At 73.2% G+C, this 54,857-nt stretch carries 55 protein-coding genes (2 of these 55 running past the window's edge); 31 read left to right on the top strand and 24 right to left on the bottom strand.

All coding sequences use genetic code 11. The features are described from left to right. Positions 1-968 carry the 3' portion of a PucR family transcriptional regulator gene (locus ACFWFZ_RS12450; RefSeq protein WP_387120601.1) on the top strand. Its footprint begins 319 nt before the window's first position, so 968 of the gene's 1,287 nt are visible here — the last part of the coding sequence; the start codon falls outside the window, past its left edge; the stop codon is at positions 966-968. 820 nt (positions 969-1,788) lie between these two features. Here ACFWFZ_RS12450 and ACFWFZ_RS12445 read toward each other — a convergent pair. The 5 genes from ACFWFZ_RS12445 to ACFWFZ_RS12425 form a co-directional block, all read right to left on the bottom strand. Beyond that, positions 1,789-3,171 (bottom strand): DUF1996 domain-containing protein, encoded by a 1,383-nt coding sequence (locus ACFWFZ_RS12445; RefSeq protein WP_387120598.1) that lies wholly within the window; start codon positions 3,169-3,171, stop codon positions 1,789-1,791. Positions 3,172-3,180: 9 nt separating this feature from the next. Next, positions 3,181-3,822, bottom strand: a complete 642-nt coding sequence (locus ACFWFZ_RS12440; protein WP_387120596.1) for a DUF4142 domain-containing protein — start codon at positions 3,820-3,822, stop codon at positions 3,181-3,183. Positions 3,823-3,952: 130 nt separating this feature from the next. Then, positions 3,953-4,360, bottom strand: a complete 408-nt coding sequence (locus tag ACFWFZ_RS12435) for a hypothetical protein (protein ID WP_387120681.1) — start codon at positions 4,358-4,360, stop codon at positions 3,953-3,955. A 279-nt stretch (positions 4,361-4,639) separates the two neighbouring features. Then, on the bottom strand, positions 4,640-5,335 hold the full coding sequence (locus ACFWFZ_RS12430; RefSeq protein WP_387120593.1) for a sigma-70 family RNA polymerase sigma factor: 696 nt from the start codon (positions 5,333-5,335) through the stop codon (positions 4,640-4,642). Between the two features lie 230 nt (positions 5,336-5,565). Continuing rightward, entirely contained in the window at positions 5,566-6,243 is a 678-nt protein-coding gene (locus ACFWFZ_RS12425; RefSeq protein ID WP_387120590.1) for a hypothetical protein, read from the bottom strand. 207 nt (positions 6,244-6,450) lie between these two features. Here ACFWFZ_RS12425 and ACFWFZ_RS12420 point away from each other — a divergent pair, with 207 nt between their 5' ends. After that, on the top strand, positions 6,451-7,662 hold the full coding sequence (locus ACFWFZ_RS12420) for an MFS transporter (RefSeq protein WP_387120587.1): 1,212 nt from the start codon (positions 6,451-6,453) through the stop codon (positions 7,660-7,662). Beyond that, a complete protein-coding gene (locus ACFWFZ_RS12415; protein WP_387120584.1) occupies positions 7,659-8,759 on the top strand; it encodes a sugar ABC transporter permease in 1,101 nt (366 codons plus the stop codon). The genes ACFWFZ_RS12420 and ACFWFZ_RS12415 overlap by 4 nt, the downstream gene beginning before the upstream one ends. A gap of 226 nt (positions 8,760-8,985) precedes the next feature. Here ACFWFZ_RS12415 and ACFWFZ_RS12410 read toward each other — a convergent pair whose 3' ends face one another. Continuing rightward, complete coding sequence (locus ACFWFZ_RS12410; protein WP_387120581.1) at positions 8,986-10,485, bottom strand: DUF4246 domain-containing protein; 1,500 nt, start codon at positions 10,483-10,485, stop codon at positions 8,986-8,988. A gap of 54 nt (positions 10,486-10,539) precedes the next feature. Further along, positions 10,540-11,769 carry an acyl-CoA dehydrogenase family protein gene (locus ACFWFZ_RS12405; RefSeq protein WP_387120578.1) on the bottom strand — a complete coding sequence of 410 codons (1,230 nt, stop codon included), beginning with the start codon at positions 11,767-11,769 and terminating at the stop codon, positions 10,540-10,542. Positions 11,770-11,970: 201 nt separating this feature from the next. Here ACFWFZ_RS12405 and ACFWFZ_RS12400 point away from each other — a divergent pair, with 201 nt between their 5' ends. Together ACFWFZ_RS12400 and ACFWFZ_RS12395 are read left to right on the top strand one after the other, a co-directional pair. Continuing rightward, entirely contained in the window at positions 11,971-13,815 is a 1,845-nt protein-coding gene (locus ACFWFZ_RS12400; protein ID WP_387120575.1) for a CoA transferase, read from the top strand. Then, complete coding sequence (locus tag ACFWFZ_RS12395) at positions 13,812-15,470, top strand: class I adenylate-forming enzyme family protein (protein ID WP_387120572.1); 1,659 nt, start codon at positions 13,812-13,814, stop codon at positions 15,468-15,470. The genes ACFWFZ_RS12400 and ACFWFZ_RS12395 overlap by 4 nt, the downstream gene beginning before the upstream one ends. Positions 15,471-15,809: 339 nt before the next feature. Here the strand turns inward: ACFWFZ_RS12395 and ACFWFZ_RS12390 are convergent, their stop codons facing one another. From ACFWFZ_RS12390 to ACFWFZ_RS12380, 3 genes are read right to left on the bottom strand one after another with little or no spacing between them, the layout of a single operon-like run. After that, on the bottom strand, positions 15,810-16,616 hold the full coding sequence (locus tag ACFWFZ_RS12390) for an ABC transporter substrate-binding protein (RefSeq protein WP_387120569.1): 807 nt from the start codon (positions 16,614-16,616) through the stop codon (positions 15,810-15,812). Continuing rightward, the gene (locus ACFWFZ_RS12385) at positions 16,574-17,443 is read right to left on the bottom strand and encodes a metal ABC transporter permease (protein ID WP_387120566.1); all 870 of its coding nucleotides are present in this window, start codon (positions 17,441-17,443) and stop codon (positions 16,574-16,576) included. Before ACFWFZ_RS12385 ends, ACFWFZ_RS12390 begins: the two co-directional genes overlap by 43 nt. Beyond that, entirely contained in the window at positions 17,440-18,075 is a 636-nt protein-coding gene (locus tag ACFWFZ_RS12380) for an ATP-binding cassette domain-containing protein (RefSeq protein WP_387120562.1), read from the bottom strand. The genes ACFWFZ_RS12385 and ACFWFZ_RS12380 overlap by 4 nt, the downstream gene beginning before the upstream one ends. Before the next feature lie 241 nt (positions 18,076-18,316). Between ACFWFZ_RS12380 and ACFWFZ_RS12375 the strand changes: the two genes are divergently transcribed. After that, the gene (locus tag ACFWFZ_RS12375) at positions 18,317-19,765 is read left to right on the top strand and encodes a tyrosinase family protein (RefSeq protein WP_387120560.1); all 1,449 of its coding nucleotides are present in this window, start codon (positions 18,317-18,319) and stop codon (positions 19,763-19,765) included. Continuing rightward, complete coding sequence (locus ACFWFZ_RS12370) at positions 19,765-20,589, top strand: DUF2182 domain-containing protein (protein ID WP_387120557.1); 825 nt, start codon at positions 19,765-19,767, stop codon at positions 20,587-20,589. The genes ACFWFZ_RS12375 and ACFWFZ_RS12370 overlap by 1 nt, the downstream gene beginning before the upstream one ends. Positions 20,590-20,595: 6 nt before the next feature. On the opposite strand, the gene ACFWFZ_RS12365 is transcribed toward ACFWFZ_RS12370, so the two are convergent. Together ACFWFZ_RS12365 and ACFWFZ_RS12360 are read right to left on the bottom strand one after the other, a co-directional pair. Beyond that, positions 20,596-21,012, bottom strand: a complete 417-nt coding sequence (locus tag ACFWFZ_RS12365; RefSeq protein ID WP_387120554.1) for a VOC family protein — start codon at positions 21,010-21,012, stop codon at positions 20,596-20,598. A 250-nt stretch (positions 21,013-21,262) separates the two neighbouring features. After that, a complete protein-coding gene (locus ACFWFZ_RS12360) occupies positions 21,263-21,919 on the bottom strand; it encodes a DUF2278 family protein (RefSeq protein ID WP_387120551.1) in 657 nt (218 codons plus the stop codon). Positions 21,920-22,324: 405 nt separating this feature from the next. Between ACFWFZ_RS12360 and ACFWFZ_RS12355 the strand changes: the two genes are divergently transcribed. After that, positions 22,325-22,777 (top strand): iron chaperone, encoded by a 453-nt coding sequence (locus ACFWFZ_RS12355; protein ID WP_387120548.1) that lies wholly within the window; start codon positions 22,325-22,327, stop codon positions 22,775-22,777. A gap of 154 nt (positions 22,778-22,931) precedes the next feature. Here ACFWFZ_RS12355 and ACFWFZ_RS12350 read toward each other — a convergent pair whose 3' ends face one another. Next, positions 22,932-23,390, bottom strand: coding sequence for a GNAT family N-acetyltransferase (locus tag ACFWFZ_RS12350; RefSeq protein WP_387120545.1), 459 nt, complete (start codon positions 23,388-23,390; stop codon positions 22,932-22,934). A gap of 129 nt (positions 23,391-23,519) precedes the next feature. Continuing rightward, a complete protein-coding gene (locus ACFWFZ_RS12345) occupies positions 23,520-23,936 on the bottom strand; it encodes a VOC family protein (protein WP_387120542.1) in 417 nt (138 codons plus the stop codon). Positions 23,937-24,127: 191 nt separating this feature from the next. Here ACFWFZ_RS12345 and ACFWFZ_RS12340 point away from each other — a divergent pair, with 191 nt between their 5' ends. The 3 genes from ACFWFZ_RS12340 (at position 24,128) to ACFWFZ_RS12330 (ending at position 25,974) form a co-directional block, all read left to right on the top strand. Continuing rightward, entirely contained in the window at positions 24,128-24,787 is a 660-nt protein-coding gene (locus ACFWFZ_RS12340) for a DUF4232 domain-containing protein (protein WP_387120539.1), read from the top strand. Between the two features lie 111 nt (positions 24,788-24,898). Then, positions 24,899-25,174 (top strand): isoamylase early set domain-containing protein, encoded by a 276-nt coding sequence (locus ACFWFZ_RS12335; RefSeq protein WP_387120536.1) that lies wholly within the window; start codon positions 24,899-24,901, stop codon positions 25,172-25,174. Between the two features lie 203 nt (positions 25,175-25,377). Beyond that, entirely contained in the window at positions 25,378-25,974 is a 597-nt protein-coding gene (locus ACFWFZ_RS12330; RefSeq protein ID WP_387120533.1) for a DUF5133 domain-containing protein, read from the top strand. Here the strand turns inward: ACFWFZ_RS12330 and ACFWFZ_RS12325 are convergent. Continuing rightward, the gene (locus ACFWFZ_RS12325) at positions 25,932-26,927 is read right to left on the bottom strand and encodes a nucleoside hydrolase (RefSeq protein WP_387120678.1); all 996 of its coding nucleotides are present in this window, start codon (positions 26,925-26,927) and stop codon (positions 25,932-25,934) included. The genes ACFWFZ_RS12330 and ACFWFZ_RS12325 overlap by 43 nt on opposite strands. 235 nt (positions 26,928-27,162) lie before the next feature. Between ACFWFZ_RS12325 and ACFWFZ_RS12320 the strand changes: the two genes are divergently transcribed. The 3 genes from ACFWFZ_RS12320 (at position 27,163) to ACFWFZ_RS12310 (ending at position 29,926) form a co-directional block, all read left to right on the top strand. Next, the gene (locus ACFWFZ_RS12320) at positions 27,163-27,942 is read left to right on the top strand and encodes a VOC family protein (RefSeq protein WP_387120530.1); all 780 of its coding nucleotides are present in this window, start codon (positions 27,163-27,165) and stop codon (positions 27,940-27,942) included. A gap of 149 nt (positions 27,943-28,091) precedes the next feature. Continuing rightward, on the top strand, positions 28,092-29,114 hold the full coding sequence (locus ACFWFZ_RS12315; protein ID WP_387120675.1) for an ATP-binding cassette domain-containing protein: 1,023 nt from the start codon (positions 28,092-28,094) through the stop codon (positions 29,112-29,114). Further along, on the top strand, positions 29,111-29,926 hold the full coding sequence (locus tag ACFWFZ_RS12310) for an ABC transporter permease (RefSeq protein ID WP_387120527.1): 816 nt from the start codon (positions 29,111-29,113) through the stop codon (positions 29,924-29,926). The genes ACFWFZ_RS12315 and ACFWFZ_RS12310 overlap by 4 nt, the downstream gene beginning before the upstream one ends. 93 nt (positions 29,927-30,019) lie before the next feature. On the opposite strand, the gene ACFWFZ_RS12305 is transcribed toward ACFWFZ_RS12310, so the two are convergent. The 5 genes from ACFWFZ_RS12305 to ACFWFZ_RS12285 form a co-directional block, all read right to left on the bottom strand. Continuing rightward, a complete protein-coding gene (locus ACFWFZ_RS12305; protein ID WP_387120524.1) occupies positions 30,020-30,769 on the bottom strand; it encodes a hypothetical protein in 750 nt (249 codons plus the stop codon). A 161-nt stretch (positions 30,770-30,930) separates the two neighbouring features. Continuing rightward, entirely contained in the window at positions 30,931-31,893 is a 963-nt protein-coding gene (locus ACFWFZ_RS12300) for a Gfo/Idh/MocA family protein (RefSeq protein ID WP_387120522.1), read from the bottom strand. A gap of 47 nt (positions 31,894-31,940) precedes the next feature. Next, positions 31,941-33,050: a DegT/DnrJ/EryC1/StrS family aminotransferase gene (locus ACFWFZ_RS12295; RefSeq protein ID WP_387120519.1), complete on the bottom strand. Its 1,110-nt coding sequence runs from the start codon at positions 33,048-33,050 to the stop codon at positions 31,941-31,943. Between the two features lie 47 nt (positions 33,051-33,097). Further along, entirely contained in the window at positions 33,098-33,808 is a 711-nt protein-coding gene (locus tag ACFWFZ_RS12290) for a class I SAM-dependent methyltransferase (RefSeq protein WP_387120516.1), read from the bottom strand. A gap of 49 nt (positions 33,809-33,857) precedes the next feature. Continuing rightward, positions 33,858-34,637: a cyclase family protein gene (locus ACFWFZ_RS12285; protein ID WP_387120513.1), complete on the bottom strand. Its 780-nt coding sequence runs from the start codon at positions 34,635-34,637 to the stop codon at positions 33,858-33,860. A 189-nt stretch (positions 34,638-34,826) separates the two neighbouring features. On the opposite strand from ACFWFZ_RS12285, the gene ACFWFZ_RS12280 reads away from it, so the two are divergent. The 3 genes from ACFWFZ_RS12280 to ACFWFZ_RS12270 all read left to right on the top strand — a co-directional run bounded on the left by ACFWFZ_RS12280 (position 34,827) and on the right by ACFWFZ_RS12270 (position 36,588). Further along, positions 34,827-35,264: a nuclear transport factor 2 family protein gene (locus ACFWFZ_RS12280; protein ID WP_387120672.1), complete on the top strand. Its 438-nt coding sequence runs from the start codon at positions 34,827-34,829 to the stop codon at positions 35,262-35,264. A gap of 58 nt (positions 35,265-35,322) precedes the next feature. After that, the gene (locus tag ACFWFZ_RS12275) at positions 35,323-36,261 is read left to right on the top strand and encodes an NAD-dependent epimerase/dehydratase family protein (RefSeq protein WP_387120510.1); all 939 of its coding nucleotides are present in this window, start codon (positions 35,323-35,325) and stop codon (positions 36,259-36,261) included. 69 nt (positions 36,262-36,330) lie between these two features. Next, positions 36,331-36,588: a phosphopantetheine-binding protein gene (locus ACFWFZ_RS12270; protein WP_387120507.1), complete on the top strand. Its 258-nt coding sequence runs from the start codon at positions 36,331-36,333 to the stop codon at positions 36,586-36,588. Positions 36,589-36,611: 23 nt separating this feature from the next. Here the strand turns inward: ACFWFZ_RS12270 and ACFWFZ_RS12265 are convergent, their stop codons facing one another. Next, positions 36,612-37,331: a class I SAM-dependent DNA methyltransferase gene (locus ACFWFZ_RS12265; RefSeq protein ID WP_387120504.1), complete on the bottom strand. Its 720-nt coding sequence runs from the start codon at positions 37,329-37,331 to the stop codon at positions 36,612-36,614. Between the two features lie 243 nt (positions 37,332-37,574). Here ACFWFZ_RS12265 and ACFWFZ_RS12260 point away from each other — a divergent pair, with 243 nt between their 5' ends. From ACFWFZ_RS12260 to ACFWFZ_RS12245, 4 genes are all read left to right on the top strand, one after another. Then, positions 37,575-38,777 carry an aromatic ring-hydroxylating dioxygenase subunit alpha gene (locus tag ACFWFZ_RS12260; RefSeq protein ID WP_387120501.1) on the top strand — a complete coding sequence of 401 codons (1,203 nt, stop codon included), beginning with the start codon at positions 37,575-37,577 and terminating at the stop codon, positions 38,775-38,777. Between the two features lie 91 nt (positions 38,778-38,868). Then, complete coding sequence (locus tag ACFWFZ_RS12255; protein WP_387120498.1) at positions 38,869-40,086, top strand: methyltransferase domain-containing protein; 1,218 nt, start codon at positions 38,869-38,871, stop codon at positions 40,084-40,086. 50 nt (positions 40,087-40,136) lie between these two features. Further along, entirely contained in the window at positions 40,137-41,501 is a 1,365-nt protein-coding gene (locus ACFWFZ_RS12250) for an activator-dependent family glycosyltransferase (RefSeq protein ID WP_387120495.1), read from the top strand. Next, positions 41,498-43,120 (top strand): FAD-binding oxidoreductase, encoded by a 1,623-nt coding sequence (locus ACFWFZ_RS12245; protein WP_387120492.1) that lies wholly within the window; start codon positions 41,498-41,500, stop codon positions 43,118-43,120. The genes ACFWFZ_RS12250 and ACFWFZ_RS12245 overlap by 4 nt, the downstream gene beginning before the upstream one ends. Positions 43,121-43,159: 39 nt before the next feature. Here the strand turns inward: ACFWFZ_RS12245 and ACFWFZ_RS12240 are convergent, their stop codons facing one another. Next, on the bottom strand, positions 43,160-44,278 hold the full coding sequence (locus ACFWFZ_RS12240) for a nucleotide disphospho-sugar-binding domain-containing protein (RefSeq protein WP_387120489.1): 1,119 nt from the start codon (positions 44,276-44,278) through the stop codon (positions 43,160-43,162). A 184-nt stretch (positions 44,279-44,462) separates the two neighbouring features. On the opposite strand from ACFWFZ_RS12240, the gene ACFWFZ_RS12235 reads away from it, so the two are divergent. The 4 genes from ACFWFZ_RS12235 (at position 44,463) to ACFWFZ_RS12220 (ending at position 48,466) form a co-directional block, all read left to right on the top strand. Beyond that, positions 44,463-45,242 (top strand): NAD-dependent epimerase/dehydratase family protein, encoded by a 780-nt coding sequence (locus ACFWFZ_RS12235; RefSeq protein WP_387120486.1) that lies wholly within the window; start codon positions 44,463-44,465, stop codon positions 45,240-45,242. After that, a complete protein-coding gene (locus tag ACFWFZ_RS12230) occupies positions 45,239-46,444 on the top strand; it encodes an acyl-CoA dehydrogenase family protein (RefSeq protein ID WP_387120482.1) in 1,206 nt (401 codons plus the stop codon). Before ACFWFZ_RS12235 ends, ACFWFZ_RS12230 begins: the two co-directional genes overlap by 4 nt. Further along, positions 46,441-47,502: a methyltransferase gene (locus ACFWFZ_RS12225; RefSeq protein WP_387120479.1), complete on the top strand. Its 1,062-nt coding sequence runs from the start codon at positions 46,441-46,443 to the stop codon at positions 47,500-47,502. The genes ACFWFZ_RS12230 and ACFWFZ_RS12225 overlap by 4 nt, the downstream gene beginning before the upstream one ends. A 70-nt stretch (positions 47,503-47,572) precedes the next feature. After that, positions 47,573-48,466, top strand: a complete 894-nt coding sequence (locus tag ACFWFZ_RS12220) for an alpha/beta fold hydrolase (RefSeq protein ID WP_387120476.1) — start codon at positions 47,573-47,575, stop codon at positions 48,464-48,466. A 53-nt stretch (positions 48,467-48,519) separates the two neighbouring features. On the opposite strand, the gene ACFWFZ_RS12215 is transcribed toward ACFWFZ_RS12220, so the two are convergent. Both ACFWFZ_RS12215 and ACFWFZ_RS12210 read right to left on the bottom strand, forming a co-directional pair. After that, entirely contained in the window at positions 48,520-49,140 is a 621-nt protein-coding gene (locus ACFWFZ_RS12215; RefSeq protein WP_387120472.1) for a DsbA family protein, read from the bottom strand. A 41-nt stretch (positions 49,141-49,181) separates the two neighbouring features. After that, positions 49,182-49,616 (bottom strand): SnoaL/DnrD family polyketide biosynthesis methyl ester cyclase, encoded by a 435-nt coding sequence (locus tag ACFWFZ_RS12210; protein WP_387120469.1) that lies wholly within the window; start codon positions 49,614-49,616, stop codon positions 49,182-49,184. 249 nt (positions 49,617-49,865) lie between these two features. Between ACFWFZ_RS12210 and ACFWFZ_RS12205 the strand changes: the two genes are divergently transcribed. The 6 genes in view from ACFWFZ_RS12205 to ACFWFZ_RS12180 are tightly spaced (at most 31 nt apart) and all read left to right on the top strand, a layout consistent with a single transcriptional unit that may run on beyond the window. After that, positions 49,866-50,216 (top strand): antibiotic biosynthesis monooxygenase family protein, encoded by a 351-nt coding sequence (locus tag ACFWFZ_RS12205; protein WP_387120465.1) that lies wholly within the window; start codon positions 49,866-49,868, stop codon positions 50,214-50,216. Beyond that, positions 50,216-51,496: a beta-ketoacyl-[acyl-carrier-protein] synthase family protein gene (locus ACFWFZ_RS12200; RefSeq protein ID WP_387120462.1), complete on the top strand. Its 1,281-nt coding sequence runs from the start codon at positions 50,216-50,218 to the stop codon at positions 51,494-51,496. Before ACFWFZ_RS12205 ends, ACFWFZ_RS12200 begins: the two co-directional genes overlap by 1 nt. After that, positions 51,493-52,713: a ketosynthase chain-length factor gene (locus tag ACFWFZ_RS12195; RefSeq protein ID WP_387120459.1), complete on the top strand. Its 1,221-nt coding sequence runs from the start codon at positions 51,493-51,495 to the stop codon at positions 52,711-52,713. Before ACFWFZ_RS12200 ends, ACFWFZ_RS12195 begins: the two co-directional genes overlap by 4 nt. 14 nt (positions 52,714-52,727) lie before the next feature. Next, positions 52,728-53,513, top strand: a complete 786-nt coding sequence (locus ACFWFZ_RS12190; protein ID WP_387120456.1) for an SDR family NAD(P)-dependent oxidoreductase — start codon at positions 52,728-52,730, stop codon at positions 53,511-53,513. Positions 53,514-53,544: 31 nt separating this feature from the next. Continuing rightward, a complete protein-coding gene (locus tag ACFWFZ_RS12185; protein ID WP_387120453.1) occupies positions 53,545-54,498 on the top strand; it encodes an aromatase/cyclase in 954 nt (317 codons plus the stop codon). Further along, positions 54,498-54,857, top strand: partial view of an activator-dependent family glycosyltransferase gene (locus ACFWFZ_RS12180; RefSeq protein ID WP_387120449.1) — the 5' portion only. 975 nt of this gene lie beyond the right edge of the window; the window shows 360 of its 1,335 coding nt (coding positions 1-360); the start codon lies at positions 54,498-54,500; its stop codon lies beyond the right edge, outside the window. The genes ACFWFZ_RS12185 and ACFWFZ_RS12180 overlap by 1 nt, the downstream gene beginning before the upstream one ends.

The following is a 54,857-nucleotide window of genomic DNA, read 5'->3' as shown; positions in this document are numbered from 1 at the left end:
GCAGCAGGGAGGCGGCGTATGAGTACGAGATAACGCATGAGGGCCGGCGGGACGACATCCGTGAGGAGGTCCGCCCCGGGGCCCGCGACGGTGTCCGCGAGACGGCCCAGGAGCGCCTTCGTGTGAACAACCGTGAAGGAACGGAGGAGGCCGTTGAAGGCAACAGGCCGGGCGAAGGGGCCCGCCAGGAGCTGTTCAGGACCCTCACCGACGACCGTGTCGCGTCCGACAGCTCCCTCACCGAGCTCGCCGAGGCGGCCGGATGGCCCCTCCCGCTGGCCGTACGGGCCATTGTGCCGGCCACGCCCGGCGAGGCGCAGCAGCTCGCGGGCGTCATGGACGACGCCCTCGTGGGGATGTTCGCGGGCCGGCCGTGCCTGCTCGTCCCTAGCCCTGACCCGGAGGTGCGCGTACCACTGGAGCACCTTCTGCGCGGCCGGTTCGCGGCCGTGGGCCACGCCGTCCCGCTCCGGGACACGGCCTCGTCCCTGCGCTGGGCCCTGCGTCTGGCGGCGCTGACGCCCAGTCGTCCGGGCCTGGAGGCCAGGCCCGTCTTCGTCGACGACCACCTCTCCACCCTGCTCCTGCTGCAGGACGAACCCCTCGCCCACGCTCTCGCCGCCCGCTGGCTGCGGCCCCTTGCGGACCTGACCCCGCGCCAGAGCGAGCGGCTGGAGGTGACCCTGCTGGCCTGGCTCGAAGGCGGCGGGGCCCCCGAGGCCGCCAAGGCGCTCAGTGTGCACCCGCAGACCGTGCGGTACCGCATGCGCCAGCTGGAGAAGCTCTTCGGAACCGGCCTGCGTGATCCGCGGACCCGGTTCGAGCTGGAGATGGCCCTTCGCAGCCGCCGCCTGATGGCGCAGGTGCGGCGCCAGCACTCACGCGTGACCCGCAGGACGGCGCGCGTGATCCAGGCGGACTTCACCCCGCTCGTCGTCGGCCGCATGGCCCGCGTCAACGGCCTCTGACACACGAAAGCGCCCGGCCCGGCCCCGTGACGACGGGGCCGGGCCGGGCGCATTCGTGCGCCCGTGCGCACCGCACACCCCACCGAGCACGGCCCGCTGTCCGTCGCCGACCAGGTGCAGGCCGGGCGGGCGGGCCGGGGCCGGCCGGGCGTACGTGCCCCCGGTCCCGCCCTCCGTAACGGGGCCGTGGGCCGTGAACACAAAGGACACTTCATGCAGCTGAGGAGTCAAGGTGTCCGGCAGGGACACCGGTCTGAAGGCGTCAGACCATTCGTGATCACAGGGATGTGCCGGGCGTGAAGGCATAGGTCCGAAGCGGATCCAGGTGCAGCTCGTGCGGGCCCACGCAGTCCGCGGCAAGAGTGGCCACGCCCGCCCCGCACCTGCACGTCATGTTGGGGCCGCCGGTACCGAGCGGTCCGCAGCAACCGCGGTGCACACCCAAAGAGCCGGCCGGCTGCAGGCTCGGCGCGTCCTCCGGGTGCACGACCGCGGAGTTTCGGGGGCCCGGCCGACACCATGCCGGTCATGCCGGGCGGCATGAGAAGAGCCCGGCTGCCGAGTGCGGGCACCGCCCTGGGTGCCCGGGGCCACGAAGGGCGCGCCCCAGGGTTCGGGATCGATGGCGTAGCTGCCTCGCGGGACGGGCGAAGACGCGAGCCGTGTCCTGCCGTGCCGGTCCCTGTCACGCACGGAGACGAAAAGGAGGTGTTGGTCCGAAGCAGGCTTCGGACCAACACCTATCCCGGGGCGGGCGCGGGGTGAGGAAGGGGGGAGCACCGGCCCCGGGAGCAGAGGGGACAGATCCCCGCCGCGGGCGTCAGCGGCAGCGGCGCCCGTCGTTGATGCAGCTGACGGCCTTGTTCATCAGGCCGTCCGACATCACGTTGATGAAGTCGCCGTGGTCGGTCACGGGCTTGTGGAGCTGCTCGGGGAAGCTGTCCACGGCGATGCGGGCGCCCGGCGCCACCCCGTAGACGATGCGCTGCACCAGCTGCGGAATGGCGGTGAAGCCGTTCTTGCAGCGGCCGTTGCGGTCGGGGAAGGCCACGTGGGTGCGGTGGTTGGCGCTGTCGGCGTTACGCCCGTCCCAGCAGCTCTGGAAGGTGAAGGTGCGCACCACGTCACTGCCCTTGGGGCAGATCGGGTACTTGTCCTTCAGCTGGCGGTTCTCGAAGCCGGTGCAGCTCCAGGAGGCGTTGGCGTTGGCGTTGCCGTTGGAGAAGGCCTTGGCGTCGCCCGTGATGATGCGCATGAAGCGGGGCATGGCCGTGACCTTGCCGACGGGGCTTCCCTTGAATTCGATCGTCACCTGCTTGGGCTTCAGGATCGTGCCGACGTTGCCGTCCTGGCCGCCGCCGGGCGCCTTCGCGTCCCGCTCGGCCTTGCCGTCGCGCAGTCGCAGCACGGGCCAGTAGTAGCTGGACTGGTCGCCGTTGTTGCACGTCGTGCCTGCCCTGGCGAGGCTGTCGTTGGTGGAGAAGGCGTCGGTGGACACGTTGCCCACGTAGTCGTGCATGTGGTGCGCACCGTTGGAGACGCCGGGTGCGACGATGACGTTGTCGGGGTTGAAGTGGCCGTTGTCGTTGCGGCCGCACTGGACGCTGAAGGAGCCGTTCGAGGCGCCGCCCTGGGCCCTGGGCTTGTTGACGTTCGGGCGGACCTTGGTGATGTTCACGAAGTCGCTCTTCGCCGGGCCGCTCTTGCTGCCGGCCGCGGCGGACTTGGCGTCGGCCCCGGCCTTCACCGCTGCCGCGCCGGCTCCGCCGTCCTCCTCGGCGGGGGCCTTCTTCATCTCACAAGAGCTCAACTGGGCTATTTCCGCAGGCGGTTGGGCCACCCGGCCGATCGCGTCCTGTACGCCCTTGATGGTCTTGTCCCGCTGACCCTTGAGGTCTCCTAGGAGGGCGTCGCCCTGTGCTTCGCCGGCGGCGAGCCGCCGGTAGGCTTCCGCCACCTGGTCGTCCAGCTTCGCCAGGTTCGCGTCGACCTCGGCCTTGGCCTGTTCGGGTACGGAGGTGAGCTTGTCCCCGACGTCCGGACAGTCGATGGTGGTCATCAACTGTGCCTTGCGGTTGTCGTCCTGGCCCGCGGACGCGTTGCCGGCGACGACGGCGACGCCGCCGCCGCCCAGCACGAGCGCGGAGACCACTCCCACGAGCTTGGTCGTCAACCGGGGGCGCTTGTGGCCCTTTTGCCTCATGCGATCACTTCACTTCGTCGGTGGGACATTGTCGGAGAGCCCGTCGAAGTCGACCAGCCCGGTGTCCTCTAGGACCGTGATGTGGTCCAGCACCGTGGCGTTGGCGGACGTGGCGAGGGCTCGCACCATGGAGTTGCGGGTCTGTGCCCGGATCCCGGCCAGCAGGCTGAAGACCTTTCCGTGCGCTCGGCGCAACAGCTGGGTGAACACCCGTTCGTACTCTTCACCCTTGGCGCGGTCCATCTGGGCCAGCCAGTCCTGCTGCTGAGCGGTGGGCTGGTTGGGCAGGTCGATGCCGAGGGCCTGGCCGACCTGGATGGACTGCCGGTCCAGTTCGGCGTGGCCGTCGACGAGGTGCTCCCCGGCCGTGCGGATCGCGGGGCGTTTCCCGCGTTGCTGGGCCTGCCGCCCGGCGGGCCCCTCCCACAGCCCGGCGAGGCGGACCTTGCGGACGAAGTCGCGGTCCGCAGCCGTCAGCGGCCCGTATGCCGTGCTCACCGTGCCGAGGCCGTCGTCGTCGCCGGCCGCCGGGGCGGTGGTAGCGGCTGTGGCCCGGCTGCCGAACTTGTCCACGGGGACCAGTAGGGCGATGAGGGTGAGCGCGAGCGCAGTGATGACGACACCGCTCGCGATCGAGTACCGGGTGGCCATCGACCAGCCTCGGCCGTTTCTCCGCCGCGATGACAGCAATGTGCCTCCTTGCTCCGTGGGGCCGGGAAGGTGGCGGGGCAGGGAGGTTCCGCAAGCGTCGTGCGGTGCAACACCCGCATTCCCGGGGGTGTCACGGGACGGTAGTGCCCGGCGTGACGCCCTTGCCGGAGGACATCACCATCGGACAAACACTCTGGCGCTTTCCCGAAAGGCTGATATCTTCACGCGCTAGCGCCGCGCCAGGCGACGTTTGCCCGTCAGGAGCGGCGTCCGGTGCGTGCTCTCGGCGTGCCGGCCGAAATCGCTCGTACGGGACGTACGTGGCTTTCGGCCGGTGCGGCGAGAGTGCGTGACGGCGCGTCGTGCGGAGCTTGTCGGCCGACGGGTCCGGGAGCGGTGCTCCGTAGCGGGCGGCGATGGCTGCCGCCCGCGCGTGCAGGGAGTCGCGCAGCCACCGCGGGGCCGGGACCTCCGCGTCCGGGGCGAGCTGCCACAGAGCCCATTCGGCGTGCCTGCGGTCCTGAAATGCGACCTCCAGCCGCAGTCGGCCTTCCGCGTCGGCGTCCGCGTCCCCCTCCGCGTCGGCCGCTTCGGTGAGGACGGCCCACGCGCTGCCCGCCCCGTTCCTCCCGCTGCGCCGCGTCCACCCCTACCAGTACGGCGACTCGGCCGGCACCGGCCCGGCGTCCCGGCCCTGGCCACGCCGGACATGCTGTTCGAGGTCGAAGCCGTCGCCGCCCGGCCCTGACCCCCCGGAATCCCGAGGCCGGAGCATCCCGGGCCCGGACGGGCCGGGCCCGGGATGCTCCGGCCTCGGTCAGGCGGACGAAGTCGCGAGCACCGCCTCACGCGCTCCCCGCGGGGCCCGCTCGGGCTGCCCGGCCGGGGCCTGCGGCTGCGGCGCGGCCGAGTGGGTGTCCGTCAGGAGGGCGACGAGGGAGGTACGGGCCCGGGCCACACGGGAGCGGACCGTGCCGATCGGGCACCCGACGGCCTCGGCCGCCTCCGCGTAGGGCAGACCCAGCAACTGCGTGAGGACGAAGGCCTCCCGGCGTTCGGACGGGATCGCGGCCAGCAGCTCCGCCAGCGCGATGCCGTCCTCAAAGCCCGGTACGCCGTACGGCTGGGCCTGCTCGGCGGCCGTCTGCCAGTCGCAGCGGTCCGACAGCCGCGGCCGGGCGGCTGCGTGGCGGAGGCTGTCCACGACGGTCCGCCGGGCTATGGACAGCAGCCAGGTACGCGCGGAGGAACGGCCCTCGAACCGGTGGAGGCCGGCCAGCGCCCGCAGGAACACGTCCTGGGTGAGGTCGTCGGCCGCCTGGGTGTCGGCGCTCAGGTAGGCGACATAGCGCCAGACGTCGCGGTGGAGGGCGCGCACGAAGCGGTCGGTCTTCGCGCGGTCCCCGTCGCGGGCGGCGAGCGCCAGCCGGGTCACCGCCGCGTCGGAGGCCTCCGTGTGCCGGGCGGGACGCTCGCCGGCGGTACAGGACTGGGTGGTCAGGGCAGGAGTCATCGCCAAAGGTCCTTGTGTGCAAGGGGGAGTCCGGCTCCGCGCGGACGGCGGGGCCGGTGAGGGGCACGGCCTGCCCGGGGGCACGGCCGAGGGCCCGAGGCGCGGCCTCCACGTTTCACATGCGGGTGACGAGGTGCACGAGGTGCACGAGGTGCACGCGGTGCAGCAGTGGCATGCGAGGCGTGCGCGAGAGCAGTCGCGAACGTGGATGCGGCTCGGGTGACCAGCTGTCAGAGGACAGCGGTCGCCGTCGGCGGACCCCTTGAGGTGATGGCATGGACGAGGAACAGCCGGCGCGGTGCGCGAGGCCCGCGCCGCCGGCGCACCCGCAGGCGCGGCCGGTGCGCGACGGCGGCCGGACGCAGCAGCAGGCACAGCGGGACCCACAGCCGCGCGGCCACGGCACGCAGCACGCGGAAGAGGGCGCGCTCGCCGTGAGCGAGCCACAGCCCGCACAGCACGGCGGCCAGCAGGTGCACGATCAGCATCCCGGCCGGTGACATGAACGCCGGCGGCAGGACCGCGGATCCGTGACCGCCATCCGTCATGTGCATGGCCGTCGGGGCGGACGCGGCATCCGCCGCCCCGTGCACGGCGTGGTGCGCGTGCACGGCCGCCTCCGCGGCCGCGGACTCCGGCGCGGGCCCCGCCAGGGACTGGGCCAGGGAGAAAGCCGAGTGGAGCACGGCCTGTACGGCGACGGCGGCTCCCGTGACGCAGAGGATCCCGCGCTCACGGCCGGCGAGGGACCAGGCCGTCGCCGCGGCCGCGCCGAACCCGAGCGGCAGCGCCCACCAGGGCACCGCGGTGCCCGACATGAGCATGTGCCCGGTCGCCGCGAGCAGCACGCAGAGGGCTGCGAACATCACAGCCCTCAGGGCGCGTAAACAGCGGACGACCGGCTCCATGGCGGGGCTCATCCTCGCACCGGCCTCCCGAGCCGCACACCGGGGTACGCACTTCCGGACAAGTTTCCGCGGACCGGCCATGCCACAGCCGGACCGCCTGCCTCGTGTGGTGCAGGGCACAGCGGAACGCGGGAACCGCCCCGTCGCTCCACCCGACTGACTACCCGTTCGATCGAGGAGTTCAACGTCACCGGAAGGGGAGACTTCGTGGCGTCGGAGGGTACGGCGACGGCATCACCGAGGGAGGAGGACGGCGAGGCGGGCGGACGGCTGACGGCGCTCCTCACCTGCGCCATGGCGTTCTCGATGCTGCAACTGTTCCTGCTCGGAGCGCTCGGCCCGCGTCTCGTGGACGAACTGGGCATATCGGCGGCCCTGTTGGGACTGACCACCACGATCGGCTTCGGAACGGCCGCCGCCCTGTCCCCGGCGGGCGGCCGGATCGTGGACCGGATCGGCCCCCGGCGCTCCCTCGTCGCACTGCTGCTGCTCTCCGCGGCCGCGCTCGCCCTGATCGGCGCAGCCCCCGGCGCCGGCCTGCTGCTCGGCGCCGTCGCACTGGGCGGTGTACCGCAGGCGCTCGCCAACCCGGCCACCAACAAGGCCGTTCTACGCTCCGTCCCGCCCGCCCGGCGGGGCGCCGTCACCGGCCTGAAGCAGTCCGGCGTGCAGCTGGGCGCCTTCGTGGCCGGAGCGCCGCTGGCCGTGCTCGCCGGCGGGATCGGCTGGCGGGGCGCGGTGTGGACGGGCGCGGCAGCCGCCCTGCTCACCGGGCTGTGGGCGCTGCGGGTCCTGCCTCCGGACACCCCGCCGCCGCCCGTCGGCCCCCGTACCGAACTGGTCCCGCGCGGCATGGTGGCCTGGCTGGCCGCCTTCTCCCTGTTCCTCGGCGCGGGCATCGCCTCCGTGAACACCTACCTCGCCCTCTTCGGCGCGCAGCGCCTGGGCATGGGGCCGACGACCGCGGGCGCCCTGGTCGCCGTACTGGGAGTGGCCGGGATCGTCGGCCGGGTCGGCTGGTCCAAGGCCGCCCGCCCCGGACGCGCCGAATGGCTCCCGGGCGGGCTCGCGCTCGGCGCGCTGGGCGCCGCCGCCCTGCTGGGAGCCGCCCTGCTCCTGAGCCCGCTGGTGTGGGTCGGCGCGGTGGCCGTCGGCGTGTTCGCCGTCTCCGGCAACGCCGTCTCGATGGTGCTGGTCCTCCAGCGGGCCGCCCCCGGCCGGGCCGGACAGGACTCCGCGCTGGTCGCGGCCGGGTTCTTCGCCGGATTCGCCCTGGGCCCGCCGCTGTTCGGGCTGCTCGCCCAGAGCGGGCGGTACGGACCGGGCTGGCTCCTGGTGGCGGCGGAGTTCGCGGTCGCCGCAGCCGTCGCGTTCCTGTGGGCGCTGCGGGACCGGGCGCGCCGCGGGGCCACGGCGTGAGCGCGGAGACCGCCCGGGCCTTGGCGGCGGTCATGGAGCGGGTCGCGGTGACCGCGGCGGAGGTGGGCCGCCGCTTCCCGCTGTACGCCGACCCGGCCGACGGGCGGTGGACCACGACCGGCCGCGGTTCCTGGACCGGAGGCTTCTGGGTCGGGCTGCTCTGGCTGCGGGCGCGGTACACCGGTGCCGAGTCCGACACGCGGGCCGCCGCGGCGTGCACGGCCCGGCTCGCACCGTGGGCGGGAGCCGACACCGCCACCCGCGGCCTCATCTTCTGGTACGGGACGGCAGCGTCCGACGGCGACGCCGAAGCCGCCGCGCTCCGCGCCCGCGCTGCCCGGGCCTGCCTTGCGGCCTGCGACCAGGAGCTCGGGATCCTGCCGTGGGGCGACGCCCTGGGCGGACCGCGCCTGCTCGCCCGCGTGGACGCCGTACCCGGCACGGTGCCGCTCCTCGCGGGCGCCGGACCGGGCGGGGCGGATGCGGCGGCCGGGCACCTCCACCGGCACCTGGACCTCTGCCTCGGCCGGCCCGGGGGCGCGGACGACGGCGGATCCGCGTGGTTCCGGCCCGCCCTGCGCTTCGAGACGGCCATCGCCCGGTGGCGGCCGTGCGACGACCCGCCGCCGGGCTGGAGCCGGGGACGCGCCTGGCTGCTCCTGGCGGTCGCCGACGCCCTGCTGCGTCCGGCCGTCGCCGCGGGCGACCCCGCACGGCTCACCGAGGCGGCCGCCCTGCTGCTCACCCGCGGCGGAGTGCTGACCGGCCGGATGGTCCCGCCGGCCGACACCGCCCTCCCGTACGGCCCCCGCGACACCTCGGCCGCCGCGATCACAGCGGTCGCCCTGCTGAAACTGGCCCGGATTCCCGGCCCCAGCGCGCAGCGGTACGCGCTGCGGGGCGCGGAGATCCTCGACCACCTCATCCGGTCCCACCTCACCGGCGAGGGCGGCGGCCGCCCGGCCGGGATGCTGCTGGACGGCTGCTACGACGCGGCCGCACGGTCGGCGGTCCGCCACGAACTCGTCTGGGGCGACTTCTTCCTGGCCCTCGGCCTGGCCGCCCTCCACGGAGTCGTGGACATCACTCTTGTCTAGGGTCTGTATCGAGTTGCCCCGCGGCGTCGCGACGCCCGGCACGCACCCTCGGCGCACGAGCCGAATGCCCTAGTAGCTCCGCTACGAGGACATTCGTCCCGCACGCCGAGGGCACGCACCGAACGCCGCTCCTTGCTCCACGGGGCAACTCGATACAGACCCTAGTGCCGTGACCGCCCAGGCCGGCAAACCCCTCCGGCCGCAGCACTTGGCGGTGTCCTGGCCCTCAGTGCTCGCAGAGGGAGAACTCCCTCTCGTAGAGCTGCTCGTTGTGCTCGTCGACGAAGAACTTGCGTTCCTGCATGAGCTGTTCGCGGTACGCCCGGGCCTGCTCCAGTGTCATGGTCGAGGTCTCGGACCAGGGCTGCTGTGGCGGCACATCGGACGTCGAGACGATCCTCTGCGACGGGTCGACCAGGAAGAACGCCAGGATCTTGCGGTGTCCCGGGCGAGTGGGATCCGTGAGGCGGAACGAGTCGACGCGGTGTTGCAGGATGTTCGGGAAGGCCAGGCAGCGGCCCGCCGGGGTGGCGGTCGATCCCAGCATCTGGTTCAGCGCGTCCTCGTCCTCCAGGCCGTAGACCTCTCGCAGGCCGCTGTCGTCGTTCTGTTCGTAGTTCGGGTCGTCGAGCGCCGCCCGGAAGCCGAGCCGGCTCTCGGTGATGTTCTCGCTGTCCCAGTAGTAGAGGGCGGTGGAGACGATCCGCTCGTTCATCATCCCCTCCACGTGCCAGGAACCGCCGGCGTACTCGGGCTTGTCCGGGGTGAGGTGGATGGTGGCGAGCTTGACGATGACCTGGAGGCCTCGCCCGCGCAGACCGACCCGGGCGGATTCCCCGGGCAGTTCGGGCGGGGTGAAGACCGGGGCGTCCGGGACGACCGGCCGGCGGTTCTCCCACCACTCCTCATGGGCCTCTTCCCACGCACTGCGGGCTTCCTTGTACGCCGCGTCGTCACTGTAGGAGGACCTGTGCGGGTACTCCGGCTCCGAGTCGTACCACCCGTAGGGATCGGCCTCGATCCGCAGCGGCCGGGGATGGCGCAGATCCGTGAGCACGTTCTCCAGCAGCGGGAGCATACGCGCGAACACGTCGGGGAGGACCGACAGGAGTGCGGCGTGGGTCTCGGGGTGGACGTTGTTGACGTACGAACGGAAGGCCACGTCGCCGTCGTCACTGACGTCGACGTCCGTGGGCAGCCACTGGAATCTCTCCGAGAACTCGTACTTCGACCAGCGGTCCGTCGGGTTCCGCCAAGCTTCCTCGGGAGCCCCGCTGACCTCCCTCACCAGGCAGAACAGCGAAGGATGAACCAGGTCCAGCACCTGGCCGTCCGAGCCGGGATGCCAGTCCTTCTCCTCCTCCGGGACGTCCTCCAGCACCCGGACCGCCTCGCGCAGCCGGGACATGAGCGTGTCGTCGACCAGCGTGTCCGACTGCCACACCCCGTCGACGGCGGACACCTCGACGCCGGTCCGCGCGTCCCGCAGCGCGGCGTAGTACCGGAGTTCGTCCAGCACGTAGCCGACCTGCGCCTCGGTGAGGCCCTGGGCGACCGCCTCCCGCGTCCACCGGGCGGTGACGGCGGCGTCGTCCATCTTGTCGAACCACCGCGGCTTCGCCCGAATCAGCGCGCTGCACTGCATCATCTGGAGTTCCCGCAGTGTTCGGGGTGTCGCGAACGGTATGGAACGTGAAGCGTTGAAGGGCAGCGGGAAGGCAGACATGCCGGTCAATTCTCTCGGTCCTCCGAGTCGGTGTGCGGTGGCCGGAAGGATACTTCAGCGCACTGACACCGCCGCCCGAGCGGCCGTCTGCACGCTGCGGCCGTAGCCCCGCAGGACGCGGCGTGCCACCGAGGTGATGTGGAGTTCGTCCGGGCCGTCGAGGATGCGGGCCGCGCGCCCGGTGCGGAACAGGCCCGGCAGCGGGGTGTCCGGGCCGAGGCCGGCGGCGCCGTGGACCTGGATCGCGGAGTCCGCGACCTGCTGGAGCATGCGCGCGGCGGCGACCTTGGCCAGCCCCACCTCCGTACGCGCGTCCTGGCCGCCGGCGATGAGCGCTACCGCCTCCCGGACGAGGGGACGCGTGGTACGCAGGGCCAGCAGGGCGTCGAAGACGTGGGCCTGCACCAGCTGCTGGTCGGCGAGCGGCCCGCGCGACCCGCCGTGCGTCGCCGCCCGCTCGCACATCAGGTCGAAGGCCCGCTGCGCCTGGCCGAGCCAGCGCAGGCAGCGCAGCGTACGGCCGAGCTGGAGCCGCTCACCGGCGATGGCCAGGGCCTCGCCAGGCTCGCCGAGGAGGTGGCCGGCGGGCACCTGCACCCCGTCGAGGGCGATCTCGTACTGTCCCGCCGCTCCCAGCACCGGGAGTTCGCGCACCACGCGGAAGCCGGCCGAGCCGGTGGGTACGAGCAGCAGGGACAGCCCCTCGCGGTCCCCGTCCGCGCCGGAGGTGCGGGCCATGACGGTCACCAGGTCGGCGCCCGCCGCCCCCGAGGTGAACCACTTGCGGCCGGTGACCCGCCAGCCGCCGTCCGGGAGCCGCTCGGCGCGGGTGGCGGTCCGGAAGGGGTCGGTGCCGGGCACCCCCGGCTCGGTCATCGCGTAGCAGGTGCGGATCTCGCCGGCGACCAGCCGCTTCAGGTGCGCCTCGCGGACGCCGGGCCGACCGTACCGGGCCAGCATCCGCACATCCAGCAGCGGGGCGGATCCCAGCGCGGCAGGACCGTGGTCACTGGCCCCCTCGGCCTCGGCCAGCTCGGCGTACGCGGCCAAGGACAGCCCGCCACCGCCCAGTTCGGCGGGGAGCGGCAGGGCCCAGAGCCCCTCGGCCCGGGCCTCGGCGCGCAGCACGGCCAGCGCCTCGGCGGCCGCCGGCCCGCCTCCGTCCAGCACGGCCTCCCGGGGGAAGACCCGGCCGCGGACGAACCGGGCGACCCGTTCCCCGGGCGCGACCGCCTCCGGCTCATGTCGTGCGGCTCCGCCACCGTCCGTACGGGGAACCTCCACTGTTCGCCTCCTCTTTCCCGGGAACTTCCCGGACGCGTGCGATCCGCCGGACGTTTCGCCAGCCCCCGCGAACTCGCGGGAACTCGCACGAAGGGCCGACCGACTGTCTGTTCGTGGAACTGGTCGGGTGCGCAGGCTCCCGGGTTCCCGAATCCCGCAAGACCCGGGCTGCGGCCACCGCCGCGCCAGGAGAGGAGAGGCATGGCGTCACCGGCAACCACGCAGACGGTCCGGCCGCTCGACACACTGCGCTTCGACACCTCGGGCCCGCCGCAGATCACCAACGTCGTCACCGACCACCTGCGGCTGCTCGGCGCGCGGACGGACCGTCCGGTTCACGTGGACGCGCCCGCCGTCGGCACCACGCTCTGCGGCGGCGGCTTCGCACCGGCGCACGCGGCCGCCACCTGGGCGGATCCCGCGACCGGGCTCACCGACGAGGCCACGGTGCAGGCCGCCACCGGCATCATGGCCGTGCACGGGCGACGCGAGGGCATCCCGCGCGGACTGGCCGTCGACTACGCCGCCACGGCCACCGCCGTCCTCGCGGTCCAGGGACTGCTCGCGAACCTGGTGGGCCAGGCCCGAGGCGCGGCACCCGCCCAGGTCACCACCAGCGCGGACCGGGCCGGGCTGCTCGCCGTGTCCCAGTACCTCGCGGCCGCCGGCGCCGACGAGGGCGAAGCCGCCGAAATCGCTCCCGGCGGACCGCCGTTCACCACCGCCGACGGGATCGTCTTCGAACTGGAGACGCTCGACCCGGGAGCCTGGGCCGCCTTCTGGAAGGCGCTGGAGGCACCCGCGGACGCCCTCCGCACCGGCTGGCGCCCCTTCCAGTTCCGCTACGCCACCGCCTGCGCCCCCCTGCCGGCAGCCCTCCAGACCACGGCCCGGTCCCACGGCTGGGACCGGATCCGCCGGGCCGCGGCCGCCTCCGGTGCCGAAGTGTGCGCGCTGCGCTCCCTCATGGACCGGGCCGCGGAGCACGACGGCGCCGCCCCGTGGTCCCTCACGCCGTCGACCGCCGGAGCCACTTGGGCCGCCGGAGCCGCCGGAGCCGGGGGCGTCCGGGCCGCAGGCGCCGTCGGCGGGCTGGCACCGCTGTCGGCCGGACCCCGCCGGGAGTCCGCCGGACCCCTGGCCGGGCTGACCGTGCTGGAGGCCGGCCGCCGTATCCAGGCGCCGCTCGCCGCGCACCTGCTCGGGCTGCTCGGCGCCGACGTGATCCGCATCGAACCGCCGGGCGGCGACCCGCTGCGCGGCATGCCCCCCGCCTGCTCCGGGATCTCCGCCCGCTGGCTCGCCCTCAACCGCGGCAAGCGGGCCGTCGAGATCGACATCAAGGCGGAGGCGGACCGGGGGCGGCTGCGGGACATGGCCGCGGACGCCGACGTCTTCCTCCACAACTGGGCGCCGGGCAAGGCCGCCGCCCTCGGCCTCGACGCCGACGACCTCGCCAGGGTCAACCCCGCACTCGTCCACGCGTACACCAGCGGCTGGGCCGGCCGGCTCGACGACGCCCCGATGGGCACGGACTTCATGGTCCAGGCCCGTACGGGGGTCGGCGAGGCCGCCCGCCCCGACGGCGAGGCCCCCGCGCCCTCGCTGATGACCCTGCTCGACGTCCTGGGCGGAATGCTGGGAGCCGAGGCCGTCCTCGCCGGGCTGCTCCTGCGTGAACGCACGGGCTGCGGCGTACGGGTCGACTCCTCCCTGCTCGGCGCGGCCGACACGCTGACCGGCCCCGCCCTGCGCCGGGCGGCCCGCGGGCAGAACCCCCGGCGGCCCGCCGGCTTCCGGTACCCGCTGGCCACGGCCGACGGCTGGATCGCACCCGCCGACGCCGACGCCCGCGCCGCGGCCGGCCACGACCTGCGCGGCCTGCCCACGGCCGAGGCCTTGTCCCGGCTGCGCGAGCACGGCCTGACCGCGACCGCCGTCACCACCGAACTGTCCGACCTGCACCACGACCCGCGATGCGCCGGCTCGATCAGCCGCGACGCGCACGGCGCCCCCGCAGTCCCCGACCCCTGGAGCTTCGTATGACCGCCGACAGGCTCGTACTGCGCGACCTGCTGCCCGCCGAACTCCGCCGCGCCTGGGTGGTCGACGGCACCTGCCCCGACCTCGACCTCTACAGCCTCTTCCGCGCACGGCAGATCGCCGACCTGCACCGCACCGCCGTCGTCGACGCCAAGGGCGAGCTCTGCTACACCGCACTCGACCGCAAGGTCCGCTGTCTGGCCACGGGCCTGCGGGACCTCGGGATCGGCCCGGGCGACGTGGTCGGCGTACAACTGCCCGACGGTCGGAACGCCGTCATGGCCGACCTGGCGCTGGCCGCCCTCGGAGCGGTGGCGCTGCCGTTCCCCGTGGGCCGCGGCGTGCTGGAGGCCGAGTACCTGCTGCGCCGCGCCGAGGCGGTCGCCGTCATAGCAGCGGCCGAGCACCGGGCGTTCCGGCACGCGGCCGATCTGCGCGCACTCGCCGGGGCGCTCCCGCACCTGCGGCACGTCATCGCCGCGGGGCGGCCGGGCACCCTCCCTGAGGGAACGATTCCGCTGACGGAGCTGCTGCGCAGCGACCCCGGCGGCTTCGCCCCCGCCCGTCCGGACCCCGACAGCGCCGCCCGCATCCTCGTCTCGTCAGGCTCCGAGGCGGAGCCCAAGATGATCGCCTACTCGCACAACGCGCTGGCCGGCGGCCGCGGAAACTTCCTGGCCTCCCTCATCCCCGACGGCACCCCGCCGCGCTGTCTCTTCCTCGTCCCGCTGGCCTCCGCCTTCGGCTCCAACGGCACCGCGGTCACCCTGGCCCGGCACGGCGGCACCCTGGTGCTGCTCGACCACTTCACCGCGGACGCCGCGCTGGCCGCGGTGCGCGAACACCGGCCGACGCACGTCCTCGGCGTGCCCACGATGGTCCGCATGATGCTCGAACGCCTCGACAGAACGGGCGGGGAGCTGCCGTCGCCCACCGCGCTGGTCCTCGGCGGCGCGCCGCTCGACGAGACCACGGCGGCCGCCGCCGCGCAGGCATTCGGCTGCCCCGTCGTCAACCTCTACGGCTCCGCCGACGGCGTCAACTGCCATACGGGACTGGGCAGTACGGTGCCGCCCACCGACGAATCCGGCGTCGTCGCAGGCCACCCCGACCCCCGGGTCGCCGAGATCCGCATCGCCGACCCCGACACCCACGAGCCGCTTCCCGACGGCGCCCTCGGCGAGATCGTCTCGCGCGGCCCGATGACCCCGCTGTGCTACGTCGGCGCGCCCGAGCTGGACGCGCGCTACCGCACCCCCGACGGCTGGGTCCGCACCGGCGACCTCGGCTACCTCGACGCCGAGAGCGTCCTGCACGTCGTCGGCCGCCTCAAGGACATCGTCATCCGCGGCGGAGCCAACATCAGCCCCGCCGAGGTGGAACGCGAACTCACCGCACACCCCCAGGTCCGGGACGTGGCCTGCGTCGGCGTCCCGGACCCGCTGATGGGGGAGCGGCTCGCGGCCTGCGTCGTGGCCCGCGGGGCCCACGCCCCCACCCTCGCGTCCCTCCGCGAACACCTCGCAGGGCGCGGCCTGGAGCGGCGCAAGCACCCCGAACGGCTCCTCGTCGTCCCCGAACTCCCTCTGACCGCGGCCGGCAAACCCGACCGAGCGGCCCTGCGCCGGCGCCTGACCGAGAGCAGCGCCCTCGTCTAGGTCTCGCCTGGCCCGTGTCGCCCGGCACCGCACCTCGCCGCGTTGTCGGAGCACCCGAGTACGCCCCGTACACGGGCGCCCCTCCGCCGTGCGAGGCACGGCACCGGACGACACGGGCCGTACCGGCGCCACCCGCGGCAGCAGGACCGCTACGACCACCCGCTGTGCGAGCAGGCGTTCCTCGACGAACTCGGCGTGCACGGGCACCGCTTCGAGCACCGTGTCGGCGGGTAGCCGTGGCCGCGGACGTGGTCGAGCACCAGGCGGCCGCCGGACCGGAGGGGGCTGCCTGCGGACGTCCCGCCCCGCCCGCCCCGCCCGCTCCGTCCCGGCCCGGGGTCAGGAGGAGCCCATGGCCTTCTTCAGCTCCGCCGCGGCGTTGCGGTAGACCGGCAGCAGATCGAGGTCGTCCCCCGGGTAGTTGACGATCCTCACCTGCTTGGCGCCGGAGTCCGGCAGCACCGCGCCGGTCGACATGTGCGCGTTGTCCAGCACCAGCGACGGCTTCTTCGCGGCGAGTTCGGCGAGCTGCGCCGGGGTCACGGCCTCCGGCCCGTACGTGCCCACCGTGGTCGCGCCCGCGAGCTTCGCCGACCACGCGGTGAAGACCTGGGTCACCACGGACGGGCTGCGGCCGCCGGGCCAGCCGGCCTGGAGCTCCTTGTTCAGCTTCGCGTACTCGGCGTCGAAGCCGGTCTTCCACTGCGCGGCGTCGTCCGCCGTGCCGAACAGCCCCGCCAGCCGGCCGACTTCGGCGGACACCTTGTCGGGATCGTTGTCGAGCTCCACCTCGACGAGCTTCGCCTCGGACCCCGCCGCCTCCTTGATCTTCGCGGCGTACGGCTCGAACGGCGCGTACAGCACGAAGTCGGCCTTGGACACGGCGGCGAGGTCCGAGGGCTTGGGGTCGTAGTCGGGAGCGTGGTGGACGGACTGCGGCACGATGACCTTGATGTCCTGCGCGCCCGCCGCCTTCGCGAGGGCGCCCTCCCAGGTGGTCGTGACGACCACGGACGGCTTGCCGGTGCGCGGCAGCTCCGGTTTCCCGCCGGACGCGGACGAGGCGTCGTTCCCGCAGCCGGCGGTCAGGAAGAGGGCCGCGCTCAGTGTGAGGACGGCAGGGATACGGACGCGGGTGCGCGCCATGAGCTGATTCTCCGTTCGGGTATGGAATGCACCGCGAGGACCAGCGCCCCCGCGGTCAGGACGAGGACCGGGCCGGGCGGCCAGTCCAGCCACAGGGCCAGCAGGAACCCCGTCAGGTTCACCGCGACGCCGATGCCGACCGCCCACAGGGTGATCGACGCCAGCGAGCTGCCCAGGCGGCGCGCGGCGAGTGCGGGCAGCAGCGTCAGCGCGTCGACGAGCAGCGCCCCGGTGAGTTTGATCGCCCCTGCGACCGCGACGGCCACCAGGACCAGGAGCGCGGCCGTCAGCGCCCGCACCGGGACGCCGGAGCACTGGGCGAGCTCGCGGTCGTACAGCAGCAGGCCGATCTCGCGCCGCCGCCACCAGAACAGGCCGGGCACGGCGACGGCGAGGACGCCGAGGACCACGAGGTCGGGGGTGCCGACGGACAGGATCGACCCCCACAGCAGGGCGAAGGCGCCGGAGGCGTTGACCCCCGACACGGCCAGCAGCAGCAGCGCCGCCGCGATGGCCAGGCTCATCAACAGCCCCATCGCCCCCGAGAGGCCGTCCGGGGTGCGGGCGAGCGGGGCCACGCCCGCGCCGGCCAGCGCGCAGGCCACGAGCGCGCACAGCATGGGATCGAGCCCGGTGAGCAGGCCCACGGCGATGCCCAGCAGGGCCACGTGCATCATCGCGAACCGGACCGGCATGATGTCGAGCCCGACGATGACGACGCCGACGACCGGCAGTCCGACGGCGGCCAGCAGCAGTGCCGCTCCCGCCCGTTGAACGGGCAGCAGCTGCAGGAGTTCACCGAGGTCGGCGGTGGCCAGGACGGTCACCGGACCTCCCGCAGCCGGCCCGCGGCCATCTCCAGTACGCGGTCGCAGCGATCCGCCAGGGCCCGGTCGTGCGTCACCACGATCAGCGTCACCGGCAGTGCGGTGAGCACGTCCGCGGCCTCCGCCTGCCCGTCGAAGTCGAGGGCGGCCGTCGGCTCGTCCGCCAGGAGCAGCTCGGCGCCCGCCGCCACGCACCCGATCGCCCGGGCCAGGTACATGCGCTGCAGCTGGCCGCCGGAGAGGGTGTGCAGGGGCCTCCCGGTGAGCGCGCCCACCCCGAGCCGGTCCGCGGCCTCGGCCGCTTCCGCCGGGGCGTTGCTGCCGGCCAGGAGTTCGGTGCCGAGCAGAGGGAAGCGTCCGGCGGCCGGCTTCTGCGGGATCCAGGCACAGGCCCGGCGCCGCCACGCCCACTCGGCGGGGGAGCGGCCCTCCCGGCCGCCGACCAGGATCGAGCCCGCCATCTGGCGGTGCAGGCCGAGGACGGCGCGCAGGAGGGTCGATTTGCCCGAGCCGTTGGTTCCGGTCAGCGCCACGCGCTCACCGGCGGCGATCTCCAGGTCCACGTCGGCGACGGCCTCCACCCGGCCGTGCCGGCAGACGACCCCCCGCATGCGCACGTCCAACCCGCCCATCACACGCCCCTCGACCGTCTTCGACTGCGCGGGACGGCGGAGCTCCGCCTCCCACGTGCCAGTAGTCGGACGCGGGGCGTCCGGGGTTCCCGCCGGCCCAGAACCGCTTGCGCCGGGCGGCGGGAGGCAGGCCCTTTCGGGCCTGCCTCCCGCGTGCCGGTTCGATCACGACATGCCCTTTCGGTAGGTTTCCCCAGGGTTTCTTGAGTTTCCTCCCGGTTTCTGGCGGAAGGTGGACGCGATGGGCAGCCCTCAGCAGGCGGCGCACGTACGCAGGAACGTGTGGACCCTGCCGGCCGACGACCTGACCCTCGCCCACTACGCGGCGGCCGTCGCCGAGATGAAGACACGGGACCCCGACGACCCCACCGGCTGGACCTACCAGGCGGCCGTCCACGGGACGAACACGACGCCTGCCAGGCCCCTGTGGAACGGCTGCCGGCACGGCTCGTGGTACTTCCTCGCCTGGCACCGCATGTACCTCTGGTACTTCGAGCGGATCGTCCGCGCCACGGTCGTGCGACGGGGCGGCCCCGCCGACTGGGCGCTGCCGTTCTGGGACTACGACGCCGACCGGGAGCAGGCCCGCATCCCCCCGGCCTTCCGCGACGGGGAGGGCGGCGCCAACCCGCTGTTCGCCGAGCGGGCGAACGGGATCAACCAGGGCGAGCCCCTGCCTTTCGAGATCACCTCTCCGGCCTACGCGATGGGGCGCACGCAGTTCGTCGGCGAAGCCGAGTTCGGCGGGGGCATCACGCCGAACGGCAGCAGCTTCTGGAACCGCAAGGGCGCCCTTGAGGACACCCCGCACAACGCCGTGCACAGCCACATCGGCCGCTGGATGGGCAGGACCGGCACGGCCGCGCTGGATCCCGTCTTCTGGCTCCACCACGCCAACATCGACCGCCTCTGGTTCCTCTGGTCCAGCCGCGCGGGGCACAGCGACCCGGACGATCCGCGCTGGATCACCCAGGAGTACAAGTTCTTCGACGCGGACGGCAGCCAGCAGAGCCTGGCGGCCTCCGACGTCCTCGACATCGCCGGCCGGCTGGGCTACACGTACGAGCAGCCTGTGCCGATCTCCCCTCCGGTCCCGCTGCCGCCGTCCGTGACGAGCTTCCCCGTGCCCGAGATGCCGAGCGGTCCCAGCGCCTCGGGGCCGACCCCGCCCAAGCGGCGCGAGATGGCCGGCTCGTCGGAGCAGCCCCTTCTGCTCGTCGGCCGCGCCGCCAGCATCGCCGTACCGATCGACCGGCGGACCACCGCACCGCTCGGCGCGGCACTCGGCGTGGCCGCCCCCGGCAACGACCGACGCGTGTACCTCAACGTCGAGGACATCGAGGGCGACACCAACCCCGACAAGGTCTACGGCATCTACGTCAACCTGCCGGAAGGCGCCTCCCGCGAACAGGCGGAGGGCCACCGCGTCGGCAACCTGTCGTTCTTCGGCATCGAGCGCGCCCAGGACCCCCGGGGCGACGAGCACCCCCACGGCCTGCGGGTGAGCGTCGAGATCACCCCGCTCGTGCGCAGGCTCCAGGCGGACGACGCCTGGGACGAAGCCCGCTTGCAGGTGACGTTCCGTCCGCTCGGTCCGCGGGCCGCGGCGGCGGACGCGGAGGGGGCGCAGGACGAGGAGGGCGAGGACCCGCCGGTGGAGATCGGGCGCGTCAGCCTCAGCTACACCTGATGGCGCCGCTGGGTGCGGCGCGGGCGCGGCCCCCGCGGACGGCGCCCGCACCGCGCCGGCCGCGCCCGCGCCTCTGCCTGCTCTTCGAACTGGCGGCCGTCGCCGCCTGGATCGCCGTGATCGCGCTGACCGTGACGGCGGCGGTCCACGGTGGCCGTCCGGCGGCTCCCGCCTCGGTGGGCGAGGCGCCGCACCACCACGTGACCCCCTCGCATGCGGCCCATGCGGCCCATGCCGTGCCCGGCCCGGGAGCCTTCGGGGGCCTCGCCATGTGGGCGCTGATGTGCGTCGCGATGATGCTGCCCGCAGCGCTCCCGGCGCTGGCCCACGTGGGTGAGAACAGCCTGCGGCGGCGCCGGCAGCGCGCGATGGCCGGCTTCGCCGCCGTCTACCTGGCGGTGTGGACCGGCTACGGCGCGCTGCTCCTCGCGCTCGCCCCGCTGTGGTCGCGGCTGCCCGGCGACGCCCCCCTGGCCGGCGCGCTCGCCCTCGCGTCCGGCTGGCAGCTGACGGCCCGCAAGCGGCGCGCCCTGCGCGACTGCCACCGTTCCTCCCCGCTGCCGCTCAGCGGCCTGCGCGCCCTGGCGGGCACCGGCCGCTTCGGGCTGCGCCACGGCGGCGCCTGTCTGCGGTCGTGCTGGGCCCTGATGCTGGTGATGGCCGTGGCCGGCGGGGGTCCGGGCATGCTCGGCTGGATGGCGGCACTCACCGGGATCGTCGTCGCGGAGCGGTTCGCCCGTACCCCGACGCGCGCCGCGGACCTCGCCGCCGCGGCCCTCGCGGCAGCCGCCCTGGCGGTCGTCCTCACTCCGGCTCTGGCTTGAGGGGCCTCAGGCGGGCAGGTCCTGGAGGTTCAGCTGCCAGGACACGCCGAAGCGGTCGTTCACCCAGCCGAACCGGGCGCTGAAGCCGTACGAGCCCACGGGCATCAGCTCCTGGCCCCGGTCGGCGAGGGCCGCGTAGAGCCCGTCGAGCTCGGCCGCGGACCCGCACTCCACGAAGAGCGAGACCGCCGGGGTGAAGCCGAACCCGTGCTTGACGTAACTGTCGATGCACATGAACTGCTGTCCGGCGAGCGAGAACGTCGCGCGCAGCACCGTGCCCTCCTCGCCTGGGCCCTCGGCGCCGTAGCGGGTGATGTCGATGACCTCGGAGCCGTCGAACAGGGAGGTGTAGAAGGCCATCGCCTCCTCCGCCCTGCCCTCGAACATCAGGAACGTGGTGATCTTCTGGGGTGCCGAGGCCATCGAGCCTGTCCTCCGGGTGACGGGGCGGGTACGGGTTGCGAAGGCGGCTACTGCCGTGACCGCAAAGGTGCACCGGGCCACGGCACTAGGGTCTGTATCGAGTTGCCCCGCGGCGTCGCGACGCCCGGCACGTGCCCTCGGCGCACGAGCCACATGCCCTAGTAGCTCCGCTACGAGGACATTCGTCCCGCACGCCGAGGGCACGCACCGAACGCCGCTCCTTGCTCCACGGGGCAACTCGATACAGACCCTAGAGCGGGTGTCCGCCGGCGTCCGTGTGGTCCCTCTGGGTGGAGAACTTGTTCAGGAACACGTCGTACCGGCCGTCGGGGCGGCGGGTGAGGGTCGCCCCGTCCTGCCAGACGCCGTTCTCGGCCCACCACTGGCTGCCGTACGGGTCGCCCTGGTTCTGGTGGATGTTGTGCACGCCCAGGCCGGTGTCGAAGGGCTCCCCGAAGACCAGCACCGGACGGCCGACGACGAGCATCGGCTCGAAGGCGAGCGCGGCGTCGAGATTGCTCCCCGAGGTCCAGGGCCGGGAGGTCTTCACCAGCCGGTCGAGCAACTCCCGCACCCGGTCGGGCAGCCACGGGGGCCAGGCCCGGCGGCGCCGCAGCGCCGGATGCCGGATGTAGTCGAGAGCGCCGGACTCGGCGGTACGGGCCAGTTCGTGGTAGCCGGGCGCGAGTGCGGCCACGGGGCCGAGGGCCGAGGCGTCCACTGTGAACACCTTCCACTGCACCCCGGTCGCCGAGTCGTGACTGTCCACGTCGACGGCGCACTTGTGGCGTCCGTCCGGCGCGTCGACCCGGAGATTGACGTGGAACCACGCCCCCTCCATGTCGGGGGTGTCCCGGAAGTGCTGGTGCAGGGTCCCGGAGAGGACTCCGTAGTGCGCGAAGGGCATGGTCCCCAGTCAAGCACCGGCCGGCACGACGGGCGCAGCGACGCGCGACGCGGCAGGTGCCGGTCAGGAGGGTGGTCGTGGTCGGCGGACGAGAGGGGCCCGGAGCCGGGCCGCGCCGGCCCGCCCGGTCGATCACGCGCGGTCGGGAACAACTCCGTCCGCAACCAGCTCACCGGCACGGTCGTCGACGCCGGCGCGCCGAACCACACGTGGGTGACCGAAGTGGCCGCCCAGGGACCGGTCGCGACCGTCGCGCCCCCGGACAGGTGCCCGTGAACCCGCCCCTCCGGCACGTCCTCGGGGCTGCGGTCCTCGGCGGGATGGTGGCCCGGACCGATGTCGGTGCGCCGCGATAAGGTCCCCTCACGTCCCGCACATGCGAGGTCCTCACGGGGGAGATCGGTGATGAGCAGCACGGAAAGCACCAAGCACGAAGGATTCACGGCCGAGGAGCGGGCCGCGATGAAGGACCACGCCCAGGAGCTGAAGACGGCGGCGCGGCGCAGCTCGCGCGCGGACAAGGCGGCGGCGGCCGAGCAGGACGTGCTCGCGAAGATCGCCGAGATGCAGGACTCCGACCGCATCATGGCCGAGCGCGTCCACGCCGTCATCACGGCCTGCGCCCCGTCGCTCGCGCCGAAGCTCTGGTACGGGATGCCGTCCTATGCCCTGGACGGAAAGGTCGTGGTCTTCTTCCAGAGCGCGGAGAAGTTCAAGGCCCGTTACGCGACCCTCGGGTTCAGCGACCTGGCGAAGCTGGACGAGGACACGATGTGGGCGGCCGGCTTCGCCCTGACCGAGGTGACGCCCGAGGTGGAGGAGCGGATCGCCGCCCTCGTGAAGCGGGCGGTGGGCTGAGCCGGGGCCGCGGAGACCGGCCCGGCCCGCCGTCGTGACGACGGCGGGCCGGGAACCGGGCCTGACCGGCCACGCTGATCCCCGGCGCAACGTTCACAGCAGATACCCGGGTTCGCCGGACCGTTTCCGCCCACCCACCGCCCGGCCGGGCCGGTCAGGGGCGGGGCGCGGGCATGTCGTAGGTGACCCACATGGTGCGCGTGGCCACCTGGTCGTACTTGGCCCGCGCCCGGTGGTTGTCGTCCGCGGTGATCCAGCGGACCACGCTCCAGCCCCGCTTGGCCGCGAGGTCGCGCAGCGCGCCGAGCAGCAGGTCGGCGGCGCCCGAGCCGCGGTGTTCCGGGGCCACGAACAGGTCGTCGAGGAAGCAGCCGACCGTCGCGGAGAGGGGCCGGGCGAAGGGGCGGTAGTGGGCCAGGCCGAGGAGCCGGCCCGCGGTGTCCTCGGCCACCAGGGCGCTGACCTCGTGGGCCGGGTCGGTCACCCACGACCACACCGTGGCGGCCCCCTCCTCGGTCTGCTCCACCTCGTAGAAGTCGGCGTAGCCGCGGTACAGGGCGCGCCACTGCGCGAAGTCCCCCGGCTGTACGGCGCGCACGGTGATGTCGGGCATGGGGCTGGACTCCTGTGGTCGACGGGTGCGGAGAATCGATCATGCTGGAGTCCGGCCGGGGAGGCAGCTGCCGCGGTGTCGAAACGGAGCCGGCCGCATCGCCACCGTGGACGATGGCGCGGCGGCCGGTCAGCCCTCGGGCGTACTGATGTTGACGAGCCAGGTGATGCCGAAGCGGTCCGTGCACATGCCGAAGACGTCGCCCCACATCTGCTTCTCCAGGGGCACCGAGACCGTGCCGCCGCCGGAGAGCCGGTCCCAGTAGCCGCGCAGCTCGGCGGCGTCCTCCCCGCTGACGCTCACCGAGATGTTGTCGCCGGGGTTGTGCTGCGTCCCCGGGGGGTTGTCGGCGCCCATGAGCGTGAAGCCGCCGGCGGTCTCCAGCATGCCGTGCATGATCCTGCCGGCGGCGTCGCCGGCGTCCGCGCCGCCGAAGTCGCCGTACGTGTTCAGCGACAGCGTGCCGCCGAAGACCTCCTTGTAGAACTCCATGGCCTGCCGGGCGTCGCCGTCGAAGCTGATGTACGGGTTGAGTCGCGAGGGCATGGCATGGTCCCTTCGTGGTGGTCTGCGGTGATTTCAGGTTAGGTGAGGCAGGAGCGGCGCGCCGGCAACCGTGGTGGACTCGGCAACGCCCCGTCACCAAGCTGTGAAGCTTCGGCGGGACCCTGGTGCCAGGCCCGCCGGAACCGGCCCGGCCCAGCCCGCGCTCGCCGCGCCTCATCTGGGGGAACACCATGAGCACCGTTCGCAGGACCGCCGTCGCCCTCGCCGCCCTGTCCGCACTGGCCCTGACGGCCTGCGGGCCCACCGGGGACGACGCGGCGGGCGGGACCGGCACGCCGTCCGCCGGCTCGACGCCGAGCGCCTCCCCGTCCGGTTCCGCCGCGCCGTCGAAGTCCGCGACAGCGCCGGCGAAGCCGGCCGAGCCGTCGAAGTCCGCCGGTTCCCCCGGTACGAGCGCGCCGGCCGGTCCGGACTTCGACCTCTTCCCGTGCAGCACCTACGACGTGACCTTCACCGCGAGCCTGGCGGAGCCCACGACCAGCAGCTACCTGCTGAGGATCACCAACAAGGGGACGAAGGCGTGCAGGGCGCTCGGGCACCCGGTCGTGACCTTCGGCAGTCTGGACGGGCAGGCCACGGAACGGGGCAAGGCCCCCGGCATCGAGGACGCGATCCGGCTCGACCCGGGCGAGTCGGCCTACGCCGGGCTCATGGGCGGCGCCGCCGACGGCACCGGCAAGACCGTCGACTCGATCGCCATGACCATGAACACCGAGTCCGACCTCACGCAGACCCCGCTCAAGGCGGCGACGCCCGGTCTGTACGTCTCCGCCACCAAGAACTCCGTCACTCCCTGGGTGGACAACGCCGAAGACGCCCTCAGCCTGTAGCCCCCTCGGGTGACCCTGGGCATGCTGCGGCGGGTCGTGGGCGGGGGCGGTGGGGGGTCGTCAGGAGACTTCCCGCGAGTGGGGCCGTCCCAGACGCAGAAGGAGCACTTCATGCTGGAAAGACAGCGTCGCAAGAACACCACCGACGTCACCTTCGTGCTGCCCGGGGGCGACCCGCCCGGCCCCGTCAGTGTCGTGGGTACGTTCAACGGCTGGCAGCCGGGCGCCCACGTACTCCAACCCCGGCCCGACGGCATGCGGGCGGTGACCGTCGCGCTGCCCGCCAAGGCCACGCACTCCTTCCGCTACCTCGCCGCCGGCGACTACTGGTTCAACGACGCGGCCGCCGACGGGCACGACGGCGCCAACAGCCGCCTGAACACCTGACGTCCACCCGCTGAGCGGCACGCTCCGCACCGGCACGCCCGCCGCTGCGGAGCGTTGGCGCGCCCCGGCCGAGGTCAACGCAGGGCCCCGGGAATCCCCACATCGGGGGATCCGCTCCCCGTTGCCCGCGTGTACGCGCCGCCCGCCCGTCCGCAGGTGCTACACAGCGGCATCCACCCGGAGCAGCCCCGAGGAGCGGACGGATGATGCAGAGCCCGGCGGGCCACCGCCGCACGGTAGGCGGAGCCGTCGTAGCGGACGGGTGCCCGGGCGTGGACGTGGACGCGGGCACGGAGGTGGAGGCCGACGACGCCGCGGCCCTGGCCGCGCTCGCCGGTGCGACCGGCATGGTGATGGCCCTGGTCCCCTGCACCGCGGAGAGCGCCCGGCGCGTCCTCGGCGACGCCGCGCGGGCGGCGGGGGTCACGCTCCAGCTCATGGCGCGCACCGTCATCGCGACGCGCGCCTGCCCGGGGGACGTGGACCCGGACTGCGAGCGGGCGTTGCGCGCGGAGATCGGGCACGCCCGCTGCCCGCAGTCCCCTTCACCCCCCACCCCGGGAACGCTCCTGCCGTCCCCGGACGTTCTGCGCCGGCACCTGAACCACCTGCGGGCCATGCGCCGCCGTACGCTGGCCGCGCCCCACGACCCCGCGCTGCGCGCCGCGCTTGAGGACGCCGCGTACACGCTGTGCGTCCTGATGGGACAGCGGGGCGCCCACAGCGCCCTGATGGCCGCCGAGGAGCGGGTGGCCGCTCACCGGCTTCCCCCGTACGCGGCGCCGGGCGGCCCCGCCTGATCCGCGCCGCCGCCCAGCGTCGCCACGGCCGCCAACATCCGGTCCCAGAACAGGTCGGCACGCAGACCGACGGCGACCCGGGCGTTGGCAGGCAGCCCCAGCGTGCCGTGCAGGTCCACCACGGTCGCCCCGCGCGTGTGTCGGCCGTGGAGTTCCACGGCCACGTGCGCGTCCACGCAGGTGACCAGCCCCGGGTCGATGACCCGGGCGACCGCGACCGGGTCGTGCACCGGGGGCGCTGGGAAACCCCACAGTCGCCGGTAGGTTCCCGCGAAGAAGCCCAGCAGCTCGGCGCAGGTCCGCCCGAGGTCCGTGTCCAGGGCCTCGAAACGGGCGACGACCTCGGGCGTCGCGAGGGCCTGATGGGTGACGTTCAGCCCGCACATGGTCACCGGTACGCCGCTGCGGAAGACGATGTCCGCGGCCTCCGGATCGGTGTGGATGTTGAACTCGGCGGCCGGGGTGCGGTTCCCCCGGTCCGTGGACCCGCCCATCAGGACGATCTCCCTGATCCGGCCCGCCAGCTCGGGGTGGCGGGTCAGCAGCAGGGCGATGTTCGTCAGGGGCGCCGTCGGCACCAGGGTGACCGGCTCCGGGTGCCCGGCCAGGATCCGCCGCAGCAGCTCCACCGCGTGCTCGGGTTCGGGGGCCAGGGACGGCTCGGGGAAGCGGGGGCCGTCCAGCCCCGACACCCCGTGCACGTCCTCGGCGACCCGCAGCGGCTCCACCAGCGGTCCCGGGCACCCGGCGGCGACCGGGACGCCGGTGATGCCGGCGACGGTGCACACCCGCAGGGCGTTCAGGGTGGTCTTCTCCACGGTCTGGTTGCCCGCCACCGTGGTGACGGCCAGCAGGTCCACCGCCGGGTCACCCGCGGCGAGAAGGATCGCGAGGGCGTCGTCGTGTCCCGGATCGCAGTCGATGACGACGGGGACGGGGGCAGGGACGGGCACGGCGGGAACGGGAACGGGAACGCTCAAGACGGACGCCTTTCCTCCGGCCGCCGCCTCCGCGGCGCGGGCCACCTGGGCGGCCACCTGGTCGGCCACCGGGTCCAGTGTGCGCACCCGGGAGCCCGGCGCCGCACAGAATGGTCCGTTTCGTCCGTTTGTGTTAGGAGTGGGTCCGGTGGGGCACCCGCCCTGCGACGGGACAGGATGCCGGGGCGGCGATCGGAGGAGCGGTGCGATGACCGCGAGCAGTCGTGACGTGTTCGGTGTGCCCTGCTGGGTCAACCTCACCGCCCCCGCTCTCGCCGAGGCGGAGGAGTTCTACGCCGGGGTGCTGGGCTGGACGTTCCGTGCCACCCGGCTCGGCGAGGACTTCCGCGTCGCGCTGCTGGACGGCCGGCCCGTCGCCTCCGTCGGCGCGCTCGCCCCGAGGCTCGGCGTGCCGACCGCGTGGACGCCGTACTTCGCCGTCGACGACGCGGAGGTGACGTCCGCCCGCGTCCGTGAGCGGGGCGGGACGATGGCGGTGGGGCCGCTCGCCTTCGCCACCGGCAGGGCCGCGCTGGCCGCCGACCCGTCCGGAGCGGTCTTCGGCTTCTGGGAGGGTGAGCTCATCCGGGAATGGCACGCCGGCCAGGAGGACGCGGCGGTCTGGGTCGAGCTCCGCACCCGCGACGCGTTCGCCGCCGCGCTGTTCTACGGGGAGGTCCTCGACTGGGCCTGCGACCGGCCCGGATGCTGCGACGTCGCCTACGAACACGACCACGTGGTGGTCCGCCGGGACAGCCGGACCGTCGCGCGCATCGACGCGGGAGCCGTGGAGAACGCCCCCGATCCGCAGGTCCGGCCCCGCTGGCACGTCCATTTCGCCGTGGCCGACCTCGACGGCGCCGTCGACCGTGCGGTCCGGCACGGCGGCGCCGCCGTGACCCCCGTACGGTCCTCCCCGACGGACCGCCGGGTGACCCTCCGGGACCGGACCGGGGCCCTCTTCACCGTCAGCGAGGCCGTCGACTGAACCAGGTCGGGTCCGGCGAACCTCCTCCGCCCCACCCTCCCGGCCCCGCCCCCGGCCGCGCGGGCCGTCGGCCCGGCCGGACAATGTCAGTGGTGTGCGTCACAGTTGAGGGGAGTGTCGGCACCTACCTCTCGTCCGGGGTGATCTCCATGCAGTACGCGATCCGGGCCGAAGGCCTGGCGAAGCGGTTCAAGCAGACTCGTGCACTGGCCGGCGTGGACCTCCAGGTGCCCGCCGGCAGCGTCCTCGGCCTGCTCGGTCCCAACGGCGCGGGCAAGACGACCGCGGTCCGCATCTTCGCCACCCTCCTCCAGCCGGACGAGGGCCGCGCCGAGGTCGCCGGGTACGACGTCGTCCGGCAGGCGGGCCGGGTCCGTTCGATGATCGGCCTCACGGGACAGTACGCCGCCGTCGACGAGAACCTGACCGGCACGGAGAACCTGCTGATGATCGGGCGGCTGCTCGGCATGCCGCGCGGCGCGGCCAGGGCCCGGGGCGCCGAGTTGCTCGACCGCTTCCAGCTGCGCGAGGCGGCGGGCCGGGCCGCCAAGACGTACTCGGGCGGCATGCGACGACGCCTCGACCTCGCGGCGAGCCTGGTGGGACGGCCGCAGATCCTCTTCCTCGACGAGCCCACCACCGGACTCGACCCGCACAGCCGCGGTGAGGTCTGGGGCATGCTGCGCGTCCTCGTGGCGGAAGGGGTCACGGTGCTGCTGACCACGCAGTACCTGGACGAGGCGGACCGGCTGGCCGACAGCATCGTCGTGATCGACAAGGGCAGGGTCATCGCCGGCGGCACGCCCGACGAGCTGAAGGCGCAGGTCGGCGGCCAGGTGCTGCAGCTGCGGCCGGCCCGCCCCGGCGACCTCGCCGCGGCGCACGCCCTGCTCACCGAGGCGGCGGGTCCCCTGGCCAAGATCGAGGGCGACGAGATCACCGTGCCCGTGAAGGACCCGGAGCTCCTGCCCGGCGTGGTCCGCCGACTGGACCAGGCGGGCATCGCGGTGGCCGAGCTGACCCTGCGGCGCTCGTCCCTCGACGAGGTCTTCATGGTCCTGACCGGCCACCGGGCGCAGCCGCAGACGGCGGCGGGCGACGGCGACGGTGTCAGTGAAGGTGACGGTGACGGTGACGACGAGCAGTACGCGACCGCCGGGAGCCTGTCATGACCACCGCCTCCGCACCCGTGGCCGGCCCCCTCGCCGGCAGCGGCAGGGTGGGCCCCCTGGCAGCCCTGCGCCAGACCGCGACGCTCGCCTGGCGCAGCCTGGTCTCGGTCAAGCACAATCCGCTGGAGCTCGTCGACTACAGCATTTCGCCGATCATGTTCGTCTTCCTCTTCACGTACGTCTTCGGCGGGCAGATGGCGGGGTCCCCCGAGGCGTACCTCCAGTACGCGCTCGCGGGGATCATCGTCCAGAACACGCTCTTCATGAGCATGTACACGGCCATGGCGTTGAACACCGACCTCACCAAGGGGGTCTTCGACCGCCTCCGCAGCCTGCCCATCGCCCGCTCGGCGCCACTCCTCGGACGCATCACCGCCGACCTGGCCAAACAGCTCTGGGCGATGCTCCTGATGATCGCCCTGGGCACCCTGCTGGGCTTCGACATCACCGGCGGTGTCGCCGGCTTCGCCGGCGGGCTGCTCCTGCTCCTGATCTTCGCCGCGGCCATGTCGTGGACGGCCGTACTGATCGGGATGCTGGCCGGGGACGCGGAGAAGGTACAGGTCTTCGCCTTCACGCTGATCTTCCCGATCACCTTCACGAGCAGTGCCTTCGTGATGGTCGAGACGATGCCCGGCTGGCTCCAGGCCTGGGTGAACGTCAACCCCGTCACCCAGCTGTCGGACGCCTTCCGCGGGCTGCTGCTCGGCACCCCCGCCGGCGAGCCGATCATGTGGTCCCTGATCTGGGCCGCGGGCATCGCCCTCGTCTTCGCACCCCTGGCGATGCGGGCCTACCGCTCCCGGGTCTGACGGGCTCGCCCCCGACGGCTTTCGGGGGCCGGTCCGACGACGGGTTCCCAGCCCAGCACGGCGCGTGGAACGCCGCCGCGACGGCGGGGGGTGCTACTGGAGCGTGGACAGGTCGACCGTGTCGGAGGGCGCGGGGGGCCGGGGCCGGACGGGCTCGTCGAAGGCGGAGAAGGTGGCCTCCACGCGCTCGCCGGAGGCTTTGGCACCCTGGATGCGCAGGAGGTACGGCTCGTCCTGCGTCGACACCTCGTAGGTGCCCGTGTCACCGCCGCGCTTTCCGGTCACCGTGATGGCCGGACGGCCGTCGACGGTGGTGGTCGAGCCCTTCTTCAGCTGCTCGTTCACCGGTTTCGAGGAGAACTCCCTCTTGAAGTAGTCGAGATCGCAGAACTGGGCGAAATCGCGCAGCATGATGTTGTCCGTGGTGCCGTGCAGGTAGCGGCCGTTGATGAGGGCGATCGCGTCCTCGGCCGCGCCGCCCGGTACCTGGGCCCGCAGCAGTTCGTCATCGAGCTTCATCCACACGTCGTTGCCGCGTTTGATCACGTCGGCCTTGCCCGAGCCGCCGGGAGGCGTGACGGAGCCGACGCAGTTGCCCGCCTCGTCGAACCGGATGTCCAGAGCGGTGATGCCGGCCTTCTCGGTCACCTCGGCCACCATGCGCATGCTCGTGACCTCCGACATGGCCTTGCGGGACGCGTCGGCGACGGCCTGCGCGCTCTTGTCGGCCATCCCGTTGTCGTCGGCCAGGGCGGAGCCGGTGCCGGCGCCCGCGAACACGATCAGACAGGCCGTTCCCGCAGCCGCTCGGCGGACCGCGGACGCTGCCCGGGGTGCGGACATCGGGCGTCACCTCCCTCGGGCCGCCGCCGGACGACGACGGGTGTTCCCCCGCCTTCCGGCGCAGCCGCTCACCCGATCAGCGTAGGTCCGCGCCGCGGCCGCCGCAGCCCGGGCGCCGGCCCGGCCCCGCCACCCCGGGGCCCGGGGCCGTCGGCCGTGGTTCAGCCGCTGACGATCCTGGCGACCTTCCGGACGTCCTCGACCAGCCTGGCCTGCAGGAGCGACTCCGCCTCGCCGACCGGACCGTCCCCGCCGGACAGGACGGCGGCGGTGAACGCGGCCAGTGCGTTGCGCACCTGGTCGTCCGCGGGCATCGCCAGCTCGGTCAGCCGGTCCTGCTGCCGGAGCCGGACCACGGGCTTGAGCACCTCCGGCGGCGTGTACGCCCGCTCCACCGAGATCCGCCCCGCGCCGCCCCACAGCGCGTAGCGCGACCGGTAGGAGTGCCGGAAGCCGAACTCCAGCTGCGCCGCGACGCCGTCGGGGGCGCACAGCAGAGCCGTGCCCGCCACGTCCACCCCGGTCGCGTCGTCCACCCGGAGGGTGGCCGCCAGCACCTCCGGCTCGCCGGACAGGTACATCTGCGCCGTGCGCAGCGGATAGACGCCGACGTCCAGCAGCGCGCCGCCGCCGAGCGAGGGCGCGTACCGGAAACCCGTGGGATCCAGGGGCGGCACGCCGAAGGAACCGGAGAGCACCTCCAGAGCGCCGATGGCACCCGACTCGACGAGCGAGCGGACCCCGGCGTGCTGGGAGTGGTGCAGGAACATGAAGTTCTCGGCGAGGATCCGGCGGTGCCGCCGTGCCAGCTCCATCAGCTCGGCGGCCTCCGCGTGGGTCGTGCACAGCGGCTTCTCGCACAGCACGTGCTTTCCGGCCCGCAGCGCCTCGGCCACCTGCTCGAAGTGGAGCGCGGGCGGGAGCGGGACGTACACCGCGTCGATGTCGTCGCGCTCCAGCAGCGTCCGGTAGCCCTTGACCCCGGCGCACCCGAACCGGGCCGCCGCCCGCCGGGCCTTGGCGGCGTCCCGGCTGGCCACCGCGACGAGCTCGGCCGACTCGGCCGCCGCGATGGCCGGGAGCATCCGGCGCAGCGCGATGTCCGCGCATCCGAGCACGCCCATGCGGACCCGGCGTCCGCCGGCCCCGTCCCGTCCCGCGGGGACAGGACTCACAGCGTGGCCAGCACGTCGTGGAGTGCGCCGATCACCTTGTCCTGTACTGCCGGGTCCAGCGAGGGGTACATGGGCAGCGAGAAGATCTCCCCGGCCGCCGACTCGGTGACGGGCAGCGACCCCTTGGCGTATCCGAGGTGGGCGAAGCCCGTCATGGTGTGGACCGGCCACGGGTAGCTGATGTTGAGCTGGATGTCATAGGCCCTCAGCGCCTCGATGATCGCGTCGCGCCGCGGATGGCGGACCACGTAGACGTAGTACACGTGGTCGTTGCCCGGCGCCGTCGACGGCAGGACCAGCCCGGTGCCGGCGAGGCCCTCGGCGTACCGCCGGGCCACCGCCCGCCGGCCCTCGACGTAGTCGTCGAGCCTGCGCAGCTTGCGGCGCAGGATCTCCGCGTGCAGCTCGTCCAGGCGGCTGTTGTGCCCCGGCGTCTGCACCACGTAGTAGCGCTCCTCCATGCCGTAGTACCGCAGCCGCCGCAGGGCGGCGTCCACGCCGGGGTCCGAGGTGATGACGGCGCCGCCGTCGCCGTAGGCCCCCAGTACCTTGGTGGGGTAGAAGGAGAACCCGGCCGCGGCCCCCCAGGTCCCGGCGAGGCGTCCGTTCCGGCGGGCTCCGTGCGCCTGCGCGCAGTCCTCCATGACCAGCAGGCCGTGCTCGTCCGCCAGGGCCCGGAGCGCCGTCATGTCCACGCACTGGCCGTACAGGTGGACGGGGAGCAGACACCTGGTGCGTTCGGTGACGGCCGCCGACACCTGCTCGACGTCCATCAGGTAGGTGTCGGGGTCCACGTCGACGAAGACGGGCGTGGCCCCCACGGAGTCGATCGCCACCACCGTGGGCGCGGCGGTGTTCGAGACCGTGATCACCTCGTCGCCGGGCTTCACGCCGATCGCCTGGAGACCCAGTTTGATCGCGTTGGTGCCGTTGTCGACGCCCACCGCGTGCCCGACCCCGTGGTAGGCGGCGAACTCCTCCTCGAAGCCGCGCCCGCTGGCGCCGAGCACGAGCTGTCCCGACCGCAGCACGGTCTCGACGGCGTCGTGGATGTCCTCCCGCTCGTTCTCGTACTCGCGCAGGTAGTCCCATACGTAGGTGGTCATGGCTGAGTCCCTGTCTCCGCTCGTCTCCGGCACGCGCCGGCTGGGCCCTACTGCCGTACACCGACGAACAGACCGCGGCCGGTCGGTTCGCCGGGCAGGTACTCGACGGTGCACCCCGCGTCGGCGAACGCCGCGAGGTACTCCTCCTTGGTGAACAGGGTCAGGACGTCGACCTCGGTGAACTCCCGGATGCCGGAGCTGTCGCCGACCAGGAACCGCACCTCCATCCGGGTCGCGCGCCCCTGGAGCGTCGAGTGCGAGATCCGCGCCACCGTGCGGCCGTTCTCCCGGCCGAGGTCGCCCGCGACGTACCCCTCCACATGGTCCTCGGGGAACCACCACGGCTCGATGACGAGCACCCCGCCGGGGCGTACGTGCCGGGCCATCGACCGCACCGCGTCCCGCAGGTCGGCGACGGTGCCCAGGTAGCCGATGGCGCAGAACATGCACACGACCGCGTCGAAGGCCCGGCCGAGGCCGAACGCGCGCATGTCACCGGGGTGGACCGTCACCGCGGGCAGCCGCCGGTGGGCCAGCTCCCGCATGGGCGCGGCGATCTCCAGGCCCTCGGTGTGCTTGAACAGCTTTCCGAAGGTCTCCAGATGGGCTCCGGTGCCGCACGCCACGTCGAGCAGGGAGTCCGCGCCCGGGCACCGTGCCCGTACGAGGTCCGTGACATGGGCCGCCTCCGCCGGCCAGTCCTTGCCCCGGCTGCGGTAGAAGATCTCGTAGACCTCCGCCAGCTCCTGTCCGTACATCTCTCTCCTGTCGGTGTCGGTGTCGAGGCCGGTGTCCTTCGGAGCGGGGTCACCCGTCGACCATGGCGACGGCCCTGGTCCAGCCCGCGCCCGCGCCCGCGATCTTCACGGGGAAGCAGACGACGGTGAACCCGTACGGGGCGGGCAGGGCGTCCAGGTTCGCCAGGCGCTCGATCTGGCAGTACTCGCGCTCCCGCCCGGCGAAGTGGGCCGGCCACAGCACCGAGCGGTCACCCGTGCGCCGGTAGCGCTCGATGGTGTCGGTGAACGGGGCGTCCAGGCTGAACGCGTCCGTACCGATCACCCGCACCCCCAGGTCCAGCAGCAGGTTCACCGCCGGCCCGTCCAGCCCGGCGAACTCGGTGAAGTACTCCGGGGTGCCCGCCCGCGCCGAGGCCCCGGTGCGCAGCAGGACGATGTCCATCGGCGCCGGGGTCCGGCCGATCCGCTCGAACTCCTTCTCCAGCCGCCCGGCCCCGACGGCACCGGTCGGCGCGTCCGTGAGGTCGAGCACGATCCCCGGCCGGCAGAACCATTCCAACGGCATCCGGTCGATGTGCCGCGGCACACCGTCGCCGTACCCGGCCCGGGAGCCGTAGTGCGACGGCGCGTCGACGTGCGTGCCGGTGTGCGAGGTCAGGGTGATCCGGTCGAGCGAGAGGAACTCCCCGTCGGGCAGTTCCTCCGGGGAGAACTCCAGCCCGAAGTGCGTACGCATCTCCGCGCTCATGTGCTCCGCACCCTGACGGGGCGTCAACACCTCGTGCACCACCGGATCCGGCTCGTAGGCCGCGGCATCCACCGCCGACGACAGGTCGATCAACCGCACACGGACCTCCTACGCACCGAAACCGCTCGCACCGACGAGCCGATCGTGCTCCGGGCCGGCGGAGAAGCGCTCAAGCCTCACTCGGCTCCCGCGCGTCACGTTCGAGCCGATGTCGAAGGGCGTCGGGAATCGTTCGCGGGTGCGCCCGTTCGCCCCGAACGGGACCAGCGTGAGGAGGACGCGGTGGCAATGCGGACGGGAACCTCGTCGTCGTTCGATGCCCTTTATGCCGAAGTGCAGCAGTTCTACGCCGATCACATGCACCTGCTGGACGCCGGCGACGGCGAGGGCTGGGCGCGGACCTTCACCGAGGACGGATCCTTCGCGCCGCCCTCGCTGCCCGAGCCCGTCGTCGGCCGGGCCGCGCTGGCCGCGGGGGTCGACAAGGCCGCCGCGGTGCTGGCCGAGGCCGGCGAGGTGCACCGGCACCTGCTCGGCATGGTGTCGGTCCGGCCGCGCGACGACGGCTCCCTGAGCGTCCGTTCGTACGCGCAGATCATCGCCACGCCGCAGGGCGGCAGCCCCCGGCTGCACCTGATGTGCGTGTGCGACGACGTGCTGGTGCGGGTGGACGGCGCACTGAAGGTGCGCGAACGCCGCGTCACCCGTGATGACCGACGCCCGTGACCGCGACGCCGCCGGGACCCGCCGTGACGACGGGAGACAGCCAGGAAGGGAGGACGCGGTGGCGACTCCGCGTGACGTGAGAAGGCCCGGTACGGTCGCCGTGCTGGGCGCGACCGGCACCATCGGCCGGCAGGTGGCCGCGGCGTTCGCGCGCGCCGGCCACGAGGTCCTCGGCGTGGCCCGGCGCCCGGCCCCGCACACCGCCCGGCACCCCTTCGTCCCACTGGACGTGGCGGCGGCCGATCCGCGGGACATCGCCGGACTCCTCGCCGAGCGGAACGTGGAGGTCCTCGTCAACGCCACGGGCGGATGGGTGGTGACGGAGGAGGCGATGCACCACGCCCACGTGCGGCTGGTGGAGCGGATGCTCGCCGCCGCCGCACAGCTGCCCACCCGCCCCCGCGTCGTCCACGTCGGCAGCATCCACGAGTACGGATTCGTGCCCCCGGACCCCGACGGCATCGACGAGTCGGTGACACCGGAGCCGACCACCCCGTACGCCCGTACGAAACTGGCCGGGTCGCGGGCCGTACTGGAGGCGGCCCGGGCCGGGGACGTCGACGGGGTCGTGCTGCGCCCGGTCAACGTGTGCGGTCCGCACCCGTCGGAGGCGAGCTTCCTGGGCACCGTGCTGAACCGCCTGCGCGCACTGACGCCGGGGGAGCGGCTGGAGCTGGTGATCGCCGACGCGGCACGCGACTACGTCGACGTGCGCGACGTCGCCTCGGCGGTCCTGCTGGCCGCGGACACGGCGGCATCCGGCACCGTGTTCAACATCGGACGCGGTGAGGCTCCCACGATGCGCGAACTGGTCACGACCCTGGTCGAGGCGGCGGGATTCCCGCCCGGGACGGTCGAGGAGACCGGCGGGGCGGTCGAGAGCAAGGGCGGCGGCTGGACCAAGGCCGACATCCGGCGCGCGGAGCGGGTGCTGGGCTGGCGCCCGGCCATCGGGCTGAGCGACTCCCTGCACGACATGTGGAAGGCGGCGGGCTGAGCCCGGCCGCCACCCCGGGCGCCCGTCGGCGGGCGCCCACTTCCCCACGATCGGAGAGAGGTACGCGTGATGAGTGAACTGACCCTGCCGGTACTGGTCGAGATCTTCCGGGAGTGCGCGGGCGAGCCGGACGGCGCCGGTCTGGACGGTGAGGACGTCGGCGACGTCGAACTGGGCGTCCTCGGCTACGACTCGCTCGCCCTGCTGGAGGCGATCAGCCAGGTCGAGCGGAGGTACTCCATCGGCATGCCGGACGCGGAGACCCGCATCAAGACGCTGAACCAGTTCCTGGACCAGGCCAACGAGCAGCTGGTCCAGCGGCCTTGAACCCCGCCGTCCCGTTCGCCGGATCAGCCGGCGGACGGGACGCCGACGAAGAGGCCGCGGCCGGCGGGCGCGACCGGGACGTAGTCGACGCGGAAACCGGCGGCCTCGAACGCGGCCTCGTACCGCTCCTGCGAGAACAGGCCGATCAGGTGCGTCTCGTGGAAGTGCCGTACGCCCGAGGCGCCGTCGGCGACGAGATAGTGCACGTCCATCCGCGAAGCGGCCCCCTCCCGCACCGAGTGGGAGACCCGGGACACGGTCCGCTCCCCGACGGTCACCGTGCTGCCCGCGACATGCCCGTGCAGGTACGTCTCGGGGAACCACCACGGGTCGACGGCCACCACCCCGCCGGGCGTCAGATGCCGCGCGAACCGGCGCAGCGCGTCGACCAGCGCCTCCTGGGTCAGCAGGTAGCCGATCGAGCCGAACATGCACGTGATGACGTCGTAGGTGCGGCCGAGCTCGAAGTCCCGCATGTCGCCCACGTGCACGGGCACGTGCGGCAGCGCCGCCCGCGCGAAGCGGGCCATCGGCTCGGACAGCTCCAGCCCGGCCACCTCGTCGAACAGCTCGTCGAAGCAGCGCAGGTGGGCCCCGGTACCGCAGGCCACGTCGAGCAGGGCGGCGGCGTCCGGCCTGCGCGCCCGCACCTGTCGCGCCACCTCGGCAGCCTCCTGGAGGTAGTCCTTGCCGCGGCTGCGGTGGATGAGCTCGTAGACCTCGGCCAGTTCGGCTCCGTACACGGCGACCTCGCTCGACGGGCGCCCGCCGGCGCCGGCGACGGCGACGGGCGCAGGGTTGGGGACAGGGGTCCGGCGCGACCGACGCCACTTTGACGACAGGACCTAGAAGAACGCCGGAGACCGGCTGGACGCTCGGGGCCCCTGGGGCGCTCGCGGACCCGGGCCCCGCTGTCGAGCGGGGTTCGAAGCCCCCCTGCCAGGGTCGGGGCACCACGGACCCGCGGCACAGGTTGGAGTCCCACCGTGAGCACAGCAACGAGCACAGACCGGACCGCCGACGAGCGTGCCGGCGCCGGTTCCCCGTCGGCGGAGCTCGCCGGGCTGCTGGACGTACTGCGCGGCTACCTGGACCAGGCACCCCAGCTCAGTCTGCCGCCGCGCGCGTTCACCTCGCCCGAGCTGTACGAGCTCGAACGCACCCGGGTCTTCGGACGTTCGTGGGTGCTCGTCGCGCACCGCGACGAACTCGCCGAGCCGAACAGCTACGTCTGCGTCGACGTCGCGGGCGAGCAGGTCGTGGTCACCCGCGACGCGGACGGCGTCCTCCACGGGATGTCACCGGTCTGCCGGCACCGGATGATGCCACTCGTGGAACCCGGCGCCGCCGGCCGGGCCGACTCCTTCACCTGTCCGTACCACCTCTGGCGGTACGCACTCGACGGCCGGCTCATCGGCGCGACCCACATGCGGAAGAACCCGGACTTCGACCCGGAGAACTGCCGCCTGCCCGCCTTCGCCGTCGAGGAATGGCACGGCTTCGTGTACGTGAACCTCGACGCGGCCGCGGCCCCCCTCGCTCCCGAACTGAAGCGCGTCTCCGGCGACCTGGCCAACTACCGGCTCGACGAGATGGCGCAGCTCGGCTCCTGGAGCGAGGAGTGGGCGTGCAACTGGAAGGTCGCCGTCGAGAACGCCCACGAGAACTACCACGTCATGGGCTTCCACCCAGAGACCCTCCAGCAGTCGACGCCGGGCGGGTCCGACACCGACGTGCGGGTCGACTCCCCGTGGGCGCTGCGCCTGCTCGTCCCGTTCACCGAGCCGCAGGAGGCCTACGTCCTGCCGCTGACCGACGCGGAGAAGGCCCACCTGTACGGCATCTTCGTCTTCCCCGCGGCGAGCCTGGCGGCGGCGGGCGAGATGGTCATCTGGCTCAGCCTCGTCCCGCGGACGATCGACCGGACGCTGGTCCGCGGCGGCATTCTCGTGCCGCGCGCCGCGCTGGAGGGCGCCGACCCCGACGAGATGCGCCGCCAGGCCGAGACATACGCAGGGATGATCAACAGCGAGGACCGCACGGGCCTGGAGGCGGTCCAGCGCGCGGTCGGATCCCGCTTCGCCGCACGCGGCCACCTGAGCCCCAAGGAACCGGGCGTCGTGGCCTTCTACCAGAACCTGGCGCGGGCCCTGCTGCGCGCCGACGACGACTGGCCGGGAGGCCTGTGAGCCCCCCGACGGCCGGTCACTGCCATCCCCGGCAGGCCTACCCCAGCCGGCCACCCAAGGAAGCCACTCAAGGAAGAAGAGGACACCCATCGTGCTCAGTTGTCGGATCTGCCGCGGTCGGCTGCACGAGTTCATCGACTTCGGACAGCAACCGCTCTCCAGCGGGCTCCTGGAGCCCGAGTACCTCGGCGACGAGTTCTTCTTCCGGCTGGCCGTCGGCGTCTGCGGCGACTGCACCATGGTCCAGCTCACCGAGGAAGTTCCCCGCCACCTGATGTTCAACAGCCACTACCCGTACCTGTCGTCCGGGTCCTCCGTCATGCGCCGGCACTTCGAGGAGACCGCCCGGCGCTTCCTGGAGACCGAACTCGCCGGGAAGGACGCCTTCCTCGTCGAACTCGGCTGCAACGACGGTGTCATGCTCCGCGCCCTCGCCGAGGCCGGAGTCCGCCACCTGGGCGTCGAACCCTCGCAGAGCGTGGCCGACATCGCGCGGCGCCAGGGCATCCGCGTCGCCACCGAGTTCTTCCAGGAGTCGACGGCCGCCGACATCCGCAAGGAGGAGGGCCACGCACAGGTCATCTTCGCGGCCAACACCGTCTGCCACATCCCCTACCTGGACTCGATCTTCCGCGGAGTGGACGAACTGCTCGCTCCGGACGGGGTGTTCGTCTTCGAGGACCCCTACCTCGCCGACATCGTCGACCTCGCCTCCTTCGACCAGATCTACGACGAGCACTACTACTTCTTCTCCGTCTCCTCCGTGAGCGCCATGGTCGAGCGGTTCGGCTTCGAACTGGTCGACGTGGAACGGCTCCCCGTGCACGGCGGAGAGGTCCGCTACACCATCGCCCGCGCCGGCCGGCGCACCCCCTCGCCCGCGGTCGCGGAACTGCTGGGGCAGGAGCGCCTGCGCGGGCTGTCGGACCTCGCCACCCTCCAGGGCTTCGTGGCCCGCGTGGAGCGGGCCCGGGACGAACTGGTCGCGCTGCTGAGCCGGCTGCGCGACGAGGGCCGTACGGTCGTCGGGTACGGGGCCACGGCCAAGAGCGCCACGGTCGCCAACTACTGCGGCATCGGGCCCGACCTGGTCTCCTTCATCTCCGACACCACCCCGAACAAGCAGGGGCGGCTGACACCGGGCTCGCACATCCCGGTCCGGTCCCGGTCCGACTTCGAGAACCCCTACCCCGACTACGCCGTGCTGTTCGCCTGGAACCACGCCGAGGAGATCATCGCCAAGGAGCAGCAGTTCCGGGCCTCGGGCGGCAAGTGGATCCGCTACGTCCCGGACGTCCGCGTGCTCTGAGCGCGCCCGCGCCCCCGCTGCGACCACGCCGGACGAGGAAGGGTGCCCCGATGCGGGTCCTGTTCACCACTCACACAGCGAAGTCCCATCTGTTCGCCCAGGTCTCGCTGGCCTGGGCACTGCGGGCGGCCGGCCACGAGGTCCACATGGCCGGCCAGCCCGACCTCGCCGACGACATCACCCGCACCGGCCTGACCGCCGTGACGGCCGGAGCCGCGCTCGACGTGGCGGCCCAGATGGAGTCGTACGAGCAGCACGACGGGTCCGGCGACGGCACGGAGCACGACCCCGGAGCCTGGGAGGAGGCAGCCGGCGCGGACGACTACCGGGCCCTCGCCGAGCGGTACGCGTACTGGACGGACATGACCGAGATCCGTCCGCGGAAGCTGACGTACGAGTACATGCACGGAGTCTTCACCGCCATGACCACCCAGGTGTTCCAGCAGTACTCCGCACCCGCGATGATCGACGACCTGGTGCGCCACGCCCGCTGGTGGCGGCCGGACCTGGTCGTCTGGGACCCGCTGACCTTCGCGGGTCCCGTCGCCGCCCGGGCCGTCGGCGCGGCCCACGTCCGGCTCCTGTTCGGCCTGGACCTCATCGGCCGGATGCGCCGGCCCTACCTCGACGCCGTGCGCCGGCTGCCCCCGCGGCAGCGGGAGGACCCGATGGAGGAGTGGCTGGGTGAGACCGTGCGGCGCCACGGCGGGGAGTTCGGCGAGGAACTCGTCGTCGGGCAGCGCACCATCGACCCGCTCCCGCCCTCCCTGCGCCTCCTGGACGGGCCGGACCGGATACCGATGCGGTGCACCCCCCACAACGGCAGCTCCGTCCTCCCGGACTGGCTGCGCGAGCCGCAGGCGCGCAGGCGCGTCTGCCTCACGCTCGGGGTCTCGCACCGCGAGTTGCTCGGAGCCGACCGGGTCCCCCTCGGCGAGGTGCTCGCCGCCGTGGCCGGGCTCGACGCCGAGGTGGTCGCCACCTTGAACGAGGCCCAGCTCGCGTCCGTCACCGACGTGCCGGACAACGTCCGCGTCGTGGACTTCGTACCGCTGGAGACCCTGCTCCCCAGCTGCTCCGCGGTGATCCACCACGGTGGAGCGGGCACCTTCAACACGGCGCTGAGCTGCGGGGTGCCCCAACTGATCCTGCCCGACGGGGTGTGGGACACCGACCACAAGGCACGCCTGCTGCAGGAGCGCGGAGCCGGCATCCGGGTCGCACAGCCCGAGAAGGCCGACGCCGCGATGCTGCGCGGCCTGATCACGAGGCTGCTGGAGGAGCCGTCCTTCGCCCGGGCGGCCGCCCGGCTCCGCGGGGAGTCGAGGGACATGCCGGCGCCCGGCTCCGTCGTACCCGTCCTCGAAGAGCTCGCCGGGCGACGACCGTACGAACGACAGGGAGAGTGGCAGTGAAGGACCTATCGCGCCGCGGATTCATCGCGGGCGGCGTCGCGGCCGGCGGCGCCGCGGCGCTCGCCACGGCCGGCACGGGAGCGGCCGCGGCGGCGGACACCGCAGCCGCCGGCTGCTTCCCGGTGCCCCCGCCCAAGGACATACGCCCGGGCGACCCCCGCTACGAGGAGCTGATCGCCCGGGGCTACAACGGAAGGTTCTCCGGCCGGCCGGAGTCCGTACGCCTCGTCCACCGCGCCGACCAGGTGGTCGCCGCGGTGGACGACGCCCTGCGGACGGGCCGGCGGATCGCCGTCCGCAGCGGCGGACACTGCTTCGAGGACTTCGTCGACGACCCGGCCGTCCAGGTCGTCGTCGACGTCTCCGAGATGAAGTCCGTGCACTACGACCCGCGGCACAACGCCTTCGCCATCGCGTCCGGCGCGACGCTCGGCGAGGTGTACCGGACCCTCTACCTCGGCTGGGGAGTGACCGTCCCGGCGGGCGCCTGCCCGAGCGTCGGCGCCGGCGGCCACATCGCCGGCGGCGGATACGGGGGCCTCTCGCGCCACCACGGCTTCGTCGCCGACCACCTGCACGGCGTCGAGGTCGTCGTCGCCGACCGCCCGGGCCGGGCCCGCCTGGTCACCGCCACCCGGGACCCCGCCGACCCCCACCACGACCTGTGGTGGGCCCACACCGGCGGCGGAGGCGGCAACTTCGGCATCGTCACCCGCTATCTGATGCGCTCGCCCGACGCGCGCGGCAACGACCCCACGGCCCTGCTGCCCCGGCCCCCGGCCACGATCCGCTCCGTCACCATCGGCTGGTCGTGGGCCGACATGGCCGAGGCGTCCTTCGTACGGATCCTGCGCAACCACGGCGCCTGGCACGAGAAGGAGTCCGGGGTGGCCTCCCGCTACGCACCCCTCAGCGCCTGGCTGATCCTCAACCACCAGGCCGCGGGCCGGTTCACGCTCGTGGCCACCGTGGACGGAGCCCTGCCGCACGGCGCGAAGCTGCTCGACGAGTACGCCGCGGCCGTCACCGCCGGCACCGGGGTGCGGCACGAGGCCGAACAGGCCACCGCGCTGTGGCTGAAGTCCACCCTGACCGCCGACCCCTACGCGGGCGGCCGGTACCCCTTCAAGTCCAAGGCCGCGCTTCTGCGCAAGGCCTGGACGGAGACCCAGATCCGGACCCTGCACCGCTATCTGACCAGTTCCGGCGGTGAGCACCAGGGCTCGGCCGTGTACCTCTCCACCCTCGGCGGCAGGATCAACACGGTCCCGGCGGCCGCGACGGCGATCCCCCACCGGGACAGCCTCTTCAGCGCCTCGTACGAGACGTCCTGGTGGCCCGGGATCTCAGGTGACGAGCAACTCGCCTGGGTGCGCGGCCTGTACCGGGACGTGTACGCCGACACCGGGGGCGTCCCCGTACCCGGCGCCGCCAACGGCGGGGCCTACGTCAACTACCCGGACGTCGACCTGGCCGACCCCCGCTGGAACACCTCCGGAGTGCCCTGGCACACCTTCTACTACCGGGACAACTACCCCAGGCTCCAGCAGGTCAAGGCCCGCTGGGACCCGGCGGACGTCTTCCGCCACGCGCTGTCGGTCCGGCCGCCGGGCCGCTGACGCGCCGCAGGCGCCCGCGGCCCGCGCGCCCGCGACCCCTCACACCAGGGACTGCAGGCGCCCGACGAGCGCGGCGGGGGACGGCATCGCCGTCGCCTCGTCGCGTACCCCGGCCGCGGCCGCCCGCATCCCGTCGTCCTCCAGCAGCGCCCGGAACTCCGCCGCTCCGACGGCACCCGCCGAGGTCCCGATGGCGATGCCCCGCTCGACGAGGGCCCGCTCGTTGTCCTTCTGGTCCGGGCTGAGCGGCATCACGCACTGGGGCACGCCCATGGCCATCGCCACCGCCGACGTACCCGACCCGCCGTGGTGGATCAGCCCGTGACAGGTTCTCAGCAGCGGCCCCAGGGCGAGCCAGTCCACCGTGCGGACGTTGGGCGGCAGTTCGCCCAGCAGCGACGGATCGCCGCCGCCGAGGGTGAGGACGAACTCCGCGTCCGTGCCGGCCGCCGCGGCGACGAGCGGTGCCAGCACGGCGAGACCGCCCCACAGCCCGGCGATCGACCCGAGCGTGACCGCGATCCTGGGCCGGCGCGGCGGCTCCAGAAGCCAGCCGGGCAGTTCGCCGTTGCCGTTGAAGGGCACGTAGCGGAACGGCACGTCGTCGTCCGCCCGCACCCGCTCCGGGAGCAGCTCCAGCAGGCTCGGCGGCATCGAGTTGAGCCGGAATCCGGGCGGCGGCACCGGTGCGACACCGTGCCGCACGTAGTGCTCCTTCATGTGATCGCGCAACAGGCCGGCGATGCGCGGCGCACTGTCGGCGGGACCGGTGACCACCGACACGGCGGGCACGCCGATCGCACCCGCCGCCAGCGGGCCCGCGCCCTGGAGCGGCGAATGGACGATCAGGTCCGGGGACCAGCCGCGGGCCACCTCCAGCAGCCGGTCGACGGTGACGCCCGACACCCTGGCGAACAGCGCGGCGACGAACTCGTCCCCGCCGTCGACGCTGAAGTCGATCTCCTCGGGCCGGAACACCGTCGCGTAGTCGAGTCCGGGGGTCAGATCGACGACGTGGACGCCCGCCGCGGCCACCGCGCCGACGTCACCGCCCTGGGCGAACAGCACGTCGTGGCCTGCCGCGGTCAGCGCGTGCGCCAGGGGCACGGACGGGAAGATGTGCCCCAGCCCTGGGGAGTTGACGAACAGTACGCGCATGGGGACTCCTCGCCTCATGAAAGGGGTGGGGTGGCCGCGCCGCCCTCCTCCCGGGTGGTGGTGCCACCTTCCCCCCGCGTCCTTGAAGGCTCACGGAGCCTTGTTGAACACACCCTTCGAGCGTCTTTCGACACCCGGCTGCCAGGGTCGGTGCCCCCAGCGAGCCGAAGGACTGCCTTGTCAGATGGAGATCATCGGGAACGGGTTCCTCGCACGACATCTCGCACCGCTCACGGCCGGACATCCCGCAGTGACGGTGCTCGCCGCGGGCGTGCCCACCCACCCGCTGCCCGACGCCGAGCACCGCCGTGAGACCGCGCTCGTCGAAGACACGGTCCGGCACTGCCTGCGGCAGGGCCGGATGCTCGTCTTCTTCTCCACCGCCAGCATGTACGGCGGACCCGGGGAACCCGCCGGCCCCGGCGTCGAGAGCGGCCCGCAGGTCGCCTCCACCCGCTACGGGCAGCACAAACTCGACCTCGAACGGCTCATCAGGGCCTCCGGGGTGCGCCACCTCGTCCTGCGGCTGGGCTACGTACTGGGCCCGGACGAACCGGGCTTCCGCCTCCTGACGGCGCTCGTCACCCAGGTCCTCGCCGGCCGGGTGCGCGTCCAGCGCGGAGCGCGCCGGGACATGCTCCACGTGGCCGACTTCACCACCGTCGTCGACGCCCTGCTCCGTACCGGGGTGTGCGACGAGACCGTGAACGTCGCCTCCGGGGACTGCGTGGAGGTGGCCGCCGTCGTGCGCCACCTCGAACACCGCCTCGGCGTCACCGCGCACCGGGAGGTCACCGACGACAGCGTCGAGCACTGCCCCTCCGTACGGAAGCTGCGGCGGCTGGTGCCCGGGCTCGACCGGCTGGGATTCGGGCCGGGATACCACCGGTCCGCCATCGACCGATATCTGGCGGCGACGCGTCCCGCGGACGTCATCCGGAGGGAAAGGACACAGACGCCATGACGGCGGGAGACCTCACCGAACCGCGCACATCCGAGGGCCGGGCCCTGCTGGACGTACTGGACCGGCACCTGCCGGACCTGGCGGCCGGCGCCGCGGAGCACGACCGCAACGCCACCTTCCCCCTGGACGCGGTCCGCCGCATGGGCGCGGACGGCGTACTCGGCGCGACCGTGCCACGGGAGTTCGGCGGACTGGGCGTCGCCGACGTCCACGACGTGTGCCTCGCCGTGAAACGGATCGCCGAGGCCGACGCGTCCGTCGCCCTGTCCCTGCACATGCAGTTCAGCCGCGGCATCACCATGTCCTACGAGCGGGAGCACGGCACCGACACCGGGCGCGCCCTGGCCGAACGGCTGCTGCGGCTCATGGGCACCGGAGGGGCCCTGGTCAGCGGCGCCCTCAAGGACGCCGGCGCCACCACCGAGCTGGTGCCCGCGGACGACGGCGGCTGGCGGCTGACCGGCCGCAAGATCCTCGTCAGCATGGCCCCGTTCGCCACGCACCTCGTCGTCGCGGCGCAGACCCGCCCCGCCTCGGGCCCCCCGCTGCTGGCCTCGGCCTTCCTGCCCGCCGACACCCCCGGCCTGAAGGCGCCGGACAACTTCAACGGCATGGGCATGCGGGCCTCCGCCAGCACCGAGGTCGTCTTCCGGGACTGCCCCGTGCCCGCGGCCGACGTCTTCCTGCGCGGCCCGGTCGGCGTCCGCAACGACGCCGCGATGGCGGGCCAGACCGTCAGCTCGATCGGACTGCTCGGGGTGTACGCCGGGATCGCCCAGGCGGCCCGTGACTTCGCCGTCGCCGGCGTCGCCCGGCGCGGCGGAGCGCCGGCCGCCGCCGTCCGCACCCTGGTGGCCGAGCTCGACGTGAAGCTGTACACGCTCCGCACGGCGCTCGCGGCGGCCCTGGTCAACGCCGACCACCACGCCCACCGCACCACGGTCGACCCCGACGAGCGCGGCCGCCTGATGATGGCGCCCTTCCAGTACGCGAAGCTCGTCGTCAACCGCACCGCGGCGGCGATCGTCGAGGACAGCATGACCCTCATGGGCGGGGCGTCCTTCACCACGAGCCACCCCCTGTCCCGCCACTACCGCGACGTCCGCGCCGGCTGGTTCATGCAGCCCTTCACCTACGCCGACGCCGTCGACCACCTGAGCGCGCACGCGCTCGGCACCGACCCGGAGGGCAGCACGCCGTGAGCGGTACGAAAGGCGAGCCGGTGCAGGAGCGGCCCGTCGACACCCTGGTGCGGATGTCGAACCTGGTGACCCCCATGGCGCTGCGCGTCGCGGCCACCCTGCGGCTGGTCGACCACCTGCGCCGCGGCGTCACCGGCCCCGGTGCCCTCGCCGAGGCGACCGGGACGGACCCGGACGCCCTGTCGCGGCTGATGCGGCACCTGGCCGCCGCCGGGGTCCTGGAGGAGACCGGACCGGGCCGCTACGCACCGACCCGCCTCGGCGACCTGCTCGCCGAGGACGACCCATCCCGGCAGCGCTCCTGGCTCGACCTGGACCAGGCCGTCGGCCGCGCGGACCTGACCTTCCTCGACCTGCTCCAGGCGGTCCGCACGGGGCGGCCGCAGTACGCCGACCGGTACGGCAAGCCCTTCTGGACGGACCTGTCCGACGACGACGGACTCGGGGCGTCCTTCGACACCTTGATGACGAGCCGCGAGGACGCCGCCTTCGCCGCGCCCGTCGCCGCGTACGACTGGAGCCGGGCCCGGCACGTGCTCGACGTCGGCGGCGCACCGGGCGGTCTGCTCAGCGCGATCGTGCGGGCCGCGCCCCGGGCCCGCGGCACACTGCTGGACCTGCCGGGAGCGGCGCGCCGGGCGCGCGAGCGCATCAAGGCGGCCGGCACGGACGACCGCATCGACGTCGTCGCCGGCGACTTCTTCGACGAACTGCCCGTCTGCGCGGACGTCGTCGTGCTGTCGTTCGTCCTCCTCAACTGGTCGGACGCGGACGCACTGCGGATCCTGGGGCGCTGCCGCGACGCCCTGCGGCCCGGGGGCCGGATCGTCCTGATGGAGCGGGCCGAGGCCCCGTCCGGTGGCACGCGGACCTCCGACCTGTACTTCAGCGTGCTCGACATGCGCATGCTCGTCTTCCTCGGCGGCCGGGTCCGCACCGACCGCGAATGGGCCGCCCTGGCCGACGCCGCGGGCCTTCGCGTCGTCTCCCGGTCCGGGCCGCTGGTCTCACCGAGCGTGCCCCTGGACTCCTGCGTGTGGGAGCTGGCCCCGTACTGAGCACGTCACCGCCCACGACGACCGCCGATCCACGGAACCAGGGGTTCCGCGAGCCGAGAGGAATACCGGAGTGGCAGAACGCATCGTCACGTCGAAGGACGTGCAGCTGTGGAGCGAGGACTTCGGCGACCCCGCCGACCCCACCCTGCTCCTGGTGGCGGGCGGGGGCCTGACCGCGATGAGCTGGCCCGCCGAGTTCGTCGACCGGCTCGTCGCCGGCGGGCTGCACGTGATCCGCTACGACCACTGGGGGGTGGGCCGCTCCACCGGCTGGGACCCGGCCGAGCGCCCGTACAGCTACCTGCGGCTGGCCGCCGACGCCGTCGCGGTGCTCGACGGCTGGGGCGTCGAACGGGCCCACTTCGCGGGCATGTCGATGGGCACGGTCCTGTGCCAGCTCGTCGCCCTCGACCACCCGCGGCGGATGCTCAGCATGTCGCTGATGCTCGGCGGGGCACTCGACGTGGACTTCCCCGGCAACATCCGCCGCGCCTTCGCCGGCGAGCCCTCGGCCGACGGACTGCCCCTCCCGCAGGAACGGTTCCTCAGGGCGCTCGCCGTCATGAACGAGGAGGTGGACGGCCCGGAGGCGGAACTGGAGCGGCGGGTGCGCCGGTGGAAGCTGTTCTCCGGCGACGAGACCCCCTTCGACGAGGCCGATTTCCGGCGGTGGGAACAGCAGGCCGTCGACCACTCGGGCTCCCTCACCGAGCCGCAGGTGCACTACGCGGTGCAGCCGCCGCCCCGGGAGCGCGCCCGCGAGCTGCGCGACGTAAGGGTCCCCACCCTGGTGGTCCAGGCCATGCAGGACCCGATCGCGCCCCCGCCCCACGGACGCCACCTCGCCGGCCTGATCCCGGGCGCGGACCTGGTCGAGATCGAGGGCATGGGGCACGCGCTGCCGCGCTCGGTGCACCCGCCGCTCGCCGAGGCCGTCCTGCGGCACGTACACCGGAGCGGGTGACCGGGCCGGGCCACCCGCACCGGTGCACGGTGCGGGTGGCCCGGCCGACGGCTTCAGTCGGCGAGCTCGAACCGGGGCTCCCCGGTCCGGGTGCGCTTGACCTCGTAGAAGCCCGGAACACCGGCCATCAGCAGCAGGCCGTCCCACAGCCGGCCGGCCGTCTCCCCCGTGGGCGCGGGGGACACCACCGGACCGAAGAAGCCGACCCGCTCGCCGCCCGGCCGGGCGACCGACACCACCGGCGTTCCGACGGCACCGCCGGCCAGCGCCACGGCCTGCGCGTGCGAGGCCCGGACGGCCCCGTCGTACGCGGTGGAACCGGCGACCTCCGCGATCTCCTCCGGCAGCCCGGCATCGGCCAGGGCCCCCGCCAGGTTCCCCCAGTCGCCCTGGAGGTGGAAACGGGTGCCCATCGCCGTGAAGAGGTCGCCGAGCGCGCGCTGCCCGTACCGCTCCTCCACCGCGGCGCAGACCCGTACCGGCGCCCACATGTAGTCCTCCCACTCGCCCTCGGGGTTGTCGTCCCGGTGCTCGTTGAGCACCGACAGACTCATCACCCGCCAGTGGACGGTCACCGGCCGCACCTTGGTGACCTCCACCAGCCACCGCGAGGTGATCCACGTGTACGGGCAGACAGGGTCGAACCAGAAGTCCACGGTCCGCTGTTCGGTCATCGATCGGCGCTCCTCACACGGCTCTCTCGGCAGGACACCCGCTAACGGCGCCAGCCGTCCGGCTCCGGCCACGGCTCGCCGAGCTGGCGGTAGGTGCTCTGGTACTCCGGCCAGTCCCGGTGGTCCCTGATCTTGCCGTCGACGACGCGCAGCAAGTGGATCTGCTCCCCGGAGAAGCGGCGACCGGTCGGCGCGATGCCGACCATGGGGCCGACCTGACGGCCGTAGAGCACCAGGTAGGCCCGCACCCAGTCGCCCCGCTCCTCGATCCTGACCTCCTCCAGGTGCGCTTCCTCGGAGAAGGTCCTGCGCACCCAGGCTACCGCCATGGCGAACGCCTCGGGCCCCTCACCGAGCCCGTGCTCGATCGTGGCCGGATTCAGGTACTCCGGGTGGATGAACTCGTCGGCGTCGTCCGTCCTGCCGGTGTTGTACGCCGCGATCAACCGCCGCACGGCTTCGAGGTTCCGACTCACAGTGTGCCTCCGGCTCTCGGTGTGCTCGTTGCCGACGAGCATCCCAACACCGCCTTCGGCAGCGGATCGACGTTCGCTGGTGCCGTTCCTCCACGGCCGCTCCACGGCGTCTCCACGACCGCTCGACCCCCGACCGGCCGCCGACACCGCCGGATCCAGACGGTGTTGAGCGGGCTGCGAGAACCGACGCCCACGTTGGACGACGCCACAACGTCAGAGCGCGACGCCGGACCTGAAAAGAGGCGTGAGATGCAACCGAACGACCGTGATCCCAGCGGGAGCGGGGTGGTCACCTTCATCAACAGATTCACCGTGCACGCCTCACCCGAGGAGTTCGAGAAGGCCTTCGCCGAGACCGGACGGCACCTCGCAGGCCGGGACGGATTCCTGCGGTACACGCTGCACCGGCACGCCGAGGACCCGACCCGCTGGGTCAACATCGCGCACTGGCGCGACACGCGGGCCTTCCGCGCCGCGGTGGGCGCCCCGTCCTTCCCCCAGCACGTCGCGCGGCTGCGGGAACTGAGCACCAGCGAGCCCGGCCTGTACGTCCCCCGGCAGTACGTGCCGGCGGAGCGGGCGGCGACGGAGGGCCCCTGATGGCCGCGTCCACGGGCCGCCGCGTCGTCATCACCGGCATCGGGGTCGTCGCCCCGGGTGCCGTGGGGCGCAAGCCCTTCTGGGACGCCCTGACCGCCGGGCGCACGGCCACCAGGCGGATCACCTTCTTCGACCCCGGCCCCTACCGCTCGCAGATCGCAGCCGAGGTCGACTTCGACCCGCTGGCCGAGGGGCTGACCCCGCAGCAGGTCCGGCGGATGGACCGCGCCGCGCAGTTCGCCTTGGTCAGCGCCCGTGAGGGGGTGGCCGACAGCGGGCTGGACCCCGCGGAACTCGACCCCGCGCGCACCGGTGTCGCCATCGGCAGCGCCGTGGGCTGCACCATGAGCCTGGAGGACGAGTACCGCGTCGTCAGCGACGGCGGCCGGCTGTGGAACGTGGACGACTCCTACGCCGGACGGCACCTCTTCGACTACTTCGTACCGCACTCGATCGCGGCCGAGGTCGCCCGCGACGTCGGCGCGGAAGGACCCGTGTCGCTCATCTCGACCGGCTGCACCTCCGGGCTGGACTCGGTCGGACACGCGGTGGAGCTGATCCGGGAGGGCATCGCGGACGTCATGGTGGCCGGCGCCACCGACGCCCCGATCTCGCCCATCACCGTGGCCTGCTTCGACGCGATCAAGGCGACGACGCCGCGCAACGACGAACCCGGGCAGGCCTCACGGCCCTTCGACCGGACCCGGAACGGATTCGTCCTGGGCGAGGGCGCCGCGGTCTTCGTCCTGGAGGACGCCGAGCACGCGCGCCGCCGGGGCGCGTACGCGTACGCCGAGATCAGCGGCTTCGCCTCCCGCTCCAACGCCTTCCACATGACCGGACTGCGCCCGGACGGCCGCGAGATGGCCGAGGCCATCCGCGTGGCGATGCTGCGGGCCGGGGTGTCCCCGCGGGACATCGACTACGTCAACGCGCACGGCTCGGGCACCCTCCAGAACGACCGCCACGAGACGGCGGCCTTCAAGAGGGCCCTGGGCGAGGACGCCTACCGGGTGCCCGTCAGCGGCATCAAATCGATGATCGGCCACTCGCTGGGGGCGATCGGCTCGCTGGAGATCGCGGCCTGCGCCCTGGCCGTCGAGCACGACACCATCCCGCCCACCGCCAACCTGCACGAGCCCGACCCCGAATGCGACCTGGACTACGTGCCGTTGACCGCGCGCCGGCAGACCGTGGACACCGCACTCACCGTGGGCAGCGGCTTCGGCGGCTTCCAGAGCGCCATGGTGCTGCGCAGCCCGGACAGGGCGGCGTCATGACCTCCACCGCCGTGATCACCGGCATGGGCGTGATCGCGCCGACCGGCCTGGGCGCGTCCTCCCACTGGAGCCGCACGTTGGCCGGTCGGGCCGCGATCGGCCGGATCAGCCACTTCGACGCCGAGCGCTACCCGAGCCGGCTCGCCGGCGAGATCGCCGGCTTCGATCCGCGCGAACACGGCCTCCCCAGCCGGCTCCTGCCACAGACCGACCACATGACCCGGCTGTCCCTGGTCGCCGCAGAATGGGCGATCAAGGACGCCGGGGTGGACCTCGCGACGATGCCCGAGTACGGCGTGGGCGTGGTCACGGCCAGCTCGGCCGGCGGATTCGCCTTCGGCCACCGGGAACTGCACAACCTCTGGAGCAAGGGGCCGGAGCACGTCAGCGCCTACCAGTCCTTCGCCTGGTTCTACGCCGTCAACACCGGCCAGATCTCCATCCGGCACGGCCTGCGAGGCCCGGGCGGCGTGGTCGTCACCGAACAGGCCGGCGGCCTGGACGCCCTGGCCAAGGCCCGTCGCCAACTGCGCGACGGTGTCCCCATGGTGATCGCGGGCGGCGTCGACGGTTCCCCCTCGCCCTGGGGCTGGGTCGCGCAGCTGGCCGGCGGCCGGATCAGCACCGTCGACGATCCCGAGCGGGCGTACCTGCCCTTCGACGAGGACGCCGCCGGACACGTACCGGGCGAGGGCGGCGCGCTGTTCGTGCTGGAGACCCCGGAGTCGGCCCGCGCCCGCGGCGTCCGGTCCTGGCACGCGGAGATCGCCGGGCAGGCGTCCACCTTCGACCCGGCGCCCGGCAGCGGCCGCCCGTCCAACCTGCGGCGCGCCGCCGAACTCGCCCTCGACGAGGCGGGTCTGGCACCGGACGACATCGATGTGGTCTTCGCGGACGCCGCAGGCGTCCCCGACCTGGACCGCGCCGAGGCGGAGGCCCTCCGCGGGCTCTTCGGCCCGCAGGGCGTTCCCGTGACCGCGCCCAAGACGATGACCGGACGGCTCGGCGCCGGCGGGGCGGCCCTGGACCTGGCGACGGCCGTGCTGTCCATCCGGGACGGGGTGATCCCGCCGACGGCCAACGTGCGCCGGCCGGTCGCCGCGTACGGCATCGACCTCGTCCGCGCCCCCCGCCACGCACCGGTGTCCGCCGCACTCGTGCTCGCCAGGGGACACGGCGGCTTCAACGCGGCCGCCGTCCTGACCCGCCAACGATGACGACGAGGAGAGACATGTCCGCCCAAGACGACCGCCACGCCCTGGTCACCGGCGCCACCAGTGGCATCGGGCTCGCCATCACCACCCTGCTCTGCGAACTGGGGCAGCGCGTCTTCATCTGCGCCCGCGACCCCGAGAACGTCGCACTCACCGTCGAACGCCTCCGCGACAAGGGCCACGAGGTCGCGGGGCAGGCGTGCGACGTACGCTCCACCGAACAGGCCGGGGCCCTCGTCCGGGCCGCCGTCGACCGGTACGGCCCCGTGGACGTGCTGGTGAACAACGCCGGCCGCAGCGGGGGAGGCCCCACGGCGCAGATCACCGACGAGCTGTGGCTCGACGTCATCGACACCAACCTCAACAGCGTCCTGCGGATGACCCGCGAGACGCTGACCACGGGCGGCATGCTCGACCGGGGCACGGGCCGGATCGTCAACATCGCCTCGACCGGCGGCAAGCAGGGCGTGGTCCTCGGCGCCCCGTACTCCGCATCCAAACACGGCGTCGTCGGCTTCACCAAGGCGCTGGGCCTGGAGCTGGCCCCCACCGGCATCACCGTGAACGCGGTCTGCCCGGGCTACGTGGAGACGCCGATGGCCCAGCGGGTCAGGCAGGGGTACGCCGCGGTCTGGGACACCACGGAAGAGGCCGTGCTGGAACGGTTCGAGGCGAAGATCCCGCTCGGCAGGTACACCACCCCGGAGGAGGTGGCCGGCCTCGTCGGCTACCTCGTCACCGACCAGGCCGCACCCGTCACGGCGCAGGCGATCAACGTCTGCGGCGGACTGGGCACCTACTGACGGCCCGTCCGAGGACCAGGAGACCCGCACCATGACGAACAACCACCGAGCCGAACACCGCATCACGGTGCGGGCACCCGCCCGCACCGTCTACGGCCTGATCGCGGACGTCGAGGCGTGGCCGCGGGTCTTCCCCCCGACCGTGCACGTGGACGTCCTCGAACGGGCCGCGGGCGAGGAGCGCATCCGCATCTGGGCGACCGCCAACGACGCGGTCAAGACATGGACCTCGCGGCGCGTCCTCGACCCCGGGGGCCTGCGGGTGGGCTTCCGCCAGGAGGTGTCCCAGCCGCCGGTCGCCGCGATGGGCGGCGCATGGACCATCGAACCACTGTCGGACACCGCCTCCCTGGTCCGCCTGACCCACGACTTCCGGGCCGTCGACGACGACCCGGAGGGCATCGAGTGGATCACCCGCGCCGTCGACCGCAACAGCGAAGCGGAACTGGAAGCCCTCCGGCGTGCCGCCGAGCGGACCCCCGGCGCCGGCGAGGACGGCCTGTCGTTCGAGTTCGACGACGGGGTGGAGGTGGCCGGCGATCCCGCCGACGTGTACGACTTCCTCTACGACGCCCGGCAGTGGCAGGAGCGGCTGCCGCACGTGAACCGGGTCGAGCTGGAGGAGGGCACCCCGAACCTCCAGCTGCTGGAGATGGACACGCTCACCCCGAACGGCGCCGTCCACACCACGAAGTCGGTACGGGTCTGCTTCCCCTCCGACACCATCGTCTACAAGCAGCTCAGGACACCCGCCCTGATGACCGTCCACAACGGCCGCTGGCGGATCGCGAAGAGCCCCTCCGGGTGCACCGTCACCTCGACGCACACCGTCGTCCTCAACCGGGACGCCGTCGTCCCGGTCCTCGGCGAGGGCGCCACGGTCGGTGACGCGCGCACGTTCGTCCGCGACGCGCTCGGCCGCAACAGCACCGCGACCATGCTGCTCGCCAAGGAGTACGCCGAGCGAGCGGCACGGGAGCGCTGATGCGGGTCCTGTTCACCACCTTCGGCGCCCGCAACCACGTCCACGCCCAGGTCGCGCTCGCCTGGGCGCTGCGGGCCGCCGGCCACGAGGTGTGCCTGGCCAGCCACCCCGACCTCGTGGAGGTCGTCGCCCGCACCGGTCTGACCGCGGTCCCGGTCGGCCGCGAGCTGGGCGAGGAGCGGCTGATGGAGGAGCTACGGGAACGCGACGACGCGGGCCGCGACGCCTACGACGAGGACGCCCCGGACGCCCAGCTGCTGCTGGCGATGGACGAACTGCGCGCGGAGAAGCTGACGTACGACCACATGCACGGCGTGTTCACCGCGATGACCTCGGCGGTCTTCCAGAACTACTCGTCG

It is taken from the genome of Streptomyces sp. NPDC060232 (genome assembly GCF_042726555.1).
Classification (GTDB): Bacteria; Actinomycetota; Actinomycetes; order Streptomycetales; family Streptomycetaceae; genus Streptomyces.
The sequence above is the reverse complement of the archived record's forward strand: the minus strand, read 5'-3'. Positions and strand labels throughout refer to the sequence as shown.

Coding starts and splice junctions, on each gene's coding strand:
- ACFWFZ_RS12305 (WP_387120524.1), bottom strand. CDS start 30,769: ATGTCCGCACCCCGGGCAGCGTCCGCGGTCCGCCGAGCGGCTGCGGGA.
- ACFWFZ_RS12205 (WP_387120465.1), top strand. CDS start 49,866: ATGCAACCGAACGACCGTGATCCCAGCGGGAGCGGGGTGGTCACCTTC.
- ACFWFZ_RS12320 (WP_387120530.1), top strand. CDS start 27,163: ATGACCGCGAGCAGTCGTGACGTGTTCGGTGTGCCCTGCTGGGTCAAC.
- ACFWFZ_RS12235 (WP_387120486.1), top strand. CDS start 44,463: ATGGAGATCATCGGGAACGGGTTCCTCGCACGACATCTCGCACCGCTC.
- ACFWFZ_RS12375 (WP_387120560.1), top strand. CDS start 18,317: ATGGGCAGCCCTCAGCAGGCGGCGCACGTACGCAGGAACGTGTGGACC.
- ACFWFZ_RS12430 (WP_387120593.1), bottom strand. CDS start 5,335: ATGACTCCTGCCCTGACCACCCAGTCCTGTACCGCCGGCGAGCGTCCC.
- ACFWFZ_RS12310 (WP_387120527.1), top strand. CDS start 29,111: ATGACCACCGCCTCCGCACCCGTGGCCGGCCCCCTCGCCGGCAGCGGC.
- ACFWFZ_RS12335 (WP_387120536.1), top strand. CDS start 24,899: ATGCTGGAAAGACAGCGTCGCAAGAACACCACCGACGTCACCTTCGTG.
- ACFWFZ_RS12230 (WP_387120482.1), top strand. CDS start 45,239: ATGACGGCGGGAGACCTCACCGAACCGCGCACATCCGAGGGCCGGGCC.
- ACFWFZ_RS12190 (WP_387120456.1), top strand. CDS start 52,728: ATGTCCGCCCAAGACGACCGCCACGCCCTGGTCACCGGCGCCACCAGT.
- ACFWFZ_RS12215 (WP_387120472.1), bottom strand. CDS start 49,140: ATGACCGAACAGCGGACCGTGGACTTCTGGTTCGACCCTGTCTGCCCG.
- ACFWFZ_RS12330 (WP_387120533.1), top strand. CDS start 25,378: ATGATGCAGAGCCCGGCGGGCCACCGCCGCACGGTAGGCGGAGCCGTC.
- ACFWFZ_RS12270 (WP_387120507.1), top strand. CDS start 36,331: ATGAGTGAACTGACCCTGCCGGTACTGGTCGAGATCTTCCGGGAGTGC.
- ACFWFZ_RS12280 (WP_387120672.1), top strand. CDS start 34,827: ATGCGGACGGGAACCTCGTCGTCGTTCGATGCCCTTTATGCCGAAGTG.
- ACFWFZ_RS12380 (WP_387120562.1), bottom strand. CDS start 18,075: ATGGGCGGGTTGGACGTGCGCATGCGGGGGGTCGTCTGCCGGCACGGC.
- ACFWFZ_RS12300 (WP_387120522.1), bottom strand. CDS start 31,893: ATGGGCGTGCTCGGATGCGCGGACATCGCGCTGCGCCGGATGCTCCCG.
- ACFWFZ_RS12250 (WP_387120495.1), top strand. CDS start 40,137: ATGCGGGTCCTGTTCACCACTCACACAGCGAAGTCCCATCTGTTCGCC.
- ACFWFZ_RS12295 (WP_387120519.1), bottom strand. CDS start 33,050: ATGACCACCTACGTATGGGACTACCTGCGCGAGTACGAGAACGAGCGG.
- ACFWFZ_RS12195 (WP_387120459.1), top strand. CDS start 51,493: ATGACCTCCACCGCCGTGATCACCGGCATGGGCGTGATCGCGCCGACC.
- ACFWFZ_RS12200 (WP_387120462.1), top strand. CDS start 50,216: ATGGCCGCGTCCACGGGCCGCCGCGTCGTCATCACCGGCATCGGGGTC.
- ACFWFZ_RS12425 (WP_387120590.1), bottom strand. CDS start 6,243: ATGGAGCCGGTCGTCCGCTGTTTACGCGCCCTGAGGGCTGTGATGTTC.
- ACFWFZ_RS12410 (WP_387120581.1), bottom strand. CDS start 10,485: ATGTCTGCCTTCCCGCTGCCCTTCAACGCTTCACGTTCCATACCGTTC.
- ACFWFZ_RS12390 (WP_387120569.1), bottom strand. CDS start 16,616: ATGGCGCGCACCCGCGTCCGTATCCCTGCCGTCCTCACACTGAGCGCG.
- ACFWFZ_RS12360 (WP_387120551.1), bottom strand. CDS start 21,919: ATGCCCTTCGCGCACTACGGAGTCCTCTCCGGGACCCTGCACCAGCAC.
- ACFWFZ_RS12350 (WP_387120545.1), bottom strand. CDS start 23,390: ATGCCCGACATCACCGTGCGCGCCGTACAGCCGGGGGACTTCGCGCAG.
- ACFWFZ_RS12315 (WP_387120675.1), top strand. CDS start 28,092: ATGCAGTACGCGATCCGGGCCGAAGGCCTGGCGAAGCGGTTCAAGCAG.
- ACFWFZ_RS12355 (WP_387120548.1), top strand. CDS start 22,325: ATGAGCAGCACGGAAAGCACCAAGCACGAAGGATTCACGGCCGAGGAG.
- ACFWFZ_RS12340 (WP_387120539.1), top strand. CDS start 24,128: ATGAGCACCGTTCGCAGGACCGCCGTCGCCCTCGCCGCCCTGTCCGCA.
- ACFWFZ_RS12400 (WP_387120575.1), top strand. CDS start 11,971: ATGGCGTCACCGGCAACCACGCAGACGGTCCGGCCGCTCGACACACTG.
- ACFWFZ_RS12395 (WP_387120572.1), top strand. CDS start 13,812: ATGACCGCCGACAGGCTCGTACTGCGCGACCTGCTGCCCGCCGAACTC.
- ACFWFZ_RS12370 (WP_387120557.1), top strand. CDS start 19,765: ATGGCGCCGCTGGGTGCGGCGCGGGCGCGGCCCCCGCGGACGGCGCCC.
- ACFWFZ_RS12345 (WP_387120542.1), bottom strand. CDS start 23,936: ATGCCCTCGCGACTCAACCCGTACATCAGCTTCGACGGCGACGCCCGG.
- ACFWFZ_RS12440 (WP_387120596.1), bottom strand. CDS start 3,822: ATGGCCACCCGGTACTCGATCGCGAGCGGTGTCGTCATCACTGCGCTC.
- ACFWFZ_RS12365 (WP_387120554.1), bottom strand. CDS start 21,012: ATGGCCTCGGCACCCCAGAAGATCACCACGTTCCTGATGTTCGAGGGC.
- ACFWFZ_RS12240 (WP_387120489.1), bottom strand. CDS start 44,278: ATGCGCGTACTGTTCGTCAACTCCCCAGGGCTGGGGCACATCTTCCCG.
- ACFWFZ_RS12185 (WP_387120453.1), top strand. CDS start 53,545: ATGACGAACAACCACCGAGCCGAACACCGCATCACGGTGCGGGCACCC.
- ACFWFZ_RS12290 (WP_387120516.1), bottom strand. CDS start 33,808: ATGTACGGACAGGAGCTGGCGGAGGTCTACGAGATCTTCTACCGCAGC.
- ACFWFZ_RS12445 (WP_387120598.1), bottom strand. CDS start 3,171: ATGAGGCAAAAGGGCCACAAGCGCCCCCGGTTGACGACCAAGCTCGTG.